The 57,671-nt window shown below is 50.4% G+C and carries 52 protein-coding genes, 1 tRNA gene and 1 pseudogene; 24 read left to right on the top strand and 30 right to left on the bottom strand.

The annotated features are described in order from the left end of the window. Nucleotide 1: 1 nt before the first annotated feature. The 5 genes from C2M35_RS00010 to bfr (C2M35_RS00030) all read left to right on the top strand — a co-directional run bounded on the left by C2M35_RS00010 (nt 2) and on the right by bfr (C2M35_RS00030) (nt 6,116). Nucleotides 2-78, top strand: a tRNA-Asn gene (locus C2M35_RS00010). Nucleotides 79-608: 530 nt separating this feature from the next. Beyond that, a complete protein-coding gene (locus C2M35_RS00015) occupies nt 609-2,558 on the top strand; it encodes an EAL domain-containing protein (protein WP_233998013.1) in 1,950 nt (649 codons plus the stop codon). 275 nt (nt 2,559-2,833) lie between these two features. After that, nucleotides 2,834-4,948, top strand: a complete 2,115-nt coding sequence (locus C2M35_RS00020; RefSeq protein WP_105264324.1) for a TonB-dependent receptor — start codon at nt 2,834-2,836, stop codon at nt 4,946-4,948. A 218-nt stretch (nt 4,949-5,166) separates the two neighbouring features. After that, the gene (gene bfr / locus C2M35_RS00025; protein WP_105201562.1) at nt 5,167-5,652 is read left to right on the top strand and encodes a bacterioferritin; all 486 of its coding nucleotides are present in this window, start codon (nt 5,167-5,169) and stop codon (nt 5,650-5,652) included. Next, a complete protein-coding gene (bfr, locus tag C2M35_RS00030; protein WP_105201563.1) occupies nt 5,652-6,116 on the top strand; it encodes a bacterioferritin in 465 nt (154 codons plus the stop codon). The genes bfr (C2M35_RS00025) and bfr (C2M35_RS00030) overlap by 1 nt, the downstream gene beginning before the upstream one ends. 70 nt (nt 6,117-6,186) lie before the next feature. Here the strand turns inward: bfr (C2M35_RS00030) and C2M35_RS00035 are convergent, their stop codons facing one another. The 3 genes from C2M35_RS00035 to C2M35_RS00045 all read right to left on the bottom strand — a co-directional run bounded on the left by C2M35_RS00035 (nt 6,187) and on the right by C2M35_RS00045 (nt 8,718). After that, nucleotides 6,187-7,671, bottom strand: coding sequence for a phospholipase D family protein (locus tag C2M35_RS00035; RefSeq protein ID WP_158677868.1), 1,485 nt, complete (start codon nt 7,669-7,671; stop codon nt 6,187-6,189). A gap of 157 nt (nt 7,672-7,828) precedes the next feature. Beyond that, nucleotides 7,829-8,023, bottom strand: a complete 195-nt coding sequence (locus C2M35_RS00040) for a (2Fe-2S)-binding protein (RefSeq protein WP_105189134.1) — start codon at nt 8,021-8,023, stop codon at nt 7,829-7,831. A gap of 146 nt (nt 8,024-8,169) precedes the next feature. Beyond that, entirely contained in the window at nt 8,170-8,718 is a 549-nt protein-coding gene (locus C2M35_RS00045) for an isochorismatase family protein (RefSeq protein WP_105264326.1), read from the bottom strand. 203 nt (nt 8,719-8,921) lie between these two features. Between C2M35_RS00045 and C2M35_RS00050 the strand changes: the two genes are divergently transcribed. Beyond that, nucleotides 8,922-13,475 (top strand): EAL domain-containing protein, encoded by a 4,554-nt coding sequence (locus tag C2M35_RS00050; RefSeq protein ID WP_158677869.1) that lies wholly within the window; start codon nt 8,922-8,924, stop codon nt 13,473-13,475. An 80-nt stretch (nt 13,476-13,555) separates the two neighbouring features. Here C2M35_RS00050 and C2M35_RS00055 read toward each other — a convergent pair whose 3' ends face one another. Next, nucleotides 13,556-14,479, bottom strand: a complete 924-nt coding sequence (locus tag C2M35_RS00055; protein ID WP_105201691.1) for a cation diffusion facilitator family transporter — start codon at nt 14,477-14,479, stop codon at nt 13,556-13,558. Nucleotides 14,480-14,741: 262 nt separating this feature from the next. Between C2M35_RS00055 and C2M35_RS00065 the strand changes: the two genes are divergently transcribed. Beyond that, nucleotides 14,742-15,584 (top strand): patatin-like phospholipase family protein, encoded by an 843-nt coding sequence (locus tag C2M35_RS00065; protein ID WP_105264329.1) that lies wholly within the window; start codon nt 14,742-14,744, stop codon nt 15,582-15,584. 55 nt (nt 15,585-15,639) lie between these two features. Continuing rightward, a complete protein-coding gene (locus C2M35_RS00070; RefSeq protein WP_158677870.1) occupies nt 15,640-16,935 on the top strand; it encodes a hypothetical protein in 1,296 nt (431 codons plus the stop codon). 253 nt (nt 16,936-17,188) lie between these two features. Here C2M35_RS00070 and ahpF read toward each other — a convergent pair whose 3' ends face one another. Together ahpF and ahpC are read right to left on the bottom strand one after the other, a co-directional pair. Further along, nucleotides 17,189-18,742, bottom strand: coding sequence for an alkyl hydroperoxide reductase subunit F (gene ahpF / locus C2M35_RS00075; RefSeq protein WP_105264331.1), 1,554 nt, complete (start codon nt 18,740-18,742; stop codon nt 17,189-17,191). Between the two features lie 74 nt (nt 18,743-18,816). Continuing rightward, the gene (gene ahpC, locus C2M35_RS00080; RefSeq protein ID WP_105201571.1) at nt 18,817-19,386 is read right to left on the bottom strand and encodes an alkyl hydroperoxide reductase subunit C; all 570 of its coding nucleotides are present in this window, start codon (nt 19,384-19,386) and stop codon (nt 18,817-18,819) included. A gap of 350 nt (nt 19,387-19,736) precedes the next feature. On the opposite strand from ahpC, the gene C2M35_RS00085 reads away from it, so the two are divergent. Next, nucleotides 19,737-20,762 (top strand): PliI family lysozyme inhibitor of I-type lysozyme, encoded by a 1,026-nt coding sequence (locus tag C2M35_RS00085; protein WP_105264332.1) that lies wholly within the window; start codon nt 19,737-19,739, stop codon nt 20,760-20,762. Nucleotides 20,763-21,010: 248 nt separating this feature from the next. On the opposite strand, the gene C2M35_RS00090 is transcribed toward C2M35_RS00085, so the two are convergent. The 8 genes from C2M35_RS00090 to C2M35_RS00125 form a co-directional block, all read right to left on the bottom strand. Continuing rightward, entirely contained in the window at nt 21,011-21,373 is a 363-nt protein-coding gene (locus C2M35_RS00090) for a hypothetical protein (RefSeq protein ID WP_105214357.1), read from the bottom strand. A 143-nt stretch (nt 21,374-21,516) separates the two neighbouring features. After that, nucleotides 21,517-21,972, bottom strand: a complete 456-nt coding sequence (locus C2M35_RS00095) for a macro domain-containing protein (protein WP_105264333.1) — start codon at nt 21,970-21,972, stop codon at nt 21,517-21,519. Nucleotides 21,973-22,040: 68 nt separating this feature from the next. After that, nucleotides 22,041-22,286, bottom strand: a complete 246-nt coding sequence (locus C2M35_RS15890) for a DUF6868 family protein (protein WP_105264334.1) — start codon at nt 22,284-22,286, stop codon at nt 22,041-22,043. A 109-nt stretch (nt 22,287-22,395) separates the two neighbouring features. Further along, nucleotides 22,396-22,686 carry a DUF6966 domain-containing protein gene (locus C2M35_RS00105; protein WP_105189144.1) on the bottom strand — a complete coding sequence of 97 codons (291 nt, stop codon included), beginning with the start codon at nt 22,684-22,686 and terminating at the stop codon, nt 22,396-22,398. A 15-nt stretch (nt 22,687-22,701) separates the two neighbouring features. After that, nucleotides 22,702-23,190, bottom strand: a complete 489-nt coding sequence (locus C2M35_RS00110; protein WP_105264335.1) for a DUF523 domain-containing protein — start codon at nt 23,188-23,190, stop codon at nt 22,702-22,704. A 149-nt stretch (nt 23,191-23,339) separates the two neighbouring features. Then, nucleotides 23,340-23,657 (bottom strand): hypothetical protein, encoded by a 318-nt coding sequence (locus tag C2M35_RS00115; RefSeq protein WP_105264336.1) that lies wholly within the window; start codon nt 23,655-23,657, stop codon nt 23,340-23,342. 12 nt (nt 23,658-23,669) lie between these two features. Beyond that, nucleotides 23,670-24,179 (bottom strand): GNAT family N-acetyltransferase, encoded by a 510-nt coding sequence (locus tag C2M35_RS00120; RefSeq protein ID WP_105214367.1) that lies wholly within the window; start codon nt 24,177-24,179, stop codon nt 23,670-23,672. An 11-nt stretch (nt 24,180-24,190) separates the two neighbouring features. Further along, nucleotides 24,191-24,625, bottom strand: a complete 435-nt coding sequence (locus C2M35_RS00125; RefSeq protein WP_105214369.1) for a GNAT family N-acetyltransferase — start codon at nt 24,623-24,625, stop codon at nt 24,191-24,193. A 159-nt stretch (nt 24,626-24,784) separates the two neighbouring features. Here C2M35_RS00125 and C2M35_RS00130 point away from each other — a divergent pair, with 159 nt between their 5' ends. The 5 genes from C2M35_RS00130 to C2M35_RS00150 all read left to right on the top strand — a co-directional run bounded on the left by C2M35_RS00130 (nt 24,785) and on the right by C2M35_RS00150 (nt 28,866). Beyond that, nucleotides 24,785-25,198, top strand: coding sequence for a DUF3429 domain-containing protein (locus tag C2M35_RS00130; RefSeq protein ID WP_105258878.1), 414 nt, complete (start codon nt 24,785-24,787; stop codon nt 25,196-25,198). 64 nt (nt 25,199-25,262) lie between these two features. Further along, nucleotides 25,263-25,634, top strand: coding sequence for a hypothetical protein (locus C2M35_RS00135; protein ID WP_105264337.1), 372 nt, complete (start codon nt 25,263-25,265; stop codon nt 25,632-25,634). Nucleotides 25,635-25,640: 6 nt separating this feature from the next. After that, complete coding sequence (locus C2M35_RS00140; RefSeq protein WP_105264338.1) at nt 25,641-26,450, top strand: Rossmann-like fold-containing protein; 810 nt, start codon at nt 25,641-25,643, stop codon at nt 26,448-26,450. A gap of 173 nt (nt 26,451-26,623) precedes the next feature. Beyond that, nucleotides 26,624-28,132, top strand: a complete 1,509-nt coding sequence (locus C2M35_RS00145; RefSeq protein WP_105214375.1) for an FG-GAP repeat domain-containing protein — start codon at nt 26,624-26,626, stop codon at nt 28,130-28,132. Between the two features lie 191 nt (nt 28,133-28,323). Continuing rightward, nucleotides 28,324-28,866 (top strand): DUF2799 domain-containing protein, encoded by a 543-nt coding sequence (locus C2M35_RS00150; protein ID WP_105264339.1) that lies wholly within the window; start codon nt 28,324-28,326, stop codon nt 28,864-28,866. 4 nt (nt 28,867-28,870) lie between these two features. On the opposite strand, the gene C2M35_RS00155 is transcribed toward C2M35_RS00150, so the two are convergent. After that, nucleotides 28,871-29,551 (bottom strand): SGNH/GDSL hydrolase family protein, encoded by a 681-nt coding sequence (locus C2M35_RS00155; RefSeq protein ID WP_158677871.1) that lies wholly within the window; start codon nt 29,549-29,551, stop codon nt 28,871-28,873. Nucleotides 29,552-29,590: 39 nt separating this feature from the next. Continuing rightward, entirely contained in the window at nt 29,591-30,406 is an 816-nt protein-coding gene (locus C2M35_RS00160; protein WP_199774366.1) for an MBL fold metallo-hydrolase, read from the bottom strand. 53 nt (nt 30,407-30,459) lie between these two features. Between C2M35_RS00160 and C2M35_RS00165 the strand changes: the two genes are divergently transcribed. After that, nucleotides 30,460-31,425 (top strand): GlxA family transcriptional regulator, encoded by a 966-nt coding sequence (locus C2M35_RS00165; RefSeq protein WP_105264341.1) that lies wholly within the window; start codon nt 30,460-30,462, stop codon nt 31,423-31,425. 90 nt (nt 31,426-31,515) lie between these two features. Here C2M35_RS00165 and C2M35_RS00170 read toward each other — a convergent pair. The 4 genes and pseudogenes from C2M35_RS00170 to C2M35_RS00185 all read right to left on the bottom strand — a co-directional run bounded on the left by C2M35_RS00170 (nt 31,516) and on the right by C2M35_RS00185 (nt 37,159). After that, nucleotides 31,516-32,963: pseudogene (locus C2M35_RS00170) on the bottom strand (SLC13 family permease). A gap of 12 nt (nt 32,964-32,975) precedes the next feature. Further along, nucleotides 32,976-33,923, bottom strand: coding sequence for a porin (locus C2M35_RS00175; protein WP_105264342.1), 948 nt, complete (start codon nt 33,921-33,923; stop codon nt 32,976-32,978). Nucleotides 33,924-34,088: 165 nt separating this feature from the next. Next, nucleotides 34,089-35,429 (bottom strand): sigma-54-dependent transcriptional regulator, encoded by a 1,341-nt coding sequence (locus C2M35_RS00180; RefSeq protein ID WP_105201587.1) that lies wholly within the window; start codon nt 35,427-35,429, stop codon nt 34,089-34,091. Next, nucleotides 35,426-37,159 (bottom strand): sensor histidine kinase, encoded by a 1,734-nt coding sequence (locus C2M35_RS00185; protein ID WP_158677872.1) that lies wholly within the window; start codon nt 37,157-37,159, stop codon nt 35,426-35,428. The genes C2M35_RS00180 and C2M35_RS00185 overlap by 4 nt, the downstream gene beginning before the upstream one ends. A gap of 208 nt (nt 37,160-37,367) precedes the next feature. Here C2M35_RS00185 and C2M35_RS00190 point away from each other — a divergent pair, with 208 nt between their 5' ends. Beyond that, complete coding sequence (locus C2M35_RS00190; protein WP_105201589.1) at nt 37,368-38,258, top strand: EamA family transporter; 891 nt, start codon at nt 37,368-37,370, stop codon at nt 38,256-38,258. 30 nt (nt 38,259-38,288) lie between these two features. Here the strand turns inward: C2M35_RS00190 and C2M35_RS00195 are convergent, their stop codons facing one another. From C2M35_RS00195 to C2M35_RS00215, 5 genes are all read right to left on the bottom strand, one after another. Beyond that, complete coding sequence (locus tag C2M35_RS00195; RefSeq protein ID WP_105264344.1) at nt 38,289-39,230, bottom strand: patatin-like phospholipase family protein; 942 nt, start codon at nt 39,228-39,230, stop codon at nt 38,289-38,291. Between the two features lie 60 nt (nt 39,231-39,290). Next, the gene (locus tag C2M35_RS00200; protein WP_233998014.1) at nt 39,291-39,689 is read right to left on the bottom strand and encodes a DUF4019 domain-containing protein; all 399 of its coding nucleotides are present in this window, start codon (nt 39,687-39,689) and stop codon (nt 39,291-39,293) included. A 75-nt stretch (nt 39,690-39,764) separates the two neighbouring features. Further along, nucleotides 39,765-40,211, bottom strand: coding sequence for a hypothetical protein (locus C2M35_RS00205; protein WP_105214391.1), 447 nt, complete (start codon nt 40,209-40,211; stop codon nt 39,765-39,767). A gap of 51 nt (nt 40,212-40,262) precedes the next feature. Continuing rightward, a complete protein-coding gene (locus tag C2M35_RS00210) occupies nt 40,263-40,736 on the bottom strand; it encodes a MarR family winged helix-turn-helix transcriptional regulator (protein WP_105264345.1) in 474 nt (157 codons plus the stop codon). Nucleotides 40,737-40,738: 2 nt separating this feature from the next. Then, nucleotides 40,739-41,221 carry a glutathione peroxidase gene (locus C2M35_RS00215; RefSeq protein ID WP_105201595.1) on the bottom strand — a complete coding sequence of 161 codons (483 nt, stop codon included), beginning with the start codon at nt 41,219-41,221 and terminating at the stop codon, nt 40,739-40,741. A gap of 156 nt (nt 41,222-41,377) precedes the next feature. On the opposite strand from C2M35_RS00215, the gene C2M35_RS00220 reads away from it, so the two are divergent. Next, a complete protein-coding gene (locus tag C2M35_RS00220; RefSeq protein ID WP_105201596.1) occupies nt 41,378-41,878 on the top strand; it encodes a GNAT family N-acetyltransferase in 501 nt (166 codons plus the stop codon). Between the two features lie 120 nt (nt 41,879-41,998). Beyond that, nucleotides 41,999-43,192 (top strand): iron-containing alcohol dehydrogenase, encoded by a 1,194-nt coding sequence (locus C2M35_RS00225; RefSeq protein WP_105264346.1) that lies wholly within the window; start codon nt 41,999-42,001, stop codon nt 43,190-43,192. A 5-nt stretch (nt 43,193-43,197) separates the two neighbouring features. Here the strand turns inward: C2M35_RS00225 and C2M35_RS00230 are convergent, their stop codons facing one another. Further along, on the bottom strand, nt 43,198-44,076 hold the full coding sequence (locus C2M35_RS00230) for a LysR family transcriptional regulator (protein ID WP_105201598.1): 879 nt from the start codon (nt 44,074-44,076) through the stop codon (nt 43,198-43,200). Nucleotides 44,077-44,274: 198 nt separating this feature from the next. Here C2M35_RS00230 and C2M35_RS00235 point away from each other — a divergent pair, with 198 nt between their 5' ends. Next, a complete protein-coding gene (locus C2M35_RS00235) occupies nt 44,275-44,973 on the top strand; it encodes a cation transporter (protein WP_105264347.1) in 699 nt (232 codons plus the stop codon). Between the two features lie 52 nt (nt 44,974-45,025). On the opposite strand, the gene C2M35_RS00240 is transcribed toward C2M35_RS00235, so the two are convergent. The 3 genes from C2M35_RS00240 to C2M35_RS00250 form a co-directional block, all read right to left on the bottom strand. Then, a complete protein-coding gene (locus tag C2M35_RS00240) occupies nt 45,026-46,432 on the bottom strand; it encodes an InlB B-repeat-containing protein (RefSeq protein WP_105264348.1) in 1,407 nt (468 codons plus the stop codon). Between the two features lie 190 nt (nt 46,433-46,622). Then, nucleotides 46,623-46,979 (bottom strand): hypothetical protein, encoded by a 357-nt coding sequence (locus C2M35_RS00245; protein ID WP_158677873.1) that lies wholly within the window; start codon nt 46,977-46,979, stop codon nt 46,623-46,625. Between the two features lie 128 nt (nt 46,980-47,107). Then, nucleotides 47,108-48,193 (bottom strand): M24 family metallopeptidase, encoded by a 1,086-nt coding sequence (locus C2M35_RS00250; RefSeq protein WP_105264350.1) that lies wholly within the window; start codon nt 48,191-48,193, stop codon nt 47,108-47,110. Nucleotides 48,194-48,884: 691 nt separating this feature from the next. On the opposite strand from C2M35_RS00250, the gene C2M35_RS00255 reads away from it, so the two are divergent. The 5 genes from C2M35_RS00255 (at nt 48,885) to C2M35_RS00275 (ending at nt 55,118) form a co-directional block, all read left to right on the top strand. After that, nucleotides 48,885-49,454, top strand: a complete 570-nt coding sequence (locus C2M35_RS00255; protein ID WP_158677874.1) for a hypothetical protein — start codon at nt 48,885-48,887, stop codon at nt 49,452-49,454. A gap of 16 nt (nt 49,455-49,470) precedes the next feature. Continuing rightward, nucleotides 49,471-51,015, top strand: coding sequence for a S8 family serine peptidase (locus C2M35_RS00260; RefSeq protein WP_158677875.1), 1,545 nt, complete (start codon nt 49,471-49,473; stop codon nt 51,013-51,015). A 548-nt stretch (nt 51,016-51,563) separates the two neighbouring features. Continuing rightward, nucleotides 51,564-52,775, top strand: a complete 1,212-nt coding sequence (locus C2M35_RS00265; protein ID WP_105264352.1) for a M24 family metallopeptidase — start codon at nt 51,564-51,566, stop codon at nt 52,773-52,775. 268 nt (nt 52,776-53,043) lie between these two features. After that, a complete protein-coding gene (locus C2M35_RS00270) occupies nt 53,044-54,666 on the top strand; it encodes a sensor histidine kinase (RefSeq protein WP_105264353.1) in 1,623 nt (540 codons plus the stop codon). 17 nt (nt 54,667-54,683) lie between these two features. Then, a complete protein-coding gene (locus C2M35_RS00275; RefSeq protein ID WP_105264354.1) occupies nt 54,684-55,118 on the top strand; it encodes a GNAT family N-acetyltransferase in 435 nt (144 codons plus the stop codon). Nucleotides 55,119-55,171: 53 nt separating this feature from the next. On the opposite strand, the gene C2M35_RS00280 is transcribed toward C2M35_RS00275, so the two are convergent. Continuing rightward, nucleotides 55,172-57,631: a S9 family peptidase gene (locus C2M35_RS00280; protein WP_105264355.1), complete on the bottom strand. Its 2,460-nt coding sequence runs from the start codon at nt 57,629-57,631 to the stop codon at nt 55,172-55,174. Nucleotides 57,632-57,671 lie beyond the last annotated feature (40 nt).

The following is a 57,671-nucleotide window of genomic DNA, read 5'->3' on the forward strand; positions in this document are numbered from 1 at the left end:
TTCCCCCTTAGCTCAGTTGGTTAGAGCGACGGACTGTTAATCCGCAGGTCCCCCGTTCGAGTCGGGGAGGGGGAGCCAAAATAACTCCTAAAAATACCCTCATGTTCCTATTTTAAAAACACCATTATCTAGACAAGATTTTCCCCATAGACTAATCTCTATCCATAATTATTTTTATTATTCAATACACTAGTAAATATAAATAAACGCCCTGCACTACTACAATCATGTCTCTGTACATTGCCATTCTCATGCTGCTGCATAATAATATGGCCGCAAAAATACAAAGCTAACTTATTGTGGTGCCTGGTAAATAAACATGGATGTAAGTGCACAAAACGATCGCAGCACCAAGCTGTTGGCGATCGCCTTGTTGTAGCACTGGTGTAATACCAACTCTGTTAAGTATGTGTTCAGAGGTAGCGCTGGATAAATGATGTGATAACAAGACGGAATTTTTCTTATGTAGTTATTCTACCTAGAAAAATTACAACCCTGTGAGCATGATATTTAACCCGCTAGAATGATTAGCTATTTAAGTGACTGGTATAAAGACACTTGGACCACATGCTTCAACTAAATAAAAATAAGGGAAAGGATAAACTACCGTGAAACGATTCACACTACTGCAGTTTACGTTATGGCTGCTGGCTCTAGGCGCCGCTGTAATAGTCAACACAATGATCTTTCATTCCTATGGCATGCATAAGCAGGAAGCGATGCAGGCACAACTACAACGCTTTTTAGATCTCCAGCCGAGCATGAATGCCGAGCAGGTCAAAGAACAGGCTCCGCTTATGGCTGAGCAGCTTGTCGCCTTGATGCCGGTGCAAAAACTGTGGCTACGCGATAGCAATGGCGAAGTGCTCAGCAGCAAAACTCAGCGCACCGAAGAGAGCTTTATTGCGCAAATGGCCCAGTTCCAGTTTGGCACCCTGCGCAGTCAATTTGCCACAGATCAGAACGCCGAGTTACGGGTAGAGTTTGTCGCCGATATCAAGGACATGGCCCACGCCTTTGAGCAAGGCTTGATCTATTTCGCCCTGCTGATCACCTTTCTCTGCTTTATTCCCATAGCCAGCCTGAAAACCGCATATCGTGGTTATCGCCGTCGTATCGCCGATATCGTCAGTGACATTATCGACCAGTTCATTACCAGCAATAATATGCCAGAGCCGATCAACCGTGCTTTTGCCGATGATAGCTTAAAACTCAAACTTGCGAATCAAATCTCCCCCGCCCTTAATCGTTTACAGTCCCATCTAGGCCTGCAAATAGAGAATATTGCCAGCTCGGCGCTGGAAATAAAAAAAGAAGCCTATAAGGATGTGATCACCGAGCTGGGTAACCGCAATATGTTTGTGGAGTATTACGAGCGTCATATTGAACATGTCAGCGGTGATTGTTTTGGCTGTATTGCCTTGGTGCGCGGTACCGAATTGCAGCACATTAATCAGAGCAAGGGCTACCAGGAAGGGGATGAGTATATTCGCAGTATTGCCGACATTTTAACGACCGGTATTCGAAATTACGGTTCCGCCACTGTGTTCCGCCTTAATAGCTCGGACTTTGCCGTGGTGTTACCTAACACGCCTCCCAAAGAAGCGGAGCGCTTTGCAACGCAAATACAGCTCAAATTCAATCAGTATCAAAAAGTGTATAATTTGGCATCGGTCGCCTATACCGGCATAGTGTCTTTTGAACAACATAAGCCACTGGGTGAGTTGCTCGCCAATGTCGATATCGCTATGAGCATAGCGCAAAGCAATCACGCCAACGCCTGGCACATGTTACGCTTGGAAGATATCAGTGACAGCGCTATCCAAGGGACACAAAACTGGCGTAAGATGATTAATGAGCTGCTTGAAAAACAGTCTGTTAAACTGGCCATTCAACCCATTATCCCTCTTGGTAAAAGCAGCGTGGCCTACTCTGAAATTCAGGCTCGTTTTCGCGATGAGGAAGATCATATCCTACCGACCTCCTCCTTTATGGCCATGGCCGATCAACTGGGTAAGTCGGTCGAGCTTGACCAGATGATTATCGACCACGCATTGAATGCTATAAAGAATCAAAACCTCACCGCCCAATATTTTGGTATTAACGTCTCTGCTGCCAGTGCTCATGACGATAAGTTTATGATCTGGTTAGAGCGCCGCCTTATTAAAGAAGGCGATTTCGCCCAGCGCCTGGTGTTTGAAATATCGGAATTAGGTTTACAGCAGGATATCACCGCCAGTAAGCGTTTTATCAGCATGCTGCATCGTTGTGGTTCCCGCCTGACGGTAGAGAGATTCGGTGTTGGCCTGACCTCGTTTAAGTTTTTCCGCGAGATCAAACCCGACTATATCAAGATGGACGCCAGCTATACCCGCGGCCTGGAAGACGACAAGAACAACCAGTACTTTATGCGTCTTATGGTCGACCTGGCGCACCGTATTGGCGTGCGTGTCTTTGCCGAGGGCGTAGAAAGCCTGGAAGAAAAACAGATTATCGAACAACTTTGTCTCGATGGTGCCCAAGGCTACTTTATCGAAAAGCCGAAAGAGCTGTTATAACACAGTGACGAGTTCCCGGGTCAGCCCCCGGGGACTTCCTTTATCGGCTTACCTACACATATCACCCCACGCCCTAACATAATCACTGCCATCGTGCGCACTTGCAGCCGCACTTGCAGCCGCACTTACACAGCTCCCGATCAGGATGACTCCTGAGCACTAATAGTTTCTATTGAAACAACGCACCTGTTAACAACAAAAGCAACCCGAATATTGTTATTGAGATTTATTTTCATTATCATTTGCGAAATCATTTAATAATAAAGGTAATCTCCGTGCGTTTTTCACTTTCTCTTTTGACCATAGCCCTTAGCGCTCCCCTGTATGCCGAGCAAACAACTCAAGACCTAGAACATATCATAGTCACTGGCAGCCGTGTGGTGGAGAATATTGACGAAGTGCCCGCGTCGGTGACTGTGATCACCCGTGAACAGATACAGGCCCAGCTCAAGGTCAGTCCCGAGTTACAAAACCTGCTCGAAGTACTGGTGCCGGGCATGGCGCCAAGCACCAATAGTTCAAGTAATACCGGACAGACCCTGCGCGGCCGTGCGCCGTTAATCATGATTGATGGCGTGCCGCAATCAACACCACTGCGTAATGGCTCTTTGGGAATTCGCAGCCTGGACCCAAGCGTGCTGGAGCGTATTGAGGTGATCAAAGGCGCGACTTCGGTCTATGGTAATGGCGCCGCCGGTGGAGTGATTAACTACATCACCAAAAAACCAAGCAACAGCAATGACTTTTCCGCCACGGTTGATGCCTCTACCCGTTTTAGTGCCGTTAAAAGCGACGAAACGCTGGGTGCACGAGTGGAAGGCTCAATCAATGGCCGCATGGATAAGTTCTCATATCTGGCCACCCTGAGCTATGAGGAAAATGGCGTAAAGCGTGACGCCGAGGGCGACATTCTTGGTCTGCAATACGGACTGAGCGATGTAGAAACCGCAAACTACTTCACCAAATTAGGCTATGATCTCGACGCCGAAAAGTCCCTGTCGTTAACCTATAACTATTACAAATCCCAACAAAAAACCGATCTTGGCGATGTCTTTGGCAATATCAATCAAGGCGATAAGTCCTACGCCATTCACGTACCCGCAGTGCAACAAAAACAAGGTCGCCCGCAAGGACCAAGCGGCAATACCAATATAATGCTCAAATATACGGATAGCGAGGTGTTTGCTTATACCGCACTGACCGTCGACTTATACGCCCAAGACATTGAAAATGTCTTCTTCTATTCACCCAATCTAGCCAATCCAAGCGCCGGATATGATGGCGGTCAGTCAATTATCGCCTCGGAAAAAGAAGGGTTGCGGGCCACCTTTAACAGCCAGTTCGACCTGCAAGGTACCGAAGCCACCTTTATTTATGGAGTTGACTTACTTCATGACGTTACCTCACAGCCCTTGGTCGATGGCCGGGTTTGGGTGCCGGAAATGGACATGAGTAACCTTGCCGGCTTTATCCAAAGCAAATGGGTTATTGATGACCATTATGTGATTAAAGCCGGTGTGCGTCATGAAGATATCGACCTGGAGGTGGACGATTATCGCACGTTAGAGCTGTGTCGCAGCGAAACTCAGTGCTCGGTGCCCATCGATGTCAAAGGAGATACCCTGAATTACACCGCCACCACCTACAATGTCGGCGTTAAGTACAATGCCTATGAAGCCTTTAGCCCCTTTATCAGCTATTCACAAGGCGCCGATATCTCGGATATTGGCCTTTTACTGCGCACTGCCACGGTTGACGATATCGCGCTTATTCGCACCGAGGCATCAGTGATAGATAACTATGAGCTTGGTTTCACCTCGGTGCTTGATGGGCTGCGCCTAGAAGGCTCCTTGTATCGCAGTACTTCGGAGTTAGGTACCACCAACAGCTTCGACGAAACCACCGGTGTCTATATGCCGGTACGTGCACCACAAAAGATTTGGGGCTATGAGCTACTGGCGGACTACCGCTTTAGCCCGGCCTGGCGCACCACGTTGACCTACGCCTATGTGGAGGGTAAGAACACCGAGGACGATATTTACCTTGGCGCCAAACAGATCAGCCCACCAAAAACCACCGCGAACCTGCAGTGGCAACCAAGTCGCGAGACAGGTTTAAGCCTGACCTTGCTGTATGTGGGCAACCGCAAGCGTTTTGAACCCAATGCCGATGGCAACTATGTGGGCGATCAGGGCCCGGTGAACGATTACCTGGTCGTCAATCTCAGTGGTCAGCATCAGTTTACCGAGCAGCTCAATGGGTACTTTGGCGTTGAAAACCTCTTTAATCACGACTACTACCCTGCCCGCGCCCAGGCCTATACCTATGGTGGCTATAACATTAAAGGCTTAGGCACCAGCATAACCGCCGGTGTGAAGTATCAGTTCTAAGCCCGATTAGACCCCACTTTGTTGGTCAACAAACTGAGCAACAAGGTGGGCTTTCATAGCGAAATTATGGCGGCGTTTATGCATAAACCCTAACGGCAAATATAAATTGGAATGCGAATAAGTTACAATTGTAACCACCTGATTTATAATGAAAATATTTGATTTATTGGCAAGATAGACTACACTTGTTCCATCAATGCACAACGAGGCCGTGGCAAATGCAAGGTAAACAAAGAGTTATCGATAGCTTCAATAAACTGCTGGCAAATGAGCTCGCCGCAATCGATCAATATTTCATCCATTCACGCATGTATGAAGACTGGGGTTTGAATAAACTTTATGAACGTCTTGAGCATGAGCGTGAAGAAGAAACCCAACACGCCGACTGGCTGATCAAACGCATTCTGTTCTTAGAAGGCGTGCCCGATATGACCAAGCGTCGCGATCTGCTCGTAGGTACCAATGTTAAAGACATGATGGCCAATGATCTCAAGCTTGAGCTTGAAGTAGTGCAATGCGTCAAAGAAACCATCAAAATTTGCGAAGAAGAGCAGGATTATCAGTCTCGTGAAGTACTGGAAAAACTCTTGTTCGACACCGAAGAAGACCATGTTTACTGGCTTGAACAACAACTGGGTCTTATCGATAAAATTGGTCTGCAAAACTATCAACAATCGCAAATGGGCGATGCCGAGGTATCATAATGAAAGGTGATATGGACGTAATACGCGCGCTAAATAAGGTATTGGCCAATGAGCTGGTTGGCATCAATCAATACTTTTTACACGCCCGCATGTTTAAAGACTTCGGCTTTAGCAAGCTAGATAAGGCTGATTACAAGGTTTCGATTCAAAAAATGAAAAACGCCGACAGATTGATTGAGCGTATTTTATTTTTAGAAGGCCTGCCTAATTTACAAGACTTGGGCCGCCTGCGTATCGGTGAAGATGCCGAGGAGATGATTGCCGCCAATATGCACTTTGAAACAGAGTCGTTAAAAGACCTGCAAGCAGCAATTAAACTGGCGGAAGAGCGCCTTGACTATATCAGCCGTGAAGCTCTTGATGCCATACAGCATGAGCAGGAAGAGCAGATTGATTGGCTGGAAACTCAGCAGCACCTGATCAAGGTCACCGGAATAGAAAACTACCTGCAATCGCAGATGTAATTCACCTAAAAAAGCCGCTGTTACAGCGGCTTTTTTGTGTCCATATTTACTAGCCATAGCAAAAGCTTTGCTAGAGCACGCCCTCAATGGGCAATAAGGACATCAGCCACACGCTAAAGCGCTGCCAACGGCTGGTATCCGGCTCATGATGGTAAATCTTATCGCTGTCTACTCCCTGCCATTGCAACTCACCTTCTTCATCCAAGCTTAATCGCCAGGCAAATTTCGGCATATCGTTTTCCACCCAACGACGCAGTAAGCGATTAAACCGAGGCGATGTGATCACCAACCCCTGCTCGGTATTAAGATTGAAAGAACGGGGATCCAAATTCAAAGAGCCAATAAAAACCTGCTCGTGGTCAAAGGCCATGGTTTTGGCGTGTAAGCTGGCGGCGGAAGAGCCGGTAAAGCTTTTTATCTTAATTTTCTTCGGGGTTACCTCGAAGTTACGTTTCAGCTCCCAGAGGTTGACGCCCATGGCCAATAACTCCTTGCGATAACCGGCATACCCGGCATGCACCACGGGCACATCGGTGGCGGACAGGGAGTTGGTTAGAATGGTGATCTTCACCCCCTGCTCGGCCCAGCGCCGCAATAGGGCCATGCCCGGCTCTCGCGGTACAAAATACGGGGAGATAATAATCGCTTGCTGTTTGGGTACGCCCAAGGCACGGATCATTTTAGGAGCCATATGGGTGCTGGTATTGCTACTGTCGGTTAGCAGTTTGTTGGGATCATCGACATATAAATAGCCCAGTGCCCAATCGAGGTTCAACTTACCGCGGCGCAACGACTGCACCAGATCCGACTCTTTTACCCGCTGTACATAGGGGCTGCTGTCGCTGTACTCACGGCTGACAAAATAAGCCAGCTTGCCCTTGAGGGTATCCAAGTGGCTGTCGTCGACCTCGGTAAATAGCTTGTCGATATCCTCAGCTAAGGGGTGGTTCCAATACAAATCAAACGCCTGGGTAGCCTTTTCGACCACCGGGCCAATGCTGAGCACATCCAAATCAACAAACTGGGAATTATCTTCTCCCGAGAAGTAAGCATTGCCGATATTGCGACCACCGGTAATAAACACCTGGCTGTCGACGATAAAGCTCTTGTTGTGCATACGTCGCGACACCCGTGAATAATCGGTAATAAAACTAAGAAAACGCAGCTTACGGTGATTAAGGGGATTAAACAGACGAACTTCTATATTGTCGTGGCGTGCCAAGGCGGCCAAGTCGCGTTCCGATTCGGCCTGTGACATATCGTCGAGCAGGATACGCACCCTGACGCCGCGCTCCGCCGCCTTTAACAGGTAGGCACTGAGCACCTTGCCGGTTTCCTGGCGGTGATACAAATAATATTGAACATCGATGGAGGTTTGTGCGACTTCGGCTAAGGCGATACGGGCTGCGAAGGCATCCAGGCCATCGATCAAGGGATAAAAGCCAGATAAGTCGGCATTGGGTTGTTGTTCAAAAAACGTATTTAGCAAGTCAGCATCCTCACTGGGTAATGCATAACTGGCTGGACGTTCGGGCATAGATTCGAAGTCTGACACCGAGCTACAGCCAATCAAATACCATGTGCATAGCGAGATCAGCAGGATTCGGAGATAAGTTTTTGCGTGCATGAGCCCTGGCCGTTCGCCATCATCATGCTACTCAATATAACAAAAACAGGGAGATATAACAGAAATTAGCTAAATTTGCTGGTGATTAGGCCACTTCGTCGGTGACATCGACGATATCGATAAGCTTTTGATTAAGGATCTTTTTGGCACAGTTACAACATTTGCCGCACTGAGAGCCGACCTTAAGCTCGGAGCTAAGATCACGCATAGAACGAGCACCTTGATCGATTGCTTGTTCAATTTTCTTATCGGACACACCATGACAAAGACAGATATACACGAATAAAAACCACTCTCAGTTAGATTATGCCGCCAATTTTAATCTAAACGAAAATAGTTATCAATAAAAATATTGATTGATTGTCATCCAGCTGTTTTGCTTAACATTTGATCAAAAATGTCATTCCACCAGAGAGGGCTGACGTTTTATTTTATCAAGGCCAATATGTCGCGAAACTGCGGGTGGCGACAGCTATTCATCCAGGCAAAGATGACGGTTTCCGAAGAACAAATTTGCGCCCCGTTGTGGCGCAGTTGCGCCAAGGCCAGCGCCTTATTTTCCGGGTCGCGCGAACACACAGCATCGGCCAACACTGTTACCTGATAGCCTCTGGCGAGCAGTTCATTGGCGCTATGGTACACGCATACATGACTTTCCATGCCGCATAAATACAGGTGGGATTCTCCCAAGGGCTCGAGGGCGGCAATAAAGGCTTCACTTTGCACCGCACTAAAGGTGTCCTTGGCCACCACCTTGGCGCTGGGAGTAACCAGACAAGGATCAGTAGCCCCCAAACCCTGTGGGTTTTGCTCGGTAATTATATGCGCCAATTCAAGTTTAGTGGCCACCTGGCTCAGCAAGTCGACACGGGCGCACACCTGCTGATAGTCGGCCATCGCTGGGGCTAAGCGAAGCTGCATGTCGATAACAATAAGTGCGGGTGCAGAATCTGGGTTGGGCGAGAGCTGGGGCATGTGGTCTTCCTTGAGCTAATAAGTTGCTTCAATGTTAACCATAGATTCGGGTTTTTTAGAAGCGAAATTATAAAGATATGGTGACCACGGACACTTCTATGCTAGATTTACAAATTATTATGTTAATTCCCTGTTGATGGCCTAGTTCAGTTTTGGGGATGCCGCCTACTAGGTGGGTTTCAGCGCCTTATTGGAGTCAAGAATTGCGTCGCTATATCAGTTTGTTGCTCAACGCATTACTTAGCTTTTTAGTCTTCCTTTGCAGCGCCAATGTCGTTTTCGCCACCCCGGTCAACTATGGCTATCAGTTACAACGTCTTTCAACCGAAGAAGGGTTAAGCCAAGGCACGGTCAATGCCATAGCTCAAGACGAGTTTGGCTACCTTTGGTTTGCCACCGACCGCGGCCTGAACCGCTACGACGGCTATCAACTGAACCTCTTTAAAAGTGGCGATCCCGCTCTGGCCAGCGATGCTATTTTAACAATTGCGCCCTTGAAAAACGGCAACTTCCTCGTCTCCGCTCAGCTCAATGGACTGTTTTTAGTCAACCCGGCCACCCTAAACTCACAACAATTGATCAATAATCCGCTGTCCGAAGTCGATGCAAAATACGCCACTGTGTGGGCTATCAGCCAGGATAATAGTAACCAGGATATTGTCTGGTTGGGTATTAACCATCAGGTCTACAAATACAGTCTGAATCGGCGGACCCTGGAGCTGGTGTTTACTCTGGACAACCGCACCCATATGATACGCGCCCTGCTGCCTCATGATAACGCCTTGTATATTGGCACCTCTGACGGCCTGTTTCGTTATCACAATGGTACCAGCTCGGCATTGACTCATTTACCCAAAGAGCAAGTAAGCAACGATCAGCGAAATATCAAATTCTTGCAGTGGGATAACGAATTTGGCCTCTTAGTCGGCACGGTAGAAGGCCTGTACCGGCACAATCTCGACACTGAGAAGCCAGTTATAGAAACCCTGATCGAGCATCATAATATTTGGTCGATGCAGCGCTACGGCGCAGTGGATTTCGTCGCCACCGGAGACGGTCTGCTGCAATTTGATCGGCAAACTCGGCAGACGCTCAATTTAATTCGTTTTAGCGACTCTCGCTATGCGGTCAACGACAACACCATAATGACTATGTTTCGCGATAAAAGCGGCATGCTCTGGCTCGGCTCGCAAGCCCAGGGAGTGTTTTCCTGGTCGCCTTTGGCCATGCGCTTTAAGCAAAAGGCTCTGCCCACCGGCCAATACCAGCACGGTCATGCCGCCTGGGCCATTTACGAGCAAGACAATGGCACCTTGTGGGTTGGCAGCGGTAATGGCCTAAATAAAATCCCTAAGGATGGGCCAAGCAGTACCTTTTTAAGTGTCGATGATAAAAAAATGGCCCAGGGCCAACAAACAGTCTATCAATTACTGTCGGCCACTCATATTGACAACAGCCTGTGGGTCGAGGCCATCCAGGGCATAGCCCTGCTTGATATGAATACCGACCGCCTGAGTTATCCCCTGGTAAATGCCGCTCATCCGTTAGAGTTTGATGCCAATAACGTTCACTGGGGACTGTATCAACTTGCCAACGGCACCGCCTATTTTATTGCCGAGTCGGGATTCTATCGTTTCGACCCGAGCAGCAATACCATAGAGGCACTGCCGTCAATCGAACAAACGCTGCAGCCCGAGCACGCCTCGCATTTTCTGGCGCCACTGCCTACCCATAAAGATGATCCGCTGCTGAGTTATGGCGGTGGTTTATATCGTTATGACGTCGACAACGACAGCCTGCAGCCCATTTACCAGCCACAACACCCAAGCGCCCAGTCAAACAATTTAGTCGATTCCTGGACCTTGGATCAGAATAACAGTTTGTGGCTCAGCGTAGACGGTGAGGGCGTGGTCGCCCTAGACTTGGAAACCCTGGAAGAGCGTGACCGCATAGGTCCGGCGCAAGGCCTGCAAAGTCTGAGCGTGTTTACCCCGGTGCTGGATAACTTCGGTTTCCTGTGGTTTGGCTCTAATAATGGCTTATATCGCTATAACATCAACAGCGGTCACCTGCGCCACTTTAGCGTCAAAGACGGCCTCTCAGCGGCAGAATTCAACGGCTACTCCGCAGCCAAGCTGGCCAGCGGCGAGCTCGCCTTTGGCACGGTTAAAGGCCTGCTTATTGTCGACCCCGCCGACTTTATTAACAGCAATAATCATTATATTGCCCCGGCGCCGCAAATTACCGACATTAACCTGCTCTCGCGGCCTCTGGGCTATACGCCGAGCAAATATGCCAACAGCCCGTTAAAGTTACAACATGACGATCTTGGCCTGACCATTTCTTTTTCCAGCTTCGATTATATTCATCGCGATCAGGTGCGCTATAAAATCAGTCTCAGCGGCGCCAGCGAATTTAAGTACCCCAACTACGCCAGTAACAATTTACAGTTCGCCACCCTGAATCCCGGCGCGCATCAGCTCAGTATTAGCGCCTTCGACCCTGTGTCGGGTAAATGGTCCCGCACCCTGCATATGGGCATTGAAGTGGCTTATGCCCCCTGGCGCTCACCGCTGGCGCTCACCCTCTATATCGTTATCAGCGTTCTGCTCCTTGGCAGTTGGATGCTCTGGCTAAGACGCCAGCAACGCCGCCTGCACCATGCCCATGGCAAGTTGCTGGCTTCACAGCAACAAACGGACTTGGCACTGCAAAGCTCCAACAGCGGCATCTGGCACTACCGGGTTAAGCAACGACGCTTTATGCAGCGTCGCTTAGCAGCGGAGTTAGGTTATAGAAGTACTTATAATCAGTGCTCTTTTGAGCAATATATGGACTTGATCCATCCTCAGGATGTCGACCGTTATCGCCTGAACTGGAAGCGCTTTTTAAACCAGGGCGAGCAGGCCACCTGGGATTTCACCTACCGCTTATGCCATAAACAAGGCACCTGGCACTGGTATCACGAGGTGGGACGCATTACCGAATACGATGCCAATGGCCAACCCAAGGAAGTATCGGGGATCTACACCAATATCACAGATGCCAAAGCGTCGGCGCAACAAGCCACTGTGCTCGGTGAAGCCATAGGACAGATCAGCGATTGGTTGTTAATTTTAGACGAGCACCTGCAACCGTTTTCTGCCAATGACAGTTTTTTACGGGCATTTTCCGACCCCGACAGCCCGGGACTCAGCATACAGCCTTTTGTTCGTGCCCTTGGCAAACAAAAGTTCCAACGCTATATGGAGCTGATCGGCCAATTGGCAGCAGGCGATAACTGGCGTATCGAAGAGAAAATCCGCACCAAGCACGATATTCGTCACCCGGTACAGATAAGCGTGACCGCCGTGTGTCGCGACAAGCAAGAAGAGAGCGACGAGATCAGCTACTATGTGGTGGTGATCACCGACTTGACCGAGCAAAAGCGCGCCGAAGACGAGTTGCGCTACCTGGCCAATTATGATCCCCTTACCGGCTTGCCGAATCGCACCATGATGCGCGGCAAAATCGCCCAGGCCATAGACTACGCCAAAGAAAACTCATCCCTGTTGGCCCTGCTGTTTATCGACCTGGATAAATTTAAGCCGGTGAACGATTCCTTCGGTCATGCGGTGGGCGATCAGGTACTTTGTTGCATCTGTGAGCGCATCAGTGAGCAACTGGATGATAACTCGCTACTGGCGCGCCAAAGCGGCGACGAATTCCTACTCCTGATTGAGCAGGTGCAATCGCCGCAGGTGCTCAGTGAGCTATCCGAGCTCCTGGCGAAAACCTTGGAAAAGCCGATTAAAATCGGCAATATCACCATCAATATTTCCGTCAGTATAGGTATCGCCCTGTCGCCTTTTGATGCCGATAACGCCGAAGACCTGATCCGTAACGCCGATATGGCGATGATCTACGCCAAAAATGCCGGCCGCAACGGCTATAAGTTCTTCACCGAGCAGATGAACAATCGCATCACCCATAAACTGATGTTGGAAAATGCCCTGCAGGATGCCTATCGCGACGAACTGCTGACAAACCATTATCAGCCCATAGTGCATATTCATCAAAAGCGTATTGTTGGCGTGGAGTTGTTGCTGCGGTGGCAAAGTGAAGGCCAGTTTATATCGCCCACCGAGTTTATTCCTGTGGCCGAGGAAATCGGCCTGATCGATGCCATTACCGAGCAGGCCCTGCACCGCGCCCTGCGCGAGCTGAAACAATGGTTTAGCACCTATGACGATTTCTATCTGTCGGTGAACCTCTCACCCATACATATTTTGAAATCCAACCTCACCGAGCGATTGGTGGATATTCTCGCCATGCATGATGTCAGCCCGGGGCAATTGCGCCTGGAGATCACCGAAAGCACGCTATTGGACGATAAGGCCAAGGCCGCGGCTCAGCTTAATAAATTACGCGCCGCCGGCTTAAAACTCTTCTTAGATGACTTCGGCACCGGCTACTCATCGCTGACCTATCTCAATCAGTTCCCTATTGATGTGATCAAGATAGACCAAAGCTTTGTGCGCCAAATTGGTATTAACCCCACTAACGAGGCCATTATTCGCACCATACATAATCTCGCCGGCAGCCTGGGTCTGTATTGTATTGCCGAAGGGGTGGAAACGCGGGAGCAGATCTTCTTCTTAAATAAGCTGGGCTGTCATCACTTACAGGGCTTCTTCTTCGCCAAGCCGTGCGATGCGACCACCTTGGCAGCCAAGTATTACCTGGAAAAAACCCTGAAAAAGATGAACAGCCTTTAGGTCGGGATTTGCCGCCATGGCTGTAGTCGGGATTCTATACCGACAAAGGGCATTGATCTCCCATTGTCGGCGCCAGGCGTCTAACTCGCCCCGCTGACCCCACAGGGCTGATGATTACCGTCAATGGCACTGGCTTCAATCTGCAACACGCTATGGGCTATGCTGAACTTGCTCTGCAGCATCTGCTCCGCAGCGGCGCGACATTTGGCATCATGGGCGGCCAAGGTACAGTGATGTTTCAACACAATGTGCGCACCCACAGCAGGGGCATTATCCACCATGGACACGGTAACATTGTGAACGCTGGCGACATGGTCAAGCTGAGCCAGCGCCTTTTCCACCCGAGCCGCTTTGGGCAAGGCAGGGGCAGCGCCACGCAAACGCTGCAAACATTGGTAAATCAGGCGCAAGCCAGTCACCAGCACAAATACCGCTATCAACATGCTAAAGAGCACATCCACCTGCTGCCAGCCAGTCAATACAATAATCACGCTCGCCACCAAGGTAGTGACCGTGGAGAGCAAATCGAAAAAGGTATGTAAAAACACCGCATACACGTTAATGCTTTCTTTGCGGCCTTTATAGAGCACCCAGGCCGCAGTGCCATGAAACACAAAACCCAGCATGGACACCAGCGCCATAATTTGCGGATTCACATCTCCGCGCTCATGGCCGTGGTGCAAATCAACAAAGCGATCCGTACCCAAGGTTAAAATGGTCAAACTGATGGCCAGATATAAACTGCCGTTGATAAGCCCGCCAACCAGCTCTGCCTTGTTAAAGCCATCGTTAAAGTTGCGCGCCAGATGAATGGCGATGGACGAAGCCAGAATAGCGATAAACAAGGTGCTGTTGTGCACGAACAGGTGTCCGGCATCGGCGAACACCGCCAGGGAATTAGCAAAATACGCCGCCACCAGCTGAATAACCATAAAACTACACGTGATGCTCAAAGCGATAAGCAAGCGTTTACGTGAAGCCTGATGGGTGGTGATGTCGGTCATGGGCGCAAGGTCACTAAAGAGGAGAAATGATATATAGTAGCAATTGTAATTGTTTTGCGACAACATTACACCCGTTTTCCACACTTCACCGCTGCGTATGCTGTAAAATCAGCCATGGTGACATGAGAGGCGCGCAACAGCTCCCCGGCCCTAACAAAGTAAAGCGCCGGCGCTGGTCCCATTTTCTGGCTCCCCTGACCGTTAGGTGGTAGGCTGAATTTAAAGATAAACTCCCCAATAAACAAAGTGTTGGTTTTTAAACATGGCAACTTCTTCTCTTAAGCATGCCCTGGTCGTAGAAGGCGGCGCAATGCGCGGCATCTTTGCCACCGGCGTACTCGATGCTTGGCTGGCGGCCAATTATCAACCCTTTGATATGTACTTTGGTGTGTCGGCGGGCGCCACTAACATCGCCGCTTTTTTGTGCGCCCAGCAGGGGCGTAACTACAAGGTGATCACCGACTACTCCTGTCGCCCCGAATTTATCAGCTATGGGCGCTTTATCCGCGGTGGCCACCTGTTTGATTTGGACTGGTTGTGGCATAAAACCATCAGTGAAATTCGCTTAGACCTGGCGACCTTTGCCAGCCAAAGTGCCCCTTTTTATGTGGTTGCCACCAATGTGCACAACGCCCAAGCCGAGTATATTCAAGGCACGGCTGAAAACCTGGAGCAGGTGCTAAAGGCCTCCTGCGCCTTGCCATTGGCGTACAGAGATTACCCCGAATATCAGGGCCAATTCTATACCGATGGCGGCATAGGCGACTCCATCCCCGTGCGCCAGGCCTACGCCATGGGCGCGCGTAAGCTCACAGTGATCCTCTCTCAGCCTCTGGGCTATCGTAAAAAACCGGCGAAATTCAACTGGCTCACCCAACGCCTGTTAAAAAACACGCCAGCACTGGCCAAAAGCATGACTAACCGCTGGGCTGACTACAATGCCAGCCTGGATTTTATTATGCAGCCGCCGGGCGACTGTGAGATAGATATTATCGCTCCACCGACTGAGTTTGACATCTCCCGCACCACCCGGGATATAGCTAAACTCGATGCCGGTTATGCCATGGGGCAAAAAGCCGCACAGGCGTTTATCAGTGCGCCTTAAGCGCCTTCTCTTCCTATTTTCCAGCCTTAATGGCCAATACGACAGGATGTCAGATATGAATAACGCAGTAACTAAACCCACCACCGCATCGACTTATTCTCGAGGGACGTCTCCCTGGCAGGGGCCAGAGCAACACACCCTCAGCCTGGCAGAAGCTGTGGCCGACGAATTTGACTTCCCACGGCCCTCCTCTGCCTATCGCACCCTGGACAAGGTGTTCTTTATACTTGCCCTGCTTGCGGTCCCCGTACTGCTTATTGGCATGGGAGTTAGCGTCGGCCTGGCTCTTAGTCATGGCCTGTTTTGGCAAAACATCATAGCCGACAGCCATGCCTGGCAATTTGCCGGTTATTGGTTTACGGTCGCTATCGTTGCAGGAGCGCCTTGGCTGCTTTCTCACCTCTACCTGCGTTGGCGGTATCGAGAATATCTGGATGCCGGCGGGGATATGCTCTCTCCCGAGGAGCACGTTAATATGCATAGGCTCGACTACAGCACGTTGATCAATTTGCAGCCGCTGCATATCCTATCTTTGCTAGACATGAAGCCGTCACAACGGCTGGATAAAGCCCATTTTATTGCCAAGTACCGTTATTACTGGAGCGATACATCCCTGACTTTATATAGCTGGCAACGCTCCTTACTTGGCAAGTTGCTGTGGGGGCTAAATGCCCTGAACTTCTTGATGATATTTTTAGGCTGGCCTTTTATGCTCATCCAGGTGTTGTCAGAGCCCGTCAATACTCCCGCCTATATCGCGCTCTTTCTATTTTCCACCGCCCTGCCCTTTATCTATAAAAAGACCAAAATGCGGGTCACGCGCTTTTATCCCTATTTGGTTTTTCATCGCCTTAGCGGCATGGTCGAGCACTACCATAATGAGGTACTGCAGTGGCGCTGCCACTTTTCCGAGCTGAACGCCTACGCGAATTTTAGCCCGGGCAATCAAACCCAGCCGCCAAGCACCACCTTGGAAATTTACCCGCGTTACCCACAAAAAACGCCTAGACGACGCGTGCCCTTGAGCACCTGGTGCGCCATTAACGTCAGCGCCGCCACCGAGCTATGGGGCGTTTTACAAGCCTTTATGAATATCAATTGCCCCCTGCCCTTGGTGTTGCCGCTTATGGATAAACGCGACAAGGACGGCGCCAGTCGCGCTCACGCACAGGCGTTTGCAGAGCTCGCAACTAATGCAACGGGTCCAGACTCCTTTGAGATGACTCCCACGGATGACGCCGCCTATCGGGCCTGGGTCAAAAAACGCCTGACTCAGGAAAAAGGCGCTTTTTATTGGCATGTTGGCGAGTTAGAAGCGCAACATGAAGAGCAGGAAATAGCCGTTCACTAAGCTCGCTCAACTAAAACAAAAAAAGCCGCTCAATTGAGCGGCTAGGACACTGCACCACTGGAGATTTCAGGGTGTAAGTGCAGTAGCTGGTATACCAATTCACTTAAATAGCTAATCATTCTAGCGGGCTAAATATCGTGCTAACTGTGTTGAAATTTTGGCTATGTAGGATAACTACATAAGAAAAATTCCGCCTTGTTATCACATCATTTATCCAGCGCTATCTCTGATCACATACTTAACAGAATTGGTATTACTCCTGGCCATGACGGATCAGGTAGTCAAAGGCGCCCAGGCTGGCGGTGGCGCCTGAGCCCATGGCAATAATAATTTGCTTAAAGGCGGAGTTGGTAGCATCGCCCGCCGCATACACGCCCTCTACATTGGTGGCGCCGCGATTATCCACTTCGATTTCACCGAATTGTGACAAGGCCACGCCGCTTTCTTTCAACCATTCGGTGTTGGGTACCAAACCGATTTGTACAAATACCCCGGCAATACTGAGCTGATGCTGCTCGCCCGTGTTGCGGTTGGTATAAGCAAGCGCCGTTACCTTATTGCCATCGCCCAGCACCTGTGTGGTTTGCGCACTTTTGATGATGGTGATATTAGCCATGCTCTGCGCCTTGCGCACCAAGACCTCATCGGCACGCAGGGTATCGGCAAATTCAAGTACGGTAACCTTCTCTACGATATTGGCCAGATCAATGGCCGCCTCAATGCCCGAGTTACCACCGCCAATTACCGCCACGGGCTTGCCTTTAAACAAGGGCCCGTCACAGTGCGGGCAGTAGGCCACACCGCGGCCGCGATATTCACGCTCGCCGGGCACGTTCATTTCACGCCAGCGGGCACCGGTTGCCAGGATCACCGCCTTGGCCGATAAGGTGGCGCCGTTTTCAAGCTCAATGTGGTTGCCATTGTCACTGTAAAGTCGCGATGCACGCTGGATATCAATCACATCCACATCATAGTCTTTAACATGCTCCTCAAGCTGGGCCACCAGCTTCGGGCCTTCGGTGGCCCTGACCGAGATAAAGTTCTCAATCGCCAGGGTATCGGCAACCTGGCCGCCAAAGCGCTCCGCCACCACGCCGGTGCGCAACCCTTTACGAGCCGCATAAATGGCCGCGGATGCGCCAGCCGGACCGCCACCAACAACCAGTACGTCATAGGGATCTTTTTCATTTAACAGCTCGGCCTGACGGGCACTGGCGCCTGCGTCCACCTTGGTGAGGATATCGTTTAGGCTGATGGCGCCCTGGCTGAAGACTTCTCCGTTTAGGTATACCGTGGGCACCGCCATAATATTGCGGGCCTCTACTTCGTCCTGGAATAAGGCGCCATCGACCATGGTAGTGGTGATCTGTGTGTTCAGTGCCGCCATGGTATTAAGGGCCTGCACCACGCCCGGACAGGTCTGACAGCTTAAGGAGATATAAATCTCAAAATTCAGTTCCTTATCCAGAGCTTTAATTTGCTCAACCTGAGCCGCATCGGCCTTGGTGGCAATCCCGCCACTGTGCAGTATGGCCAGTACCAAAGAGGTAAATTCATGGCCCATGGGCACCCCGGCAAAGGCAATGGCGGAGCCCTGCTCACCCTTAACCGTCATCGATGGGCGGCGGGCCTGGTCATCATTATTTGTACTGATGCGAATGCGCTCGCTTAGCGATGCAAGATCATTGGCCAGCGCCTGTAATTCGTTACTTTTGTTCGTGTCGTCGAGGGCAAGAACCAGCTCTATGTCACCCGTCAACGTACTAAAATGGCTTGATAATTGATTTTTAATTGCAGTGTCTAACATGGTTTGCCTCAACAATTTAGAAGAAAAAGGCGGTGTCTCCACCGCCACAGTCTGACTTATTTAACCCGGCCGAATTAGATTTTGCCGATTAAGTCCAGTGAAGGCGCAAGCGTCTCTTCACCTGGCTGCCATGATGCCGGGCATACTTCACCATCGTGAGTGGCGATGTACTGAGCGGCTTGAACCTTACGCAGTAGCTCTGACGCGCTGCGGCCAATGCCCAGGTCATGCGTTTCAACGACCTTGATTTCACCCTCAGGGTTAATCACGAAGGTACCGCGCAGTGCCAGACCTTCTTCTTCAATCATTACCCCGAAGTTGCGGGTAATTTGACCTGTTGGGTCACCAATCATAGGGAATTGGATTTTCTTAATGGTGTCTGATGCGTCGTGCCATGCCTTGTGCGTGAAGTGGGTGTCGGTTGATACCGAGTACACCTCTACGCCCATTTCCTGCAGCTTGGCATAGTGGTCAGCCAAATCGCCCAGCTCGGTAGGACATACAAAGGTAAAGTCCGCCGGGTAGAAGAACACGATTGACCATTTGCCCAGTAAATCCTGCTCGCTCACCTGAGTGAAATCGCCGTTGTGGAAGGCAGTGGCTGTGAATGGTTTGATTTTAGTGTTGATTAAAGAGTTGCTCATTTTATCCTCTCATTTATCTCAATGATTTAAGTGAATTAGTGCGGGAAGTACCTTGCCCCGCTGGCTTGATTACTAAGATAACGATGAGGGGTTGACAAATAAAATTGATTGTTTAGATTACTTCAATCGTATTTTATGATTGATTTAGTGCCGCACCGGAAATACTCACTTTTTGCGGTAATCACAGTCGCGCCATAAACAGTGCCAAGAGGAGTAACAAGAATTGCATCGTAAGTAATCGAACTCAATTGAGCCCTAGGTAAACTCGTCTAAGCTCACTGGGTACAGTCGATGTTTTATGTTAGATTGGCGAGATACCTAGTTTAGAAACAAGCCGCAAGATTTAACTTATGATGAAAAAGACCCTTATTGTCGCCTTAAGCATTGCCCTGGCAGCCTGTCAGGACGAACCGCTAGCAACCAAACAAGATAAGACCGATCCACAGGCACAGGAAAACGCGACTTCGACCGCGCCAACAACTACACAAACAGCAACTTTCAGCCCTGCAGGTAATTATGTCAGCGCCGAATACCACAAACGCGACCAAGGTTATGACTGGATGGCGGTACAGGTGAGCCAAAGCGGCCCCGAGCAAATAGATGTATCAATACGCTCTCGTATCGATAGAAAGCGCCCGACCTGTACCTACACGGGCACGGCACAGCGATTAAGCGACACCCGCTATAAGGCCGAAACCCAGGGCACCGCCATACTCTTTGACTTCACCGCGCAAGGCATTGAGATAGGCACAGAACAGCCAGAAGCCGAAGGCATGCTTAATTTCTTCTGCTCCGGCGGCGCCTCAATTAAGGGCGGCTACAGCAAACTGAGTGAGCCTTTGGACAACAGCCAGCTGGACCAAAGCATATTCAATAAAACTCTGGTGTTACAAGGCATTGGCTTTAATGTCACCTCCTTTAAGGGCGAAGGTGAAAACCGGCTAACCATAGCGCCCTTTGGCTTATCCATCAGTAATGAGGCGGTCAGCCATGGGATTAATGGTCGTGTTGTGGGGGCCGAGATTGAAGACTTAAACTCCGATGGCTCTCCCGAGCTCTTGGTTTATACCCAATCCGATGGCAGCGGCAGTTATGGTGAGGTGATCGGCTATTCGGTGAATAACAAAAAGTCCATAAGCCAGATTTATTTTCAACCCGTTTCCGAGCAGCCTAAGATCAGCGTCGGCTACATGGGCCATGATGAGTTCGCCATCGTAGAAACCTCTCTGGTGCAGCGTTTCCCTGTTTATGGCGAAAACGACACCAATGCCGGACAAACGAAGAAAATGCGTCAGGTGCAGTACAAGCTGGTCGATGGCGAAGCTACGCGCCGCTTTGTTATCGATAAGGTGGTGGAGCTGGATTTACCTCAGTAAATGGCTTTACTTAGAGAGCCTTTGGCTGCGGGCGGGGCGTTTGCCGATAGATCTTGTCGCGTTGGGCGACGAGCGACCCAAGCAAGGCTTCGCAGCGCAAATCTAAACGGGAGGAGCCTGATAGTCTGCGTTTTTTAGTGAATGGGTATAGCTAAAAACTGATATCAACGCCGTTGGAAGGGCATACAAGCCAACGGCTTGGCTGTACCGCGCAGACCCGAAGGGCTGGAGAAAACTTGACAACCTTGCTAGGCATTTCTTTCCAAATCATCCGTATACTTTTTAAGCCCTTCAGCGTACCACTTTAGAACGAGTATTTCCCTTTTTGAAGGCTTTTTCATCCATGAGAAAGGCTTTCTATGGTTAGGGAACATGAACTTAAGAGGCATAACCAACAAGGTAATAACACCAAAGCCAGAGACAAGTGCACCCAATCCAAAAAACAGAATTAGCACCCACAACTTTGGTGATAAAGCTGTGTATGGGCCAACCAATATTTCTGGGCCAAATAACTTAACTGCAACAGCTTCACCACCGTATATACCAGCTACACCTGCGGATAATGTAATCCCAATGGTAACCACAAATAATAGAACTCTTTGAATCAACATTTCAGATGCCTAATAGGTTATTAGTAATTCCTTACAAGGTAGCTTACCTTGCAAGCTTGATACCTTCCACGGTACACGATTCACTTTAACTGGACTATATTAAGGTGCATGGTGGCGCGCTAAAAACTGCACGTCAAAGTTCATTAGGGTGCGAATTTCACCAGGGTGTGGTTTTCACCGGCAAGCTCGGTTTCAATAATTTGCGAAATGACATTCCAGTCACCACCCGCCAACCCAGCGCCAATTAGAGGGTAGCCAAAGCGAGAGCCACTGAACTCTTTTTTAAGCCGCGAAAAGACACTTTGGATTGCTTGGTAGTCTGCTTTTACACCGCGTCCATGCCAATTAAACTGGGTGTAAGCATTGATGACAGTTATGGTGTTACCGTTTCTTTCAACACTGGCTTGAGAATAAGTACCCAGTTTTTGTTTTGAACCTTTTTCAGTATCCAGGTCGGCCTTGAATGCTTCAGGAAATTCAGCTTTTATTGCTTTTGCAATACCTGCCCCCATGGTGCAAAAACAATTGCACCCATGAATGATGACATCAAATTCACCAGCCAGGGCGAGCTTAATTAAATCACCTTCTAGGATTTTCATTATTACTCCCTGGCATCAGAGGCTTGTTTCACAGTTCCACCTTAACACCTTATTATGCTGAGCTTTATCTATGCTATTAACTTGAGTGCGATATAGGGTGTGAGGTTTAAAAGCAATATACCGAGTTTATAATTACCCATGAAATTAAAGTATATACGTGGTAATTCGGAAGGCGCGACATCTGCAATTTTACTGTGAAGATTAATAGTGAAATCTTTAAATACCAAAATAAAAAATGCGGACAGCAAATAAAAAGCCAGATTTATTACAGTACACCAACCGAAAAAAACAGTAAGTTCATTTACACCGAGCATAATTTATATCTCCGTTGTTTGGGTTCAGCCTAACGCGCCGCTAAGGGGCTGCACTTTAGCGCGTCCCCATCACCTTGAGGGCAAAGTCCGACATAACTTCAGCACCTTATTAAGTGATAAATTCATGATTTTCCTTAATGTAATTTGCCAGGTCCCAAGCCTTGGACCTTAAAAAACAAAACCTTTCATCTTTTTCTTTGCTTGATTGGATCCAAACATCATTAAATGAACCCAGCCCGCCATAGCCAGCCAACAAATGCTCTATCCCTGAAAAGTCAGACTTTTTTAATCGGGTTTCAGCAAGGAGCAAAAATTTAACCCAATGCTCTTGGTCATCTTCTGATGTTAACTGCCGAAGCTCGGTTAACACTTCAATTAATTGATTCGTTTTTTCACCCATATATATCACGCCATGTTAGCTATCTTGTTCCAGCTCTGCTCTGAGGCTAGCTATGGTATATTGACTGAATACGCGAATGCCCTCACGTTCTAGTAATGCGGCCGTTACTCCCAAACCATCTACTTTAGTGCCGCTAAATGTACCATCGTAGATTTTTGCACTACCGCAGGAGGGGCTGCCCTCAGCGAGCACCGCGTACTTTATTTGTTGTTCTTGGCATAGCTTCAACGCATTTTTGGCGCCAGCAATAAACTGCTCAGTGACATCAATACCATCGTTGCCAACAACACTCGCAGCACCTTGCAGGACGTCAGCTCCTTGACCTGCGATTATTTCAGCCGGGGCTCTGGGAATGGGTAAACCTGCCGAGACCTCGGGACAAAAAACCACAAGTTCGACACCTGATTGCAGCCAATTTAAATCAGACTCTGGTACAGGTAAGCAACTTGCATTGTAGCGAACCTTGTTTCCAAGCAAACACGCACTGACTAACACCTTTTCCAAGTGTAGCTCCTTAAATTTAAAAAATAGCTAACGCGGCGGATCGCCTTGTTATAAATTATTTTGGTGCTTTGTCGCCCCAACCAAAACACCCCCATCAAAGTCTTCAATGTAAGCAAACACGTTATCATCTCCCTGATACGAAACGCGCGCTAGCGGTTTGGATGGGCAAAGAGGCAATTAAACTTTCTAACCAGGCCGATAACAAGGGCCACCACTAGGGTAACAACCACAAACTGGCCAATAAAAAGAAGCGCGAGCTTAGGCCAAAAACTCACTTCTTCTGTGAATAAAGGGTGCCACACATGGACCAAGGTCACATTTCCGGGAAACAGCAATGCCTGAATTCCAGGCATGGGGCCGCCCCAGAATTCCCACAGATTCCAACTGAGAGTAAAGGCAATTGCGCCAACTACAAGGGCAACAATGCCGGCATAGATGGCGAGGGTAAGAGTGTTAACTTGAGTCATTGTGCTAGCGATCTATCGGCCGTGATACTCAAAGAGGTTATTTTCTAAGCCATACAGCTCCTTGGTGCCTGTTAAGCTAAAGCCGATACTTTCCAATAAGTGCATGGATCTTAGGTTATTGGGAGCGGTAACGGCTAAAATGGTGTGCATGCTATGCTCAGCCACAGCTTGTTTTAACACGGCTTCGGCCGCCTCCCGGGCGTAGCCCTTGCCACAAAATTCGGGGAAAAACGCGTAGCCCAAATCCGGGTAATCCAACTCTTCTCTTTTTAATAACCCGCACATGCCTATGGCTGTTGATTCACCTTTTAACTGCACCAGGTTCAGGCCAAAACCATGGTTTTTGTAACTGGCTATTGGGCCATTCGTTAGATGATTTATCGCATCTTGGTGCGTACGAACATTTTTATCCGCGATATAACGTATAAAGGACTCGTCATTGAGTAAGCGCAAGATAAAGTCGGCATCACCCAAATCCAGTTGCCTGATGATTAATCTTTCGGTTTCACAGAGCACGGTCATTGGTAAACCCCTCACACATCCAGCATAGAAAAATGATGACTGGCAATATTAAAGCCCTCACGCAGATAAAAACGGTGGGCGGGGAAGCGCTGGACACCCGAGTCGAGGTGGATTTGCGTGCATTGATGGGCCTTAGCGTAGTTCTTAAACCAGCTTATCAGGAAATGTCCGACGCCCTGGCTGCGACAGGCGCTATTGGTTACCAGGTCGTCGATATAAATGCATTTGCCCCAGGCGAGTTTCTCTGTGACCACAAAGCCGGCCACCGCCAAAATTCCGCTATCGGCTTGCACATACACTAGCTGGTAACCCTGGGCCAGTTGTTTTTTCACCTGCGCCGCCAAGGTTTCCAGTGTATATTGGCCACGCAACTGCAATAAGACTTCAAGTACCTCAGAATGCTCTCCTGGGTAATCCTGATCTTGGGTTAAAAAATGAACCTGCATATCCCTATCCCCTTCTTATTAATTTGCTTAATCCTTAAGCTAACAGCACCTTGCAGCGCTGGCAATTGCCCAATAAAAGCAGGCGGAAAGATTATTGAACTTAGTGCCCGCTGGCACGTACAATTGGTAGGTTGCTAATTTGCGGAGTTATTTGTGGCTATTGAGCGCTATGTAAATCATATTCAACTGGGTTATTTGGGTTTGTTGCCCTTTTTGGCCATGCAGGGCTGGACCTTATTATCCGGTCAGGGCGAGTCGGTTGCGCCTTTATTTATCTATTACAGTATCGCCATTGTCAGCTTTTTAGCCGGTCAGCTGTGGCGCCCGGGCAATCAGCCCCACGGCCGCGCCATTGCCGCCATAGTGCCAATTTTACCCATTCCGCTGTTGGCGTTAGGCAACAGTATTTTCACCCTGGCCTGGCTCAGTGCCAGCTATTGGCTGGTGTTGCTGTTTGAGGTCAAGGCGCCCGCCTGGCAAGAGCACCATAAGGACTATCGCAAGATGCGCTTTGTGCTGACTTCCGTGGTGTTTGTAACCCACCTGCTGATGATCGCCAGCCTTCTCGACTGAACCCTTAGACAGTCCGGCGCCTATGCATTACACTGCGCCGGCCTAACAGAATACGAGCAAAATTATGATAGATGCCCTGCGCCGCGCCCTGGATGAGATCGGTGAAATTTACATTGAAAAAAATGCCGCCTTTAAGGTGAAAGTAATCCCGTTTTTCTGCGCGGTAAACATTAAAAAAGACCACAAGCGTGAAGGCAAACTCACTTTCTACAGCAATCAACTGCTGGAAATTGCCATGGTTTTGCTGTTTATCATGTTTGGCGCCACCATTTATAACCCGGAGCTGGGCTTCACTCATGGTCCGGTGCATTTTGCCATTGCCGCCCTGATTGCCCTGCATGTGCTTATTCGCCAAATCGCCATCGAATCACTCAAGGCGCGTTTATATGCAGCCGGGGCTCTGCGCCGCGACGAGCCGCAGCCACAAGGTGAATAAGTAATCATGTATTTGCAGCGCAACTGGCGGGTGTTAACCGTAGGCGATGGCGATCTCACCTTCACCAAGGCTTTATTGGATTTCTACCCGGCGTCGCAATTACACGGCAGTGTGTACGACAGCGAAACAACGCTGCGCGATAAATACCAGCACCACGGCATAGATGCGCTGCGCGCCGCAAAGGTCAGCCTTGATTTTGAATTTGACGTCACCGCCACCGAAAGCTGGCAGCGCCTGGGTGAAAAGCGCTTCGATCTGGTTATTTTCCAATTTCCGCTGTTAAGCCAGCTCGGCTCAGAGCAGGCCTTTGCGGCGGCAAAACAAAACGGCGGCTTGAATATTCTCAATCGCGCCCTGTTGCACCAGTATCTGCTCAACAGCGCTCGTTATGCCCTCGCCCCTCAAGGCGCGGGCCTGTGCTATATCACCTCCAAAGACGTTAAACCCTACAGTCATTGGGGCTTAGACCATGCCTTAACATCGCATACGCCGGTGCACTTCTTAGGTGAGCAGCAATTTGATTTACGCCGTTTCCCAGGCTACAAGGTGCGTAATGTCGACCGCGACAAGCATGTTAAAGACACCTTAGGCATTACCTACACCTACGCCCTTAATGCCGACAGCGAGATAAGCGCGCATTGCCATCGCCGCCATCATCTTGATGACCCCCACTGCTGCCTGCTGTGCCGCGCCGGCCCGTTTCAAAGCGAGCGAGACCGCGAGGGCCATCTTAACTCCAAACAACATCGCCATATGCAGGGCTATGACAGCCAATGGCAACGCTGGCTGGCGGACTTTCATAAAAACACCGACTAAGCGCTAACGTTTGCCAGCATGGTGTTAACGCTTGCTCGCATGGTGTTAACGCTTGCTCGCATGGTGCCAACGCTTGCTCGCACAGTTTGAACACTTGCTTACATATTGACCCTTGCACTCGAGTGCCGCTGTTGGCACTGTAGTAGAAATAATGCGAACTATTAGAGTTGATCATGAAGGGATTTCTACACACAGCACTGTTGGCCAGCCTGCCATTGGCTTTTATGGCAACGCCCGTGGCGGCCGCATCCGTTCAGGGGGAACCATTCCAAGCTCTGAGCATAGATCTTGATTTTAATATCAGTCGTACACCGCTGAGCGCCGATCTCACGCCTCATCCGGGCAAGGAAATCGTGGTCTTTGGTCGCAATGAAGCCAAGGCCCATCAAGTGGCGGTGCTGGCTGTGATCGATGGCAGGCTACAACAGGTGGACCGCTTTGCCATCGGCGAAGAGTATTTCGCTTACGATATCAGTGAGCAGGAAAAGAGCGAGCACACGCTATACTTTTTAGCCCATGATCATGTCGGTCGCTATCAGTATCCACAGCAACAAGGCGAACCACGCCTGTTTGCCTTTGCCGATGTGTCTTCTATTTATCGTATTGAGCGCAGTAACTTTATGCGCCAAATCGACTTTATCCATGACTTTAATAACGATGGCGACAGCGACATCATGCTCGCGGATTTCACCGACTTGCATGTATGGCTTTCACAACACGAAGGTGGCCATAAAAAGGTGAGCCTGGATATTGGCAGCCACAGCGTACTCAATGGCGTCGAACTTAACGCCTCACCGGCGCAGGTATTTACCTTAGATCTTAACCAAGACGGTCGCCTTGATATCGCCAATTTGCACGAGGGCAAGCTGCACCTTTACTACGCCCACGGCCGCCATTTTGAACATCAGCAACTGGCGATCCGTGGTGGCATCTACAGCATAGATTGGTGGGATCAGCTCGATGATGATGGCCAGCCCCTTGACCAAAGCGACCTCAGGTACCGCAAATTAGAGCGTTTTGAAGATATCAATGGCGATGCCATTCCTGATTTAGTGGTGCGCTACACCAAGAGCTCCGGGGTGTTCGATAGAAGCAATGATTACGAAATTTATTACGGCAGTTTGGATAAACAACGCCAACTAAGCTACGCCAATAAAGCAGATACCACGGTCAGCGCCGAGGGCACCTTAACCGATCTGCAACTGCAGGATATCGACGGCGATGGCCGCCTGGAAGTGATGGTCGCCAGCTTTGAGCTCGGGGTATCGCAAGTGATATCAGCCTTGCTCGCCAGCAGCATAGATCAGGATATTCTGCTGTATTGGCAAAACACCCAGGGCCAGTTCCCGAAAAAGCCGTCATTGGACTATGAAACGGAAATGAACTTCAGCATCAGCAAGGGCCGCGCCAGTCAACCCTTGGTCATGCTCGCCGATATCAATGGCGATGGCCGCAAAGACCTGCTGTTCTCCGAAGATAACGACACCCTGGTCTATCGCCTTAACCAAGGCCAGCAGGCCTTTGCCCGCAGCCAAAAGCAAAAACTCGCCCTGCCCCAATCCGGCAGCCATATTAGCAGCACGGATATCAACGACGACGGTAAAAGTGACCTGCTGCTCTATTACGGCCAGCTCGATAAGCCCGAACTCAAGCGCCGCTTAAGCCTGTTGTTTGCCCGCTAACTCAGATGTTTTGGCTCTCACTCAGGGCCCGTCAGGCAGCGCTGTTAATTTAAAAACAGCGCTTGTTCATCCTCGCTACTCTTTAATAACTCACTGAACTTGGGTAAATTACCCCTAATTTATGCCGTTTTGACGGCACTGGATACCACTTAAAGTCGGTATTTCAATAATAACTACAACGGGATTTCACTATGGGTTTAGTCCGAACCGGATTAATGATAATAATGCTGGCACTGCTCAGCGGCTGCTCCAGCATATCGCAGCAGCAGTGCGAACGGGGGGACTGGTTCGATATCGGCTTCAGTCATGGTCAGCAGGGTCGCTCCTTGGCCAATGGTAAAAACATTATTTACGACTGCCTGGAATACGGTGTGCGCCCAACCCTGGAAGATTATAAGCGCGGGCACCAGGAAGGCCTGAAAGATTACTGTGAGCCGGAAAACGCCTTTACCCAAGGCCTTAATGGCAGAGACTATAACCCCATTTGTCGCAGCGAAGAATTTCGCCTCGCCTGGCAACAAGGCCATGACAGATACGTGGTGAACCGCCATCGCCATGAAATATCCTCGCGCCTCAACCAGATTGACGACGAACTGAAACACATTCACTGGCAGTTGCACTCTGAGGAGCTCACCCGCGAGCAGCGCCGCGAACTTAAACACCGCCGCCATCGCCTGGAGCATGAACAGGACGACTTACGTCGCGAGCGCGCCCTGCTACCCATACTGGATTAATAAGCTAGAGCTGCATATCCACTGATGCTGCCATCTCCACCCGCGTAATGTGCTCCAAATGGCTATAAATGCACTCGAACAGCAGCCGGTGTCCGGCGCTGTTAGGGTGCACGCCATCGGCGGTCAAGAGCCCAAACCCGCCCCGACTATTGGAAAACAAGGCCGCAACATCGATAAGCGGCACCGAGGTATCCTCGGCCAACTGCGCCAAGGCCTGATTATAACTGGCTATATCCGTATTCAGGCGGCGCTTACCTAGGTTATTGGGAACACCATCCAAGTATTGGGCAACGGGCAGAATATTGATCAATATCGGCTGTACGCCCAACTCCTGGGCATGTTCGATACAGATGCGCAAATTGCTTATAAAACGCGCTAGGGGTACGCTGTGCTGCTGCGCCGTAATCGCCACATCATTAGCGCCATAAGCCAGGGTAACAAAGGTGCGCTGCGGCGCAGCCATATGCGGCGCAGCCATACGCGGCGCGAGCTCATTCGCAAAGCGCTGCACCAGACCATCGCTGGTCTCTGCGCCTATGCCCATATTGAACACACAGGTTTCGGCCCGTGAGCCGGTCACAAAGCGACAAATTTCTCTCGCTTTTAACCTGTCAACCCAGCCGCCTGCCGCCGCGTCGTTTTCGCCCCGGGTAATACTATCGCCAAAACAAATGATATGAGTCACGATATTGCCTCCAAAAATTAAGCCAGCCGTTAGGCACCGTTAAAATGCCAAGGTCTGACCGTCATCGGGGATCAGCACGCGCTCGCCCAGATCGGCATCCAGCATCGCCTCACCCAGTTGTAAACGGGTTACCGGGCAGTGATCCAGCGCTTCCAGGTGGTTGGCTATCACCTGACCACGAGCGATGGATGCCAGCTCCAGCACATCCTCGGCACCCATAATGATTTCGCCACCAAAATCAAAACGGGCACCACCTGCCGGAGCAATGATCACATCGGGCTGTCGGGCTTGCACAAAGTCGATAATGGTCTCTGTCAGCAGGGTATCGCCGGTGATATAGACACTGGGCTCCCCCGGCATTTCAATGTAATAACCAACGCCATGGGCCATCAGCTTCCCCACTAAGCCATGACCATGAACACAGGGCACCAACTCTATAAGCCCGCCGGCAAAGGCATTAGCTGAGCGCGATGACAAGGGCATCACATGCAAACCCCGCTTTTTTAAAAACGCCTCATCGGCGTTAGAGGCCAGCACCGGAAGTTGCTTTTGCCTTAACCAGCGCACCGCGGCACGGTCCAGGTGATCAAAATGCCCTTTTTGACAATGGGTGATCAGGCCATGAGTGACCTTGGCCAGTAACTCCTCGCTGTTATCCGGCAACTCCACCAGTGGGTTTTTGCGCCGCTTTACTCCCAGGTATTTTAGCGCCGGCGCCTTGCCCTGGGGCGCCAGCATGGGGTCCACCAATAAGGTCACTTGCTGGTATTCAATGATCACTGTGGCATTACGTATTTGGGTAATTTTCATTGGCGTGCTCGAAAAAGTAACAATGACCTTATTGTATTTCGCCATCGCGGCACCTAATATGGCCAACTAAGTCACAATTAATGCAATTTTAGCCAACTATGCGTATAGGTCTTGTTGTTTACCCCGGCTGCATCCCCTCGGGCCTGATGGCCTTTGCCGAAATACTCACCGCGTGCAATCAGAGAACGCAGCAGCGCACCTTCGAATGTGTCTTTACCAGCGTCGACGGCACCCCCGTCACCCTGACCTTGGCCTCTCAGGGCCCCAGCATCACTATTGAGCCCCAAACCAGCCTTGCCGAGGGCCAGTTTGATGCCCTTTTATTGCCCGGCTTCTGGGCCAGCTCGGAGCAGGATTGCGCAAAAGCGCTGGCGGTAAATCGCGAGCTGATCGACACGCTCAGTCGGCTGGCGTCAACGACCCAGCTCTGGGGCTACTGCTCCGCGGTGTGTCTGCTGGCCGCCAGCAGGCAGCTGGAGGGCCGCCGCGCCACCGCCACCTGGTGGTTAGCCCAATACCTTAGCACCGCTTTTACAGGCGTTAATTGGCAATTTAACGACACCCAGGTAGAGGACCAACAGTTAATCACCGCCAGTGGCGTACAGGGCTATCTGGCCATTGCCAATACGCTGATCCAGAATCATTGTGGCGCCGCTATTCTCGCCGAAATCAATAAACTCATGGTGATCGCCCGACCTCAAAAAGCCGCCTTGCCTTGGCAGCGTATCGAGATGATAAAATCAAAATCGCCAGAAGTGGCACGTGCCTATCGCTGGGTTGAGCAAACGCCGGCGCAGGATTTAACCCTGAACAATTTCGCCGCTGCACTGAATATGTCGACCCGCACCCTGGCGCGGCGCATCGCTAACGGCACGGACGCATCGGCGGCGCAATTTATGCGTTTGGTAAAAATTCAGCAGGCGTGCGATCTCATCACCTACCAGGGTTTGTCGGTGAAGGAGGTAGTAGATCGATTGGGCTATGGCGATGAAACCTCATTCCGGCGCACCTTTAAGCAAGTTACCACCCTAACTCCGGCGCAATATCGCCAGCTGATCGCCTAAAACAACGTCCTAAAATCAAGCAATAAAAAAGGCCGCTAGGCGGCCCTTGGTTAGGAAAGATTTTTCTCTAAAGTCTGTTAACCATAGAATTTAAAAGCCCAGCACTAAGGGGGCCAGGGTTAAGGTCACCAGGGTGATAAGACCAATTGCTATTAGGTTCAGCGCAAAACCGGCGCGTATCATGTCTTTGATCTTGAGCTCGCCTGAGCCAAAGACGATGGCATTAGGTGGCGTGGCCACCGGCATCATAAAGGCACAACTGGCAGCGATGGCTGCGGGGATCACCCACACCAAAGGCGTGCCGGTAATGGACTCGGCCACCGGGCCAAGCAATGGCAAGAAACCGGCGGCGGTCGCGGTATTACTGGTGATCTCGGTTAAGAAGGTGATAAGCGCGGTAACGATTAAAATCCCCAATGCCAGTTCCATGGCCCCGGCGCCACTGAGCATATTGGCAATGTAGTCGGCCAGGCCCGATGACTTAATCTTGGCCGCCAGGGTTAAGCCCCCGCCGAACAACAATAAGATCCCCCAAGGCACCTTGGCGGCGCTGTCCCAGTCAAGAATACGCTCCTCACTGTCTTTTTTGGCGGGCAAAATAAACAGCAACAGCGCTGCGGCAATGGCAATACCGGTGTCGGAAATAGCCAGCCCGGTGGCCTTGGCCAGCAAGGGGCGCAATACCCAGCTGACGGCGGCAAGTGCAAACACGGCTAATACGCCTTTCTCCGCCCGTGACATGCTACCCAGTGCTGCAAGCTGTTGCTTAAACATGCCTCGGGTTTCCACCTGGGCCGCAGTTTTATCCACCTTGTACATCACCTTGGTGAGCCACAGCCAGGTCAAGGCCAGCATCACCACAGACAGCGGCACACCAATCAACATCCAGGTGGCAAAACCAATTTCTATGTTATAGCTGTCGGCCAAATAAGCGGCCATCAGCGCATTAGGCGGGGTGCCGATCAGCGTGGCAATACCGCCGATACTGGCTCCATAGGCGATAGATAAGAGCAGCGCCTTGCCAAAGTTATCGCACTCGCTGCCGTTATCGCGCAGTAAATGAACGACAGAAAGCGCTATGGGCAACATCATCACCGCAGTGGCGGTATTCGACATCCACATGGATAAGAATGCAGTAACCAGCATCATGGCCATGATCTGGGTGCTGGGTTTGCTGCCCGCCAACAACAAAGTAGTTAGAGCAATACGCTTATGCAGGCCCCAGCGCTCCATCGCGATGGAAAGCAAGAAGCCACCTAAAAACAGATAGATAAGCGGATGCGCATAGGGCGCGGCTACGGCCTTAATGGAGGCAATATCGGCTAGGGGCACCACACCAAAGGCAACAGGGAGGTCGCCGGAATGGGCACCACCTCGGTAACCCACCAAGAAGCCAGCCACACGGTTAAACCGGCGGTGCGCCAAGCCGCTACCGACATGCCGCTCGGCGGGTCGATTAAACAGGTCAGCAGCATCACCAGGGGCCCTAGCCATAAGAAGACCAGGCGATTGATTTTATTTGGTTTGTTTTCGGTCATTTGTCGCTCCCCTTAGAACATATACTTTAGACCCAAAGCGGTGCTGGTGTCATCGCTGGTATCGAGTTCCAATTGGCTGGCAAGGAGATAAAAGGTGGTTTGCTTGTCGACCACGTAGTCGACGCCCACCGTAAACTGCTCGGCATCGCCCTCATGGCGGAGGCCACTGTCATCGCGGCTGTATTGCAACTTGGGCTGCCAGGCGTCGCTGAGCCAGTAGCGCGCACTCAGTACCAGGCCATCGCCCTCTTTATCGCCGGCCAGGTTTTCACTGCGCTGGACGATGGCGCCCAGTTGCAGCTGCTGCCAGCGATAGGCGGCCGTTACCCGAGAGGCCTGTAAATCACCCAAAGCATCGGAGTAGCTCAAGGCAACAAAATAAGGGGTGCGCTTAAGCGCACGGTCGCCATAGCTTAATAGCGCCGCAACACCATTGTCTTCGCTGTTGCTGTCATCTTTAGGAACCCAGGTTACCGCCGCCGCCCAAAGCCCAAACTTCGGCGTGCTGTAGGTGATGCTGTCGCCAACCCGAGATTGCCCGGCCAATACCTGAGCGATATCGCCCTGGGTTTCGTTAAACTGATCAACCTTGCCCTCGGAGTATTTAAAGCGGGTGTCGTTGCGTCCCACCAGCACTGTGCCATATTGAGATTGCACGCCGACATAGGTGTTACGGGCGGAAAATGGATCATTGGTTGAGTCGCCATCAAACCCCTTCACCTGTACCTCGTATTTAAAAACTAATTGGGTGGTGTCGTTGAGGGCATGCTGACCCTTGACGCCGATGCGCGAAAAAGGTGCATCTATCTGGGTGCCTTCCTCGGTATAGCGCATCACCCCTTTGTCGGTGTGGGCAATCTGCACCTCGGCCTTGCCATAGATATCATAGTCGGCCGCGTGGGCCGTGGTGGCTCCGGCCATAAGCATGGCGGCGCTGGTAAATGTAAGTTGTTTTATCATTGCTGTATCCTACTTGTTGTTAACAAAGACACATACAAAAACCTAACCAACTTTTTAAAACGCTATTTTACAATGACTTACCAATAAACCAGCGAAAAAGACCAAGATAAATGTGCGGATTTCCGCACACAGAATTACGTATTTATCACCAAACCCACACACAGTTTAGGTGTACATGGTGCGCTGTAGTGCATACTTGGCCATCTTGTCGTACAAGGTTTTACGCGGTATCTGCAACAAGGCCATCGCCTCTTTAATACTGCCTTGACTTTGCGCTAGGGCATCCTCGATCAGTGACTGCTCGTAATAGGCCACCTTTTGCGCCAGACTTAACACTTCCTGCTCCTGGGTGCCAACGGATTGCTGCGCCAACTGCTCTCCCAGCAGCAAGGTGCGCTCGGCATGATTACGCAGCTCGCGCACATTGCCCGGCCAGTCATACTGCATTAACCGACCACGCAACTCCTCACTGAGCGGCTGGGTAGGCTTATGAAAGCGGGTCGCAGCAATGGATAAAAAGTGCTGATACAAAAGCGGAATATCCGCCTTACGCTGACGCAGCGCCGGGATCGGTACCTTCACCAGATTCAAGCGAAAATAGAGATCGGCGCGGAACTGCCCGGCATCGACCAGGGTTTGTAAATCCACCTTGGTGGCGGCCACCACGCGAATATCCAGCTCAATGCCCTGATTGCTGCCCACCGGCGTCACCTGGCGCTCTTCCAGCACCCGTAGCAGTTTCACCTGCAAGCTTGGCGACATGGCCTCGATTTCATCTAAAAAAACCGTGCCGCCGTTGGCATAGGTAAACTTACCCTCGCGGGCCTGATTGGCGCCGGTGTAAGCACCACTGGCGGCGCCAAACAACTCGCTTTCGATCAATTGCTCGGGAATGGCACCACAGTTAATGGCGACAAAGTGATGTTTGGCACGCTGACTTTGCTCATGCAGATAACGGGCGACCAGCTCCTTGCCGGTGCCGGTTTCCCCTTCAATAAGGACATCCGCCGGGGTGTCTATTACCGCATCGAGTAACTGCATCATCTGCTGCATTTGCTGGGTCTCGCCCAAGATTCTCACCCCGGGGGCCGATTGTTTTTGCACCTGGCGTTTTAATTCGCGGTTTTCCAACACCAGGGTGCGCTTGTCCAAGGCGCGCGCCAGGCAATCGAGCAGCTGCTCGGTAATCGGCTTTTCAAAGAGATCATAGGCCCCCAATTGCATGGCCTTCACCGCGATACTGACATCGGCATAGCCAGTAAGAAAGATCACCGGCAGCTCGGAGTCGAATTGCTGCACCTGCTGCAAAAAACTGATGCCATCCATATTCGGCATGCTGATATCGCTAAGCACCACCCCGGCGAAACTGCGATTAAGGCTGTGCAAGGCCTTGGCGGCATCGTCAAAACATTGCACCCGATAGCCTTCGAGTTCGAGCAATTGTTGCAGCGAATGACGAATGCTGGCTTCGTCATCAATAACGTAAATGGTTTTTTCTCGGCTCATAGCTGTGGCTCTTGTTGGTGCAGGCTAAGCAAAAACTCGGCGCCACCATCGTGGTGATTATGAGCGCTGAGATTACCCTGAAAAGATTCGATAATTTGTTTTGAAATTGACAACCCCAAGCCTAAACCATGTTCCGACTTGGTGGTATAGAAGGGTTCGAAAATGGTGCTTAAGGCATGTTGGTCGATGCCAGGGCCATTATCGATAATGGACAAGTACACCTTGCCCTCCTTGCTGCTCGCCTCCAGGCGCAGCCATTTATCCTGAGCGTGCTCCATGGCCTGACAGGCATTGGAGAGCAGATTTACCAACACCTGCTCAAACTGATAAGGGTCGACCCACACGGGTACCTCAAGTCCGGACTCCTGCACGCTGACATGGTGTTTTTTAAGCTCGGGGCCGACCACCAAGAGGGCGTTTTGTACGCTTTGTTGTAGCGAGATGCGTTGCATCTTCACCGGACGTTTTTGACTGAAGGATTTAAGTTGGGCTGCAATGGCGTGCACGCGGCGGATCAATTGCTCAATCAATTGCAGGTTTTCCATCGCCTTATCCGGCTCGGCGCGCATCAACAGGCGCTTGCAGGCGGCCACATAAGCACTCATGGCACTAAGCGGCTGATTAATTTCATGATTCACACTGGCGCTCAACTGACCTATGGTCGCCAGCTTGGTGGCGCGAATAAGCGCGTCCTGCGCCTGCTCCAACTCCTGGGTGCGCTCCTGCACCTGCTCTTCCAGGGAGCGTTGGCTAAACAAAAGTTGCCGGTAGCCAGCGACCTTGACCGAGAGATATTCGATCAACACTATCAAGAGTAAGAGCAGCAACATGGCTAGTCCAAGGCGCGCCGCATGCACCTCATTAAACGGCACTATGGGACTGAGCATCAAGAGTCGGTAGGAGGTATCCGCCAGAGTCGAGCTACTGACCAGATACCGGCGCTGCTTAGTGATCAACTGGCCACTGGGCTGGGAGTCAAACTGAGGTTGGTCCGACAACCAGCGCCAATCAAGGGGATTAATGGCTTGCCCTAAAAACTGCTGTGACTGTGCGACTTGCTGCTGCTTCTCGGCGCTAAGCGCTTTGCTGGCGCGCAATTGCCAGTCGGGATTATCGGAGAGCAACACCACCTCATTGGCATCGAGCAGCGCAAAATGGCTTTTTTCCCCCGTATCCAAACGGGCCTTATCGGTTTCAAATTTACTGGCGTTGACCTTAAGCGCAATTACGCCTCGACCGCCACCAACAAAATCCACCGCCTTGGAAAAATAAAAACCGCGGCGCATGGAGCGTTGCCCGAGGGCAAAATCAATCACGGTTTCCCCGGCCATGGCCCGGTCAAAATAAGGACGAAAGGCAAAGTTATTGCCCTTATAACTGTGCGGCAGATGTGAGTTACTGCTGGCTACCACTGTCCCTTCGGCATTGAGTAGGTAGATATCGGAGGCGCCGCTGGCCTGTTGCACATCGCTTAGATAGCGGTCGGCAACGTTGCCCTCTTGAGCACTTTTAAGGGCCTGTTGCACTAAGGTGCTCTCACTTAAAAACGCAACGATAGTGCTATAGCGGCCAAATTCGCTTTGGATATAATCCTTCAAAGCCGAAGCATGACGGGCGGTACGCTCCTTATTTTGCTCCAGTAACTGCTCCTGCGTCAGGGTATGGGTCAGCCCAAGGCCGAGCACAAACAAGAGCCCATAAGCAGCAAACTTTATTATCTGATGCGACACCCAATTCTCCTGCGGCGAAAACCAATAACGAATCCCGCAGTGTAACAATGCAGCCGCCGCAAGGGTAGTCTAAGGCCCTGTTCGACCCAGCATCATCCCAGAGTAAGACCAAAACCAATAAAAACACGACCAGTGGCGCTTTGCAGTATTTACCCAAACAAGGTGCTTAGCTACACTAGCGCCACTTCATTAAACACGGGTTTTCAACATGTTTTTTGCTCACCACCGTGTGCTACTGACCGCCATCGGCTGTGTTTTACTGGCCATGGTTACCATACAGTCCGGCGCTTCCATCGCTAAGCAACTGTTTCCCTTGATCGGTCCCGAGGGCACCACGGCGCTGCGCCTAGGGTTTTCGGCCCTGGTTTTGTGTCTTGTCTTTCGACCTTGGAAAGCCCTGCCCCAGGGTCAGCAATGGCGTAGCATTATCGTTTACGGCCTGTGTTTAGGCGGCATGAACATCGCCTTCTATTACGCCATCGAACGTATTCCTTTGGGCATAGGCGTGGCATTGGAATTCACTGGGCCACTGGCGGTGGCCCTGCTGAGCTCAAAACGTAAACGGGACCTGCTGTGGGTCGCCTTTGCCATTGCCGGTATCATTCTGTTATTGCCGGAAATCGACGCCGAGACCGGCCTGGACCCTGTGGGTGTTGCCCTGGCGCTTGTCGCCGGTGCCTGTTGGGCCGGGTATATTTTATTTGGAAAACGCACAGGTAACCAAAGCTCCGGGGGACGCACAGTGGCCTTGGGCATGACGGTAGCAGCCTTTGTGTTGGTGCCTTACGGCGCCGCCCATCAAGGCATGGCGCTACTGAGCTGGGAAGTGATCCCGCTGGGCTTTTTAGTGGCGATTATGTCCAGCGCCCTGCCTTATACGCTGGAAATGGTGGCGCTGCGCAATATGCCGGCACAGGGCTTTAGCGTGATGATGAGCATGGAGCCCGCCATTGCCGCGCTGGCCGGTTTTATGATCCTCAGCGAATTACTAACGCCACTGCAATGGCTGGCCATCGCCCTGGTGATCATCGCCTCCATCGGCAGCTCGATGCAGCCAGAGAGCAAGAGCGATAAGGAAGCAGAAGCATCACACACCTAGGGCTTAGCCCAAGGGCTTAACCCTAAGGCACTAAGTTTTGTTGGCTAAACGCTGACAGAGCGCATCAAGCTCGGCCGCACTTGTTTTCAGTAGCCTGGCGGCCTCGGATTTTAAATTGGCGATGTTACCCCGGGTGACATCGTCCATATCATCAGAAGCAATGTCCAAAGTGGTTTGCAAGCGATAGTAGTTTTCCCCGAGCAGCTTATCCATTTGATAGTCGGCGGCATCCGCCACCCCATCAAAAATACAACTAAGCAAAGGAGCCACCCAACCTGCCTTGCCCCAATCCTTGGCATCGCGCAGCTCTATGGGACGATTAAGCTCGCCAGTGCCGATAGAGACAAGCAGAAACTCCTTTTCTTCGGGGAAAATGCGCTGCGCCTCGGCATAGGCCGACACCGAGGGCGAGTTTATAAACACGCCGCCATCGACCAGGGCGCGCTTGGCACCATCAACTGGGATATGAGCGGGTTCAAAATAAGTGGGAGCAGCGGAGGTAGCCCGCGCCGCATGGCGCATCAGTACGGTACGATGCTCTTGACGCCAACTCTTTAAAAACAAAGGCTTGCGGTTATGAATGTCATAGCTGGTAAGCAGTAATCGGGTCAGCGACGCCCCCAGGGGCTCATCGTCAAAGTAATGCTTAAGCAGGCGCTCTAGGCCAGTATGGCTATAGGTTTCATCGAGCAGTCCACCGACCGAGGAAACACCTCGCCACAAAGAGCGTGAAAATATTTCCTTACCGTGCTGTTCATACATATCCGCAAGCGCCTGGGCACTGTATTGCGGTATCCCCTCACCGTTATCCTTACTTAGGCCCAAAGCGAGAATTCCCCCGGTCGACGTGCCGGCGATCAGATCAAAGCACTGGGCAATGGGACGACCAAGCCGGGTTTCGATTTGCGCCAACACTAGGGCGGGAAGCAATCCCCGAATACCACCACCATCAATGCTGAGTATCGCCTTCATGCTTCCTCCTTGATTTGTTTACGCCTGGGCCTAAATAGGCTTATTTTTGAACTGCAGTGGCTACTTGATAAAGTAACCCACCGGGCGCCAATGCTCCTGAGTTTTACTCAAAGTCAGGGTTTCCACGGCACCGGCTTTATTGGCAAACTCGGTGTTAAATTGCAGCACCAGGTATTCGCCTTCAGGGGCGCCTGGCAAAGAGGTAAATTTTTGACGGCCCAATTCGGTGCGGCTGATAACCTTACCCAAGGGCGCGCGTACCGCCTTGATAATATCCCGCCACTGCTCCTTGGTAACCTGCTCCTGAAAAAGGGCACCCGCCTCATCCCAGCTTTGCCCATATTGACCTGCATCTATACCGCCTAACCAGGATTTAGCCACTTCGACGCTCGGCGTTTGCCCGGCCCAACTTAGACTGGTCACCATCAGGCTTAAAATTAGGAATAGTTTTTTCATCATAAGTCCTTTTTCTTTAAGGTTAATTTTCCTTATTAACCTTAGCTTATTTTGCCGCCTTGTAGTGGCGCGCCGTCATTATTCTTTGTAGGTCAGGCGCTGCCCGGGCAGTCTGAGCGATCCAGAACTGGTCGCCAGCGCACATAAGTACAGGGCCAAGACAAGATCCACCATGCCACAAAATTCTGGCCACCAGGTGGGCGTGCCGGCATTACTAAAGAGACTATCGTGAAAGAAGTCATAGCCAGCGTGCAAAAACATCCCGAGCCCCACCAGCCACCAACGGACAGGTGTTCGACTTTTAATGGCCCACCCGGCGAGCAGAAAAAAGACCACGGCGGTGGCCGCTTCATAGAGCAACGCCTGAAAGTCCATGGCCCAGAGAGCAAAAAGCCAGTAATAAAGGGGGAAGCTGGCAAGCAACAGGGGATAACCCTTACGACTGGCCCAAAGCCCACGCCGTGCGAAGGTAATCATGATGATAAGGGCCACAGCCAAACCAATTAATAGCCAGACGCTGTTCATAAGCGAGTGCTCATTCAATGTAATTGGCTAAAAACATATCATATTTTTCATTTAGTTAAATGACAGATTCAGGTCATTCCTTTCCAGCAGGGCAATAAACTCATCGAGCTGCTGGGCCAGCTGCGTCAGCGCTGGCCGTTGGCATTCTAGGCCCTCACTGAGTGTTTCCCGCCATTTTTTTGCCTTGGGTGCCAGGGCTATGCCCTGCTCCGTCAAGGCAATCTGCAATTGCCGCTCGTCCTGCTCACTGCGCACTCTGCTGAGCAAGCCAAGCTGCTGCATGCGCTTTAATAAAGGCGTTAGAGTGCCCGAGTCGAGATGCAAACGCGAGCCCAAGGCTTTCAAACTTAAAGGTAATTTCCCCTGCTCGTTAGCCTGCCACAATACCAGCAACACCAGGTATTGGGGGTAGGTGATCCCAAGGTCTTTCAGCATCGGCTGGTAACCGCGGATCACCAGCCGTGAAGCGGTATAGAGCTTAAAGCACAGCTGGTTTTGCAAATAGAGATCCTGATCCATGCTCATCGTTAGCTCGCTAGCAGGGCTTCGATGTCGGCGCGGATCGCTTCGGGCTTGGTCAGTGGTGCATAACGCTTTAACACCTTGCCGTTTTGGTCGACCAGAAACTTGGTAAAGTTCCATTTGATCTTCTTGGTGCCCAACAGGCCCGGGGCCTGAGCCTTGAGGTAGTCAAACAAGGGATGAGCACCCGCGCCATTAACGTCTATCTTGCTCATAATGGGGAAAGACACGCCATAGTTCAGCTCGCAAAACTCGCTGATCTCGCTATCGCTGCCCGGCTCTTGCTCGCCAAACTGGTTGCAAGGGAAACCTAGCACCACCAGCCCCTTGGCTTGCAGGTCTTTATATAGATCATTTAAGCCCTGGTATTGAGGCGTAAAACCGCACTTGCTCGCGGTATTGGCGATCAACATCACCTTACCCTTAAAGCTGGATAAGGCCACCTCTTCGCCTTTGTTATTGGTCGCAGAAAATTCGTAGATAGACATAAGAAACCCCATTTAGATTGTGCACAATATAATTGATCAAAATTTAGTTTACCGCAAGAAGAGTCTCAGCTAGCCCGCTAGAATGATTAGCTATTTAATTGAATAGGTATGATATATGCTCGGTTTCTTATGTTTCTCAATAAATTAGGTTGATTCATGAAGTTAGTCACCCCTAGCCTGGAGTTTGCACAAAGCTACCGCGACTATATCGCCGAGTTGGGCGATGAAGAGCGCTATCCTTTTCCACTGGATTTTGAGCATCAAGATTTCCCCGCGCTACTGGCACGGCTGGATGAATTTGCCAAAGGCATAAACCTGCCTGAAGGCTTTGTGCCCAGCTCAACCCTGTGGTTGGTCGATAAGGGTGAAATCATCGGGGTCACCAATATTCGCCATACCCTCAATGAAGCCATTGCTCATTGCGGTGGCCATATTGGCTTAAGCATTCGCCCCAGTCAACGCGGGCTTGGTTTGGGCAAGGTGCTGATGGCCAAGTCCATTGCGTTTTTGCAGCAGCGCCAGGTCAATGAGGTGCATATCCATTGCTACAAGGATAATCAGGTATCTGGCCAAACCATCATCGCCTGCGGCGGCCGGCTCGACTCAGAAATAGAGGTCGGCGATAAATGCGTGCAACGCTATCTGGTTAGGCTCTAACTCATTTCGGCGCAGACCTGCCACCCTAAGTGACCTCCTGGCTTCTGCTCTGGTGTTTAGTACCTAAATTTGCTTTTATTAAGAACAGGCTTTTATTCAACAAGTTAGAACAGAGGAAACATGGCTGTTAAACACCTTTTCTATCGGACCTATCACCTGGGTTTACGCCTGGCGGCCATGCTCTTGCCCATTCCCGAGCCCCATGTGTTTCATGGCGATAAGGCCATTGAGCAATGGCTGGCTCACTTGTCTGCGCAAAAGTGTAAACGCATCCTGCTGATAAGCGACCCGGGTGTTATCGCCCTTAATTTACATGCCTCTTTGCAGGAGCAACTAATTGCCAATAACATTGAGGTGACTATTTTTAGCGACCTTGGCGCCAACCCCAGTATCGAACAGATAGAGCAAGGCGTGCGCTGCTACCAGGCAAACCAATGCGACACCCTGTTGGCCATTGGGGGCGGCTCGGCCATGGATTGCGCCAAGCTTATCGCCGCACGTATTGCTCGCCCCAAAAAGTCGTTACGACAAATGCATGGGCTGTTTAAGGTGTTGCGCACCTTGCCCCCTGTGTATGTTGTCCCCACCACCGCGGGCACCGGCTCCGAGGTGACGGTAGCCGCCGTGGTCAGCGATACCGAACGCAAGCTTAAGTTTTCCATCAATGACCTTTGCCTGGTGCCCAAGGGCGTGTTGTTTTTGCCCGAGCTCACCGCAGGCTTACCGCCGGGGCTAACGGCCAGCACAGGCATAGATGCGCTTACCCATGCTCTTGAAGCCTATATTGGCATCAATGCCAGCGCCTATACGCGTGGTAAAAGTGAAAAAGCCGTGGCGCTTATTCTCGGCGCGCTGCCCAAGGCTTACAACCAGCCTCACGACCTGGGCGCCCGCACCGACATGCTCTGGGCCGCCATGTTTGCCGGTCAAGCCTTTACCCGTACCTCGGTCGGCTATGTGCATGCCATCGCCCATCAGCTAGGGGCTTTTTACGGCCTAGGTCATGGCCTAGCCAATGCTCTGGTGCTTAGACCCATTTTGGATTTTTATGGCGATAGAGTCGATGCCAGTCTGGAGCAATTAGCAAAGCATACTCTAGGCGAGCAAAGCAGTGCCGCCCAGTTGCGCGATAGAATTTATGCGCTGCTGGATGAGTTGGGTATTCCACCCTTCATTGCCGATTTAAAAGCCGAGGATATCCCACTAATTGCCAAGCAAGCACTGGCGGAAGCGCACCCGGATTACCCTGTACCCTGCTTTATAACACAACAGGAGATGGAAAACCTGCTGCATTCGCTGCTGCCGCATGCTTAGCTAGCCTAGCCCTCACTTAAATAGTCCTCCAGCTGCTCGGCCAGCCACTGGGTGAGCCCACCAAGCTGACTATAGCGATTTTGGATCATGCCATAGGCCTGGCGCTGCATCGCTTGATCATAGTTGAGCACCTTCACACTGCCATCGCGCAGATAGGGGTTGATCAGCACCGAGGGCACATTGGAAAAGCCCGTGCCATCGAGCACCGCATTGCGCAGATGCTCATAAAACGGCAGGGCAATATAATTACTTGAGGCTGGTGACACGGCGCGTAACCCCTCATCGTCTATGGTCGCCAAGGCAAATTCGGTATAGCGAGCCAAGTCAGAGCGAACAACCTGAGAGAGCTTACACAGGGGGTGATCGCTTTTGGCCACCGTCATCATGCGAATTTCCCCCAACTTAACATGGTGGGTGTTCGGCAAGCGGTTGCTATGAGGTAATAAGCAATAGGCGATATCAACCATATTCTGCTCCACCATATCGTTAAGCTCCGGCGGCGGCGCCATATACACAGACACGCTGGTGCCGGGAAATTGCACACTCATATCATGAATAAGCTGGCGCCAATAAGACTCGGGTAAGGCATCGTCCCGAGCGATGCGCAGCACAGACTCAACCCCCTGCAAATGTTGCTGACAGCGCCCGGAAATATCATTGGCTATCATAACCATACGCTCACAATCGTTCTTGATCACCTGGCCGATATTGGTAAGCATCACCTGATTACCACTGCGCTCTAAGAGTTCAACGCCAAGCTCATCCTCCAGCGCACTTAATGACGAACTCAAGGTGGTGCGGCTTTTCCCCAGCCGCCGCGCGGCCTCAGCAATAGAACCCGACTCGCTGATGGCGAGAAACATTTCCAACTGGCTTATTTTCATCAATTACACCCGCACAAATCCATTGAAATCTAACTAGTTTGCAGCCAAGGCAAAAAGAGCAAAATAAAGCCATGGCAACCAGCGCCGATAATATCGTCGCTCAGCGATTATGGGAATAGCCAAACCCACTATAAAATCTACGCCAACAAGTAAAACGCCAGCGATAGCTGACGAAAAATTGCCAAAATAGAGGTGGGTATGTCGTGCAGTATTTCTTTAGAGAAAAAATTATTAACCTTCTCTACCGCGTCGGCCTTAGTGTTTGCCCTTATGGGCATAGGCCTGGGAGTCTGGATGGGCTCACTGGTGATCCTCTTCGATGGCGCCTACTCGCTGGTTAGCCTGTTTCTGACCATTATTTCTCTGGCTGCCGCCTGGTATATCCGCTCCCCCAAGGCAGGTCAGCATAATGTGAATATCAACTTGATTGAGCCGGCGGTGATCGCCTTTAAGGGCTTTGCCATTACCCTGATGTGCGGCGCCTCTTTTGTCTCGGCGGTTTTGGCCATTTTAGCGGGAGGCCGCGAGGTAGATACCGGACTGGCATTAGTATTCGCCGTGATCAACCTTGTCGGCTGCCTGGGCACCTATTGGCTGCTTGCCAAACGTGGCAACCAATCTAAGTCGGCACTGATTGAGGCGGAGTCGAAACAATGGTTGATGGACTCGGTGATCAGTGGCGCGGTGATGGCGGGATTTATTGTCGCCTCCGCGATGAGCTATGCGGGACTGGTAGAATACGCCGTGTTCGCCGATCCTGTAATGGTGATTATCGCCTCGGTCTATTTTACCCTGGTGCCACTGAAGATGATGCAAGGTGCCCTGCGCCAGCTAATCACTGTGTACCAGCAAAACGACGAGGCTATTTTTGACCGACGCATGCAAAAGGCGGGGTAAAATAACCCCGCCTTGTTGGTATAACTTTTAACCTAGAAGCTAAGACTAACGCTTAGTTACAGGCTGCACCCACGCATTGAACATCGCCATCGTAATACACATACGTCAGCTTAGTATTTGCCGTTAAGTCCAATGATGACAAGGGGTTATTGTTTAGATACAGGGTATCAAGCTCTGGGTTATTGGCCAGATCAATGCTGGTCAGTTGGTTATCGTTGAGGGTCAACGAGGTAAGTGCTGGGTTATTGGTCACATCGATACTAGTCAATTTATTGTTCTCGATATTAAGATCGTAAAGCTTCTGGTTTGCAGCCAGGTCTATCTGAGTAAACAATTGATAACCCAACCACAGGCGCTCTAAGTTTTTGTTTTGACTTAAATCCAACTCCGACATAACACCGGGGCGCGTCTCGTTCATATCAATAAAAAGACTGGTTAGCTGAGGTAATACGGATACATCGATTTGCATCAGTTGCACATTGCCACTCAAAGAAACGGTTTCAAGCAGCGGATTGTTTGAAAAGTCTAGGCTGCCCAATTGATTGCCTTCAGCATACAGCGTTTTCAGGTTTGGGTTATGAGCAAGGATAAGATCAGTGAGCAGCATGGCACCGACATTCAGTGAAGTAAGGGATTCGTTCTGCGATACGTCAATCGCAGCAATGGCATTGGCGCCAACACTTAAGTAGCTTAACTGGGTATTTTGGCTGACATCGATCGTCGTCAGGTTATTCCCATACACACTGAGGTTTTCTAGTATGGGGTTATGACTGATATCAAGGTGAGTCAACTCATTATAATCGGCGTCTATCCAGGTTAAATATGGATTATTGGTCGTGTCCAACTCGGTGAGTTTGTTTTGATCAACTAACAGATTACCTAATCTGGCATTTGCCGAGATATTTAAACTACTCACCCCTGAACGGGTTAGATTAAGAGTTTCCAAATTCACTAGATACTCAAGCCCTTGCGTTGAGCTCACCGCTTGATCCATGCAATTAAGAATATAGACCTCATCGGCATAGTGATTACCTTCAACATTGTCGTCGTTCTTGCCTTGCGCGCAAGCCAGTAAGGTTTCATCGGCTATAGCTGTACTTAGTTCAATGCGCTGGGCAAATGTGACTGTTACTTCACAGTTAGAAGTCATGGCCTGTGAATAGGCTAAGACGCTGTCAGTGCTGTTCTTTTGTTCAATGCTAAGTTCAACACCACACCCGGTGAAGCTTTCCAGCAAATAACCTTCATCTGGGGTCACGGTAAATACGGCCACCTGTTCGTTAGAATAGCTGCTGTCATCCGTGGTAACCGAACCGTTGCCATTGATATTAATGCTAACCGTATAAGACTGTACAACGGGTTGAGGTTCAGGATCACTTGAGCCACCGCCGCCGCACCCCACTAACGCCAAACTCAAGATCCCAGGTGCGAAAAGCGTTGTTTTTGTTTTTTTAATCATAATGCCGTTAATTGTTAATCATTTGTATGGTGCAATTTAAATAATTGTACCCGACAAATCAACGAGCAAGGCATAAATAAGCTAAGAATAGAGAGCTTTTTTGGATAGGTACTAATATTGATTAAAAGTTAAAGCCTTTGCATAAACTCACTGCTCAAGAGTTCTGTTCTGATGATATCCAACTTGCAACTTACTTCTGCTGGCGAGCTAAATACCAATTAGCCAGCGCCACTCCTAACACAAAGCAAAGCATAAAACTCAAGCCCAAACCTACGATTAAGTTTTCATCTCTATCGAAAGCCTTCAACATTAAACCAATTGAAATTAAGGGAATAAAGATCACTTCCTTGATGCGTAATTTCCTGGCCGATAGCCACCGAAATAGAATTGCGCCGACACTTCCATATAAAAAGAAAACAGCCGGTAGCGCACCAGGGTAGAATACCAGCTCCCCACTAAAATAACTGATACAGACATAACCGACTAAAAATATGATCAGATATATAATTGATTTCATCGCAACTTCCAGGCGTGCATATACTGCCAATGCAACTATCTTGGATTAGTAAAAGAGTGAGGGTATCCAGCCTCCTTGTCAGTAAGTTTAGAAAAACAAAAAAGTTCATTACCCTAACCGTCACTCTATTATCTCAGCTTAGCGCCAACAGCGTTTTTTCAGCCCCCTAAAATAAACTGCTGCGGCGCCTGGGTCAGGCAATCATAACCATTTGCCGTCACTACTATGTCTTCTTCTAGACGCACGCCACCAAGGCCCGGGATATAAATGCCCGGCTCTATGGTGATCACATTACCGGCTTGCAAACGGTAATGCTCGCCGGGCTTCAAAAATGGAATTTCGTGCAAGAATAAACCTAGGCCATGGCCTAGCCCTTCCCCGGCATATTGGCCAAACGGACTGGCTTGCAGCACCTCATGGGCTTTGGCACTAAGCTCATGGGCGCTTATTCCCGGACGCACCGCATCAAGGGCAGTGCGCTGGGCGTTTTGTACCGTATCGAAAATCGCCTGCTGCTCTGCGCTAGGCTGCCCCCATACATAGCTGCGGGTCATATCCGAGCGGTAGCCCTTCACCACGGCGCCAAAGTCGATGAGAATAAAGTCGCCCTCAGCCAGCTGCTTCTCCCCGGGATTACCATGAGGCAAGGCGCTGCGCTCACCAAACAGCATGATGGTGTTGAATGAGGTGCCGTTAGAGCCGCGCAATTGCATCTGATAATCCAGCTCAATGGCCAGCTCACGCTCTGTGATACCAGTTTTAATTTGCGTTAACGTATGTGCCAAAGCACTGTCGGCGATGCCCGCAGCCTGACGTATGCAATCAATTTCATCCTCGTCTTTTATCCGCCGCAAGGACTCAACCATATCGGTTCTTGGTGTGAGCGCGGCGGCGTTCAATTCACTAGCTATGCCCTGCCACTGCGCCACGCTAAAGTGCGCCGCTTCAAAGCCAATGCGCAGATTTTTGCCGCTTAGTCGCGCAATACAGGCGCCCAAGCTTTCATTATCACGGTCCCGCTGCACCACCTCGATATTCTGGGTTTCACTCAGGGCGCGCTGGTAATAGCGATAGTCGGTGATCATCATCACCTTTTGCGGCATCACCAACAGGGTCGCGGCATTGCCGGAAAAGCCACTAAGGTAAGCGATATTCTCAAGTCCCTGTACGATTAGCAGTTCATCGCCCTGCGAGAGCATAAGATGTTGTAGTCGTGCCAAACGCGTTAAAAAAACCTGACTCATAGTTAAATATAACCCCTTGTAAGAAGACCCTAAAAATGAAGCAAAACGGCTGTTACGGCTAATGCCTGTCTGAATTAAGGCGCTGACAGCACCAAGCGCGCCTTTACGCTATCAATATCTCAGCAAACCCAATTTAAACAAAGCATCATAGCTTCTTTTTAATTTCGCTGCGGCAGGTAAAGGTGATGGCTCACGCCTTTAGTTTTCTATAACGTCTGCGATATACAAGAGTGTTCCTATTTTGAATTGCAGACAATATCCAAAGGCTTGAATGATGTCATTTCCTAAAACGACACACAACCTCTTCGTTATCGCAGCGGATATGCAACCTGGCTCAAATGTTAAGTGACTGATACTAATAAAATAATAGAGTTTATATTCTAACAACAGTAAAAAGTATTAAATGCCAACGCCTGATACAGAACAGTACAAATTAACACCATTTAGCACATGTGTTTCGATGCCAATTTAACACCCTGTTAACACTGATTTTTTAATTCCACCGCGCTTTCTCCCGCCCCATTTCCAATACTTTGCGCAAAGAGCGGGCGTTGTAATCAGATGGCGAATGCTCTACTAATTTTTGTAGGCAGTAAATCGCTGCTTGTCGGTAAAGCGCCTGAATGGCCTTTTGCACAACAAGCGGCATCACATATAAAAACAAAAATCTTAAATTTTTGGGGAAGGTCCAATGAAATCAACATATCTAGGATTACTCATACTTGGGGCAATGACCACGTTAAGCGGTTGCGCCAAGCTCGATGGCCGTGTGGCGGTCGGCGGCACCTTGCACTCGCAAGGCGGTGACGGCAAGGCGGTCTTTACCGCTCATGCGGCACGCTGTGATGGCGACATTAACGGCCGCGTAAATTACCAGGATAAAACCGCCATCGATTGGCAACAAGTCGGCGGCGTAGCATTTAGAGCCAGTGTCTCTGGCGCCGGCTTATGCAGTGTTGACCCTGTCGACCCAGATGGTCTTGAGGATGAAACTCAACATTGCAAACAAGATATCTGTACCGAGGGCATGTTCCAGGTTGAGTTTAATTATGACTCTACCAACCCAGGTGCGCCCGGCGAAGGAACAGGCTTTGCCTGCATGATGGATATCGGCGAGGGGATCAACTCGGGCTTTGGTGCCAATGGCATCTTAAATGTGATGTTACTCGAGTCTGGCCCGTATGAGGGTTATCACAATGCCGGAACCATGAGCGGTAACGTTCAAGTACAAGATTGTCCATCAAGCGATGACGACGCCTAAACGCAAGGAGCCAAAAATGAAAGTACTAAAAAATAAAACCCTACTTGCGGCGAGTATCGCCACCCTACTGAGTCTACCCGCAACGGCCGCCGAGCCACTGCGCATGGTCCTAGAGGTCAACGCCAACGACTTTGATAGCGTTAAATCACAGCTTGTTGCGCAAGGCATTCAAATAAATCGCGAATTATCAGATTTGGATAGTCTGGCGATCACCCTAGATAAAAGCCAGCTTGGCAATGTTTCAGCATTAAAGGGCATTCAGGCATTCTATCCGGACATGCCGCGAAAGCTGATGTCTGAGGGCAGCACCCAATTTATTCCCTATGGCCTGCCCATGGTGCAAGGTGATCAAGTAAGCTACCAAGGCGGCCAGAAGGTGTGCGTAATTGACAGCGGTTATGGCTTAAGCCATCCAGATCTGCCTAGCGCGGCTGTAACAGGTGCCGAAGACGGAGGCGCTGGCGTATGGTATGAAGACCCATTTGGTCACGGCACCCATGTTGCCGGCACCATAGCGGCCGTGAACAACGACATCGGCACCGTGGGCTTGGTCTCGGATCACTCCCTTGATATGCATATCGTCCGCGTATTTGCAGGCAATGGTGCCTGGGCTTATGCCTCGGATCTGGCTCATGCCATCAATGAATGTGAGCAAGCGGGCGCCAATATCATTTCTATGAGTTTAGGCGGCACCTTCTCTAGCCCTCTTGAGGAACGTGCCATCGCCAAGACCGCGCGTAACAATGTGCTGATGATTGCCGCCGCAGGTAACTCGGGCCAGCCGAGCCACAGCTACCCAGCTTCATACGACAGTGTGGTTTCCGTAGCCGCTATCGATAGCTCTAAAGGTCATGCGTCTTTCTCCCAGCGCACGAGTCAGGTTGAGCTCAGCGCCCCTGGCGTGGATGTTTTCTCGACCGTTCCTCAGGGACGAGGTGCTCGCTTTAATAAGTTTAATGTGGTGCAAGATGGCCTAAACGTGCTGCACTACTCAATGGAAAACTCGGGTATAGGCAGTGTCACCGGCGAACTGGTGGATTGTGGTCTGGGTACCGAAAGCTGTGGCGATGTCACTGGCAAAATTTGCCTAATGGAACGGGGACAAATCCCTTTCTTTCAAAAAGTGGACCAATGTGAAGCCGACGGTGGTGTAGGTGTTATCGTGCGCAATAACATGCCAGGTAAATTGATCCCCATGATCAATCCAACCGACATGATTGCTGGAGCCGTCACCTACCAAGAAGGTCAGTTGTTGATGGATAATCTTGGTAAAGAGACCACAATTTCATCGGCAAACTTCCCGGATCACGATCTAATGTCCGGCACATCCATGGCAACCCCTCATGTATCCGGCGTCGCTGCTCTGGTATGGAGTAATTTCCCCGAATGCTCTGCAAATGGTATTCGCATGGCGCTTCGTGCCTCGGCGCAGGATCTGGGTGAGTCGGGCTATGACTATGCTTATGGCTGGGGTCTAGTACAGGCCAAGGATGCAGTCGACTATCTCAAGGCCAATGGCTGCCAGGTACCGAAGGGCAACCTAAAAGGTGGTCAAGGCTAAAGGGGTTCGTTTCATTCCTTTATAATCGTTACTTTAAGCGCTCCTAGTGAGCGCTTTTTTGTTTTTTAGGTAATTTAATCTGAGTTCTGCTTCTTGTATCTCAATGGATATACCCTCACTGGATTGGCATTTATTTCATGAGCAAAAGCTGGCCCTTGGGCCTAGGCTGAGCACCAATATTAACCATACCCTTTTATTACTCAGGTAGGCGATGCCGTATCACCAAAAGCGCTGAGCAGTCATCTTTTTGATACATTAGCTCAGGCGGGCGCAGAGTATGTGGCCCTACGCGTTGAGGCGATACATCCTTCCCAGAGGTTTTGCCAGTTATTTAGCGCAGACCACACACACTTATCGCAAACCGGTTGTGTGTATCGCTGCATACAGTAAAGTGCTGTGCCAGCGGCTTGGTTACACGCAGCACTGAGGACTGACTCAAGTGGCAACAAGGAGCAAGCTGATAGCAGCAAGTATTAACGAACAACCCACTGCGATAAATCTCGATGCATTTTGCATCTCGCGGTTTCATAAGTAAGGAGCTAGGCGCAATGAAAGGCATTGGCTATCAAACTCAAGAACAAGCACTGGCGCAGCTAAGCGACATGACCACGGATATTAAGCCCATTGAAGAGGTGGAGTACCGCACCCGAATAGCCAAAGCCCAGGCCTATATGCAAGCCAACAGCATAGACGCCGTCTACCTTAATGCCGGCACCAATATGACCTATTTCACCGGCTTAAAATGGTACGCGAGTGAGCGTTTGGTGGGTGCCCTTCTTCCTGCCCAAGGTGATATTGCTTTTATCGCCCCGTTTTTTGAAATTGGTTCGCTGCGCGACTACCAGGTGATTGATGCCCCCATTCATGCATGGCAAGAAGAAGAAAATCCCTATGAACTGGTGCGCGAGGTGATGACGCAACTGGGTTATGGCGACACAGCTACTTTGGCCATAGATGAAAGCGCGCAATTTTTTATTGCCGATGGCATCAAAAAAGCCGCGCCCAATTACACCCTGATTAATGGTGGCGAGGTGACCAAGCATTGCCGTATGCAAAAATCAGCCAATGAACTAGCGCTGATCCAACGTGCTATGGACATGACATTGGAAGTACACAAGGCCGCGGCATCCATTCTTTATGAAGGGATCAGCACCCGCGAGGTGGAAGCCTTTATTAATACGGCGCACAAAAAAGTAGGCGCCGTTGCCGGTAACTATTTCTGTATCGTACTGTTTGGCCAGGCCACCAGCTTTCCCCATGGCGTAAAGGACGCACAAACCTTAAAACAAGGTGACATGGTGCTGATTGACACAGGCTGTCAGCTTAAAGGTTATTTAAGCGATATCACCCGCACCTATGTGTTTGGTGAGGTCACCGAGCGCCAGCGCATGTTCTGGGAAATTGAAAAGAATGCCCAGCTTAAAGCCTTTGCCGCAGCGCAGGTAGGCAACACCTGTGGTGACGTCGATTTGGCCGCACGCAGCTACCTTGCCGAGCAAAACCTTGGCCCGGATTATCAACTACCAGGCTGCCCGCACCGTACCGGCCATGGCATAGGCTTAGATATTCACGAATGGCCCTATCTGGTTAAAAACAACCCGCAGGTGCTGGCGCCGGGCATGTGTTTCTCGAACGAGCCCATGCTGGTGCTCCCGGGCGAGTTTGGCGTGCGTTTGGAAGATCACTTCTATACCACGGAAAATGGCCCGGTGTGGTTTACCGAGCCGGCACACAGTATCGATAACCCGTTTGGGCTTTAAATATAAAACCAAACACCTATGCAGCACTTTTCTGGTGCTGCATTTTCACCACTAACTCATTACCTTGTAGATATAAATCCGGGAGTTTATAGACCTACTTTGGTTTGCTTTCTCACCGCTATCAAGGTCTGAAGAATTAGCTGGAACACAGCAGTTCGCCTGCATAAATCTCACCCCTCCATAACAAGAACACGCAGGGCCAAAAAAACTTCACCTATACTAAGAATCAAGGGTTAAGCTTTATATTAGTTACGAGCTGAGTTGGTCGATGAATGAAAAGCAATATCATAAATTTCTTAGCTTCAAATACTTTGAATACATTATCGGACTGTGTTTAACCTTATTTATAGCCGCATTAGTGTTTGTGGTTCTAGCCTTTGTCAGTAAGAGTGAGCAACAAAAAGGCTTGGAGCAAAACTTTAACCTAGTACGACTCTCTCAAGAACTGCGCTTGAGTTCAGATCAACTCACCATGATGGCAAGAGCCTACGCTGCTACAACGAACCCCAAGTTTAAAGAGTTTTTTGAACAAATCCTGAGTATTCGCTCCGGCGAGAGCCCCAGGCCTAAACACCTCAACAGGGTGTACTGGGACATGCTTATGGTGGCCGATGGGTCACCCCCCTTCCCCAGTGACGAACCTAAATCACTGCTCGACTTACTCAAAGAAAATGGCGCGTCCGAGCAAGAGTTAACAGCCCTGACGCATGCCTATGACCAAAGTGAATCTTTGGTGCTATTAGAAAACCAAGCCTTTGATTTAGTGCGCCAAGGTAAAAATCAAGAAGCGTTAGCAATCTTATATAGCGAAGCCTACCTGCAAAGTAAGGTACGCATAATGAGACACATCAACGAATTTTTATCTATTCGAGAACAAAAGTTGGGCGAATTTATCGCTTACTCTACGATGAAACTCAACGTTTATTATTTCGCTGCGGTGGTTTGCTTTTTATCCCTACTTTGCGTCCTCATTTTCTTCTACAACGCCCGTTCACGCATACGCAAAAACATTATTTCCTTTTTGAATTCTGAAGTAAAAAATCAAACCAACGAGCTCGTATCAAAAAATAACGCGCTCTGTGCCGCAGTATCCGATCTTGAGCAGGTGCAAGCCAGGTTGGTTAACGCCGAGAAGTCGGCAACCTTGATGCGCCTTATTCCAGGGCTAGCGCATGAGATAAACACGCCGGTTGGCATTGCCGTGACCGCATCAAGTAGTCAGCTTCTTGCCCTTGAAGAGGTCAAAGCCTGTGTTAACGAGAATAAATTAGCCAAAAAATCCTTACTTGAATCAATTGAAAGCATAGAAAATTGTGCGAATTTAGTCGGTAACAGCGCCAGTCGCATCAGCAATATAATGAATAAGCTAAAAGTGATTACTCAGTATGGATTTGACGAAAAAGCACAAATGCTCGTGCTTGCAGATGAAATACGCGCCTGTGTGGAAGAAGCGGATAACAAAGGGATGGGTGTAGAGTTAGACATCGAAGTCGATGAACACATTCAAATTGAAGCACCTCGATTTTTACTGCATCTGCCTCTGGCTATCTTGATAGAAAATTCTTTCAATCATGCCTTTGAGCATCCATCCACCCAATATAAATTACACATTCAAGCCAGTTTAGCTAATCAAGAGCTAACCATAAGGGTTTGCGACAACGGCTGTGGTATTCCTGACGCTATAAAAGGCAACCTGTTCGATACCCTTGTTGTCGGTAACCGCGATGCAACGGTTACGGAACTGGGCTTGTGTTTAGCACATGAAATTATTAGTCAATATTTTTGCGGAACGCTGGAATATGAGTCGCACAGTGAAGGAAGCGCATGCTTTGCTATCACCATGCCACTTGATGGCTTCAGGCAATCTACAGCCAAGGAAAATGGCGAGTAACAAGCGAGGAAGGTTCAGTGAAAGGGTATCGAATCAGTACAAACCATGAAGACCTGGATTTCGAGGTTATTTATCAATTCATTTCTCAAAGTTATTGGGCCATGGGCATTCCAAGAGCAACCTTGCGCAAGGCAATTGATAATTCTTTTTGCTTTGGCGTGTTTGAAAATGGCGGCCAACAAGTGGGCTTCGCCCGTTTAATCACGGACAGAGCGACATTTGCTTACCTGGCCGATGTATTTGTAGTCGAAGCGCATCGCGGCAAGGGGCTGAGCAAATGGCTTGTAGAGTCGATTGTTTCTCACCCGGATCTACAGGGGTTAAGGCGTATGGTGTTGGCCACAAGAGATGCCCATGGTTTATATGCTCAATATGGTTTCAAAGGGATAGAGAACCCGGAAATACTAATGCAAATTTGGCAACCCAATATCTACAGCGAGCAAAAGGCTTAGCCTCCCCCATAAAAAACCCACGCCTAAGCGTGGGCTTTAATTTTTAACGCAGTTTACTCGGCGTTATCGTCGCTGAGCAGATACTTATCCAGCCACTGCTCTTGCTCCCATAAAACATGCAGCAAGCTCTTGCGGGCGCGATAGCCGTGTGCTTCGTAGGGCAGCATCACCAGACGAGCGTCTTTACCCAGGCCTTTCATTGCCGCATACATGCGTTCACTTTGCATCGGGAATGTGCCGCTGTTAGGGTCTTCCTTGCCGTGGATCATCAGCATGGGTTCGTTAATCTTTTCCGCATGGAAAAACGGTGACATATTGGCGTACACCGCCTGGCCTTCCCAGAAGTTACGCTCTTCGCCCTGGAAACCAAATGGCGTTAAGGTGCGGTTGTAGGCGCCGCTGCGGGCAATGCCGGCTTTAAACAGGTCGCTGTGGGCCAGCAGGTTGGCCACCATAAAAGCGCCATAGGAGTGCCCGGCAATGGCTATCTTGTCCTTATCCGCCACGCCTTTTTCAACCAAGACATCCACCGCCGCCTGGGCGCTGGCGACCAGCTGCTTGCGGAAGGTGTCGTTCGGCTCCTTGCCATCTACCCCAACTATGGGCATTTTCGGGTCGTCGAATACGGCTATCCCCTTGGCCAAATAAGGCATAGGGCCCCAATAACCTATGTAGGTAAATTCATAAGGCGATTCACGCACCTGCGAGGCCACATTTTTATCCTTGTACTCCAGTGGGTAGGCCCACATCAGCACAGGGATTGGGCCTTGTGACGGCTCATAACCGGCCGGCAAATACAGGGTGCCGGACAGCTCAACACCATCGTCGCGCTTATAGCGTACCAGCTCTTTTTGAATGCCTTTAAAGGCCGGATACGGATGAGGGAACTGAGTCAGTTGCGTCAGGGTGTCGTCATCCAAGTCACGCACGAACAAATTGGGTTGTTCGGTTTTAGACTCGCGCACGGTAATAAAACGCTCACCCTCTTCGTCTAACAGGTCAATAACGCGCTCATAGTAAGGCGCTTCGCTGCGCCACAGGCGCTCGGTGCTGTTGGTTTTAACATCGTACCTGTCTAAAAACGGGATATTACCCTGCTGTGAGGCACCATCGCCGCGCAGGTAAATATAGCGGTCGCCCACGACCTGCATTACGCGCACGCCCAAATCATTGTGGGTGTATATGGGATCGCCCGGGTTTTTATAGGCATCGTTATAGCTGCGCTCGGAGAAGAGCACGGGCGAAGCACTTGCATCGTTTGGCGCGATAATCCAGCTACGCACCTGACGGTCGCTAAAGCGCCACTCGGACAGCATAGCCAGGTTCTCATTGCCCCAGGTTACCCCGGAAAAGCGGCGCTCGGTTTTAGCAAACAGCTTAGGCTTGCGCTTAAACGGCGCACTTAGAGTGTAAATATGATCATGATGCGGCACGTCTTTTTTCATGTCACCGCCATCTTGGGCTTCGGCCCAGATTAAGGTCGCGCCCTTGTCGCTGCGCCAGTCAAAATCGCGAGGACCGGTACGCACACTGTCAAAACCCTGAGGAATATTGTCGGCCAACGGCTGTTTAACCAATTCTTTTAGCTCATAGCCGCTCATTCCCCACACAGACCAGGTAGTGGCAAAGCGGGAATAGGGCACCTGATAAGAGAAGGGCTGATCCAAGGTGGCAACAAGAATATTGTTGCTATCGGGTGAGATACTGAAATTACTAAATAGCTGAGCCTTACCTATGGCCTTGGCCTGACCATCCAAACTTACACGCATCAACTGGCCCTGACCATAGAAGGAAAACAGCGCTTCGTCATAGGGACTGGTCAATAGATTCTGATAGGTACGGGCCGGCGCCTTTTCACCCGTAGTTTGTTGGATCACCGGCACAACCGTACTGGCATCGTCTTGTGGCTGCGCTTTACCCAGATTAACCGCCTGGTTAATGATTAAGCCGCTGGCATCGGGCATCCATTGATACGGGGTGGCGGTAACCACTGAGTTAAGTGCATGCTCGGTCAACTGTTTCAGGGTACGCGTACTGATGTCGTACACCCACAAGGTGGCCGATGCTGGCGTTTCATAGACAAAGCTCAGATAACGGCTGTCGCTCGACCACTGCGGCGAGCGCATAATGCCCTCATCCAGACCACTTACGTCCAGGGTAATATCCCCCTTGAGGGATTTAAACGTCAGCGCCGTGTACTTGTTGCGCACTCGCGAGCGAGAAAAATTATCTGGATTGAGCTTTATACCGGCCAGTTTCAGCTCTGGCTTGGCCAGCTCCTGTAAGCTCTCAACGCGGCGGCGTTCAAGTAACGCCAGCCATTGGCCGTCCGGTGATAACATGGAACGCGGTGCCAACTTGGCATCGACGACCTGCGCCAGCTCTTTCGATGGCACTTGATAGCCACCGTCATTTTGTGCAGCGACCAACGCTTCTTGCTGAGCAAGCGCGGTGGGCGCCGAAATCAAGCCCACTGCTCCGAGGAGCACGGAGGCGATGAGGTGTTGTTTCATAGAAAACCCTTTTGTTGTGATTATTATCCTCTTGGGCCTA

Origin of the sequence: Pseudoalteromonas sp. T1lg76 (assembly GCF_002964725.1) — a bacterium.
GTDB lineage: Bacteria > Pseudomonadota > Gammaproteobacteria > Enterobacterales > Alteromonadaceae > Pseudoalteromonas.

Coding starts and splice junctions, on each gene's coding strand:
- bfr (WP_105201562.1), top strand. CDS start 5,167: ATGCAAGGTAAACAAAGAGTTATCGATAGCTTCAATAAACTGCTGGCA.
- bfr (WP_105201563.1), top strand. CDS start 5,652: ATGAAAGGTGATATGGACGTAATACGCGCGCTAAATAAGGTATTGGCC.
- C2M35_RS00045 (WP_105264326.1), bottom strand. CDS start 8,718: ATGCCCCAGCTCTCGCCCAACCCAGATTCTGCACCCGCACTTATTGTT.
- C2M35_RS00055 (WP_105201691.1), bottom strand. CDS start 14,479: ATGACCGACATCACCACCCATCAGGCTTCACGTAAACGCTTGCTTATC.
- C2M35_RS00065 (WP_105264329.1), top strand. CDS start 14,742: ATGGCAACTTCTTCTCTTAAGCATGCCCTGGTCGTAGAAGGCGGCGCA.
- C2M35_RS00070 (WP_158677870.1), top strand. CDS start 15,640: ATGAATAACGCAGTAACTAAACCCACCACCGCATCGACTTATTCTCGA.
- ahpF (WP_105264331.1), bottom strand. CDS start 18,742: ATGTTAGACACTGCAATTAAAAATCAATTATCAAGCCATTTTAGTACG.
- ahpC (WP_105201571.1), bottom strand. CDS start 19,386: ATGAGCAACTCTTTAATCAACACTAAAATCAAACCATTCACAGCCACT.
- C2M35_RS00085 (WP_105264332.1), top strand. CDS start 19,737: ATGATGAAAAAGACCCTTATTGTCGCCTTAAGCATTGCCCTGGCAGCC.
- C2M35_RS00090 (WP_105214357.1), bottom strand. CDS start 21,373: ATGTTGATTCAAAGAGTTCTATTATTTGTGGTTACCATTGGGATTACA.
- C2M35_RS00095 (WP_105264333.1), bottom strand. CDS start 21,972: ATGAAAATCCTAGAAGGTGATTTAATTAAGCTCGCCCTGGCTGGTGAA.
- C2M35_RS15890 (WP_105264334.1), bottom strand. CDS start 22,286: ATGCTCGGTGTAAATGAACTTACTGTTTTTTTCGGTTGGTGTACTGTA.
- C2M35_RS00105 (WP_105189144.1), bottom strand. CDS start 22,686: ATGGGTGAAAAAACGAATCAATTAATTGAAGTGTTAACCGAGCTTCGG.
- C2M35_RS00115 (WP_105264336.1), bottom strand. CDS start 23,657: ATGACTCAAGTTAACACTCTTACCCTCGCCATCTATGCCGGCATTGTT.
- C2M35_RS00120 (WP_105214367.1), bottom strand. CDS start 24,179: ATGACCGTGCTCTGTGAAACCGAAAGATTAATCATCAGGCAACTGGAT.
- C2M35_RS00125 (WP_105214369.1), bottom strand. CDS start 24,625: ATGCAGGTTCATTTTTTAACCCAAGATCAGGATTACCCAGGAGAGCAT.
- C2M35_RS00135 (WP_105264337.1), top strand. CDS start 25,263: ATGATAGATGCCCTGCGCCGCGCCCTGGATGAGATCGGTGAAATTTAC.
- C2M35_RS00140 (WP_105264338.1), top strand. CDS start 25,641: ATGTATTTGCAGCGCAACTGGCGGGTGTTAACCGTAGGCGATGGCGAT.
- C2M35_RS00145 (WP_105214375.1), top strand. CDS start 26,624: ATGAAGGGATTTCTACACACAGCACTGTTGGCCAGCCTGCCATTGGCT.
- C2M35_RS00150 (WP_105264339.1), top strand. CDS start 28,324: ATGGGTTTAGTCCGAACCGGATTAATGATAATAATGCTGGCACTGCTC.
- C2M35_RS00160 (WP_199774366.1), bottom strand. CDS start 30,406: ATGGCGAAATACAATAAGGTCATTGTTACTTTTTCGAGCACGCCAATG.
- C2M35_RS00165 (WP_105264341.1), top strand. CDS start 30,460: ATGCGTATAGGTCTTGTTGTTTACCCCGGCTGCATCCCCTCGGGCCTG.
- C2M35_RS00175 (WP_105264342.1), bottom strand. CDS start 33,923: ATGATAAAACAACTTACATTTACCAGCGCCGCCATGCTTATGGCCGGA.
- C2M35_RS00180 (WP_105201587.1), bottom strand. CDS start 35,429: ATGAGCCGAGAAAAAACCATTTACGTTATTGATGACGAAGCCAGCATT.
- C2M35_RS00190 (WP_105201589.1), top strand. CDS start 37,368: ATGTTTTTTGCTCACCACCGTGTGCTACTGACCGCCATCGGCTGTGTT.
- C2M35_RS00195 (WP_105264344.1), bottom strand. CDS start 39,230: ATGAAGGCGATACTCAGCATTGATGGTGGTGGTATTCGGGGATTGCTT.
- C2M35_RS00200 (WP_233998014.1), bottom strand. CDS start 39,689: ATGATGAAAAAACTATTCCTAATTTTAAGCCTGATGGTGACCAGTCTA.
- C2M35_RS00205 (WP_105214391.1), bottom strand. CDS start 40,211: ATGAACAGCGTCTGGCTATTAATTGGTTTGGCTGTGGCCCTTATCATC.
- C2M35_RS00210 (WP_105264345.1), bottom strand. CDS start 40,736: ATGAGCATGGATCAGGATCTCTATTTGCAAAACCAGCTGTGCTTTAAG.
- C2M35_RS00215 (WP_105201595.1), bottom strand. CDS start 41,221: ATGTCTATCTACGAATTTTCTGCGACCAATAACAAAGGCGAAGAGGTG.
- C2M35_RS00220 (WP_105201596.1), top strand. CDS start 41,378: ATGAAGTTAGTCACCCCTAGCCTGGAGTTTGCACAAAGCTACCGCGAC.
- C2M35_RS00225 (WP_105264346.1), top strand. CDS start 41,999: ATGGCTGTTAAACACCTTTTCTATCGGACCTATCACCTGGGTTTACGC.
- C2M35_RS00230 (WP_105201598.1), bottom strand. CDS start 44,076: ATGAAAATAAGCCAGTTGGAAATGTTTCTCGCCATCAGCGAGTCGGGT.
- C2M35_RS00235 (WP_105264347.1), top strand. CDS start 44,275: ATGTCGTGCAGTATTTCTTTAGAGAAAAAATTATTAACCTTCTCTACC.
- C2M35_RS00240 (WP_105264348.1), bottom strand. CDS start 46,432: ATGATTAAAAAAACAAAAACAACGCTTTTCGCACCTGGGATCTTGAGT.
- C2M35_RS00250 (WP_105264350.1), bottom strand. CDS start 48,193: ATGAGTCAGGTTTTTTTAACGCGTTTGGCACGACTACAACATCTTATG.
- C2M35_RS00255 (WP_158677874.1), top strand. CDS start 48,885: ATGAAATCAACATATCTAGGATTACTCATACTTGGGGCAATGACCACG.
- C2M35_RS00260 (WP_158677875.1), top strand. CDS start 49,471: ATGAAAGTACTAAAAAATAAAACCCTACTTGCGGCGAGTATCGCCACC.
- C2M35_RS00265 (WP_105264352.1), top strand. CDS start 51,564: ATGAAAGGCATTGGCTATCAAACTCAAGAACAAGCACTGGCGCAGCTA.
- C2M35_RS00270 (WP_105264353.1), top strand. CDS start 53,044: ATGAATGAAAAGCAATATCATAAATTTCTTAGCTTCAAATACTTTGAA.
- C2M35_RS00280 (WP_105264355.1), bottom strand. CDS start 57,631: ATGAAACAACACCTCATCGCCTCCGTGCTCCTCGGAGCAGTGGGCTTG.